This window comes from Methylocaldum sp. (assembly GCF_035627495.1).
Lineage (GTDB): Bacteria > Pseudomonadota > Gammaproteobacteria > Methylococcales > Methylococcaceae > Methylocaldum.
The window spans coordinates 1-57671 of sequence record NZ_DASPLO010000137.1; the positions used below are offsets into that span (position 1 = coordinate 1).

The window sequence follows — 57671 nt, forward strand, 5'->3', positions numbered from 1 at the left end:
TTTGTACACCTTAACCTGTTGAATCGAGAATAGGATTTCTAATGGTGTCCATTAGACCACGGCTTCCCCGGCCGCCCCAAACCGCCGATTCGTCAGGGGCCTCCCAGGTTCCTCCGGGCTAATGGATAATCTGGGTTTAAGGCAAAACGGAGGACGCTATTTCCCGGCGGAATTTCCCGGTTATCGATTCACGCGGATAGTAATCAGATATGGCAGGAATACTGCTTGACTGATGATGAGGTGATGCTGATGCCTCGCCAAAGCCAGATTAATAGGGTTTCTGCTGGCTCGAATAACGCAGCTTTTGCAGATCCCAAACCTTAGCACTGTCCCAACCTATGGTTACCGCCCTGCCCTGCGTGGAGCAAGCGATCTGCTCGACGGGACCCTCGTGCGCGAGAACGCTCCCCAGCGTCTTGGCTTCCGCCGGATCCCAGAGGTATAGGTTGCCTCTTTTAGTGCCCACCGCAATCCAGCCTTTGCGAGGTTCACGGCAGAAGGCGGCAATCTCGCTGTCATGTTCTCCTAAAGTTGCGACAAGGGTACCTGACCGAGTGTCCCAGACTTCGAGTACAGGCCCCTCGTGAAAGGCCACCAAGAAACCGTCCTGGCTTAATCCCAAAAGGGACCGTTCGGTTTTAAGCTCCGCTTGTTTGACTATCTCCATGGAGGCTGCATCCCAAAACCACAGTTCCCGGCCTGAGGCGGTAACTAGCAGCGGTTTGCCGTCGTCCCTCCGGACGAATGCCAAAGCACTCGACCCTTCATGCGTGGCGCGCAGGAATTTCCCGCTTGCCGGTTCCCAGATGCCGGTTGGCCCGTGGGCGATCCAGCCTATGGATGTGCCGTCCGACGAGAACGCAACGGACTTCACGTCATACCCTTCAACGGCATAGTCGGCTAGAAGTTCTCCGGTTTTTTGGTCCCATAGCAGGAGGTAGCCTCCCTCGTTTCCCGACATGCCACCCGCTATCCGGAGGCCATCCGGGGAATACGCCAAAGTTTCCAAATAGCGTCCGCCCCGGGTCTGAAAGTCGTTTTCATCGCGAGTCACTCGTTGTCCCGTGGTCGAATCCCACAAATCCAGACCTGTTCCCGCTGCCGCCAAAATCTCGCGTCCGTCCGGCGAAAAAACGGGAAGAGCGATCCCCGCGCGGGTAGGCAAATGCGTCCGTACAAGCCGGGCGACCAATCCCCGATGGCGCTGAAGCTGGTCCAGCGCTTTCTCGGCCTCCTGCTCGCGTGGACACGAGTGGCAATTCCGCAAATAGTCCAGATATCCCTCGATAGTATTCTGCGCCTTAACCTGCTTCCAAGACTCGCGTTGATCGCCTTCACCGCCCCTGTAACGATTGAGACCGATCAGTATCAACGCTCCAAAAGCGAGCACGAATACCCCGATAAGCAGTTTCTGGATAAAAGACAAAAGCGCATTCATGATTGGAACATGATTCCTGAGCGTTTCGACGTAACAAAATACCGATACAAGCCGATTGTTCGAATAACCCTACGAGTATTGGGGTTCATGAGTTGAAATGCTAGCGAAACGTTTATGCGAACCGCAAGCCCATTCCATCGGCGTATGGTGATGTTGCGGCAGGAAAAACGCAATCGGATCGATGGCTTGAGTTCGCCATATGTCCTATCTTTCCCATTCGAAGAGAATATCCGCGCCGCTCTGCTCACCGGTCTCCGACTGAAGCCTCCAGTGCTCGTTGAGTTTATAGCGCAGCCTGAACATGTTGCTCGACTGAAATAACCCGAAACCGTACTGCAAATAAAGTCGCGGCGTAAGGTATTTTCCCAGAAATAGCGATGCACCTTCGGTACCTCTTGGGGTTGCGACTCCGATGTCATCGAATACGCTACCCAATCCGAATCGACTGCCGATTTGTCTGGCAAGCAAGCTCCCGGCAGCCCCGCCCAGGGAAGACGCAGCATCCCTCAGCCGATTTCCTTCCTCGCGCGAGGCGAAATCCATAGGTTTCCCGGCTATCAGGTACGCGAGGATATCGGCCTCGGGCAACGGCGGCCGGGAATACAAAGTGGCGTTGGGTTTCTTTAGAGAACCGAGCACCCGAAGACCAGCCAACACCTCGTCCACCCTGCGCGTTACGTTAATATCCAATCCGGGATTGTCGACCGGGGTATTACTGAAGATCAAACGTCCTTCGTCTATGGCTAAGTCGACCCCGTAGAAGGAATACCTGCCGTCGTGAACGGCGATTTGTCCGGTTCCGCGAGCCTCATCGTTCGGCTCCTGTACGATTCTCACCATACCATCGAATCTGCCTTGGAAACCCGCAGCCCTTACTTCAATCTTTTGGCCGAGACTGACTTCCACATCGCTATGAATTTCGAAGGCGCTTTCCTGGCCGCCCGTTTCGCCGTTGACCAGCACGACATCTTCGGACGGGGTGACGGCCCCCTCCTTCTTGGGCACGTGAATCGACGCCTCCGGAATCTCCACCCGTCCCTGCGCGTTGATCCGTCGCCGCTCCGTCGTGATCCTGAGATCCGGTGACACGAAGACCTTTGCTTCCGGCGTATCGACGGCGAGAAATCGCGTTCCCTCCAGATTTGACGTAAGGGGCCAGCCTGCTGCATCGTCCAGCCGCCACAGACCGTCCAGCCTTATCGATCCACCTCCCGACATCGCGCGCCCTTCAAGCCGGATCTGTTGTTGTTCTACAGAGTTCGCCTGAAGCATCACGTGCTCGACGCCGATACCCAGTTGAGGCACACGAAAACCGGCATCCGGCACGGCGGCCCGCAGATCGATAAGAGGAGCGTTCGCAGTGCCGCCGAGTCCCACGTCCGCGCTGAGCGAGCCGTTCAACCCCTCGATTTGTTCGAGCCAAGGTTCGAGCACCGCCAGCGTCTCCAAATCGGCCGTCAGACGCCCCGAAATAGGCATATCTTCGAGATCCATTAACCGGAATGGTCCCCGGCTTTCCAAAGCGCCTTGAATGCTGACGAGTCCGGTCTGTCGCATGCTGACCTCCAAGGCCAATATTTGGCCGGAAAGATTGGCATTCACGGAGGCCGTTTCGGGCCTTATTCGAACCCTCTTCGACTCGTCGACGGCAACTTCGAACGCAGCACCTTCCGCATCGAGCTCCAAAGCGCCTTGATCTATTAGAGTGTCTTTACCACGGAACGTAGCACTGCCGTTCAGCACGCCGGAGATCGGTATGCGTTTCGGCAAAAATCTCTCGAACACGGCCAATGGGAAACTGGACAACCGACTCGAAACGCGCCATTCGCTGGATTCGGCGATACTTCCTTCAAGACACCAGCGTGCATCCTGATGAGTTAGACAGATTTCGTCGATCTCGCTGCGGGCTTTTGCGAGCTCCAAACCGGCAGGCTCGCGCAGCGTCCAGGAGCCCGTCAGTGGTTCCTCAAGATCGAAACGATTCAGACGGCCGCTCCAGACATTTCCGCGCAACCCGCCCGCCGTGTCGAACGCAAGCGCATAGGGCGGGCTATCGATCCGGCCGCTCAAACGGTGTCTTTCCCGGCTGCCGCGACCGGAAAGATCGATGTCGATGCTATAGGCCTCGAACCGAGCATCATTCGCTTGAAGGTCGAAAACTAGCGGCGATTCGGGCTCAGCGCCGGCTTTAAGCGTCAAGCCCAGATCCCGCACGGCGTAGTCCCGGAATTTCAAGCCGACGGCATTAAGCTCCGCTTCGATGGCGGGCAAGGTCTGAGTTCCCTTCAATATTCCATTGCTGCTCAAGCTTCCTTTGGCGCCCGGCAGCCAGATACCCAAATCGCCGGATTTTAGCGTCCAACGAAGATCCAACTGCGGCCCCCAAGTGCCGTCAACCGCCAGTGCGGTGGTCGCGTTGTTCACCCGGAGATTCCGGAAAACGATGGCCTCGGCCGGGAAGCCGATGTTCCCCGCGGCCTGAACCCGCTGCTCCTTTATGCGCCCGTCGAGTTCGACCCGGACATCCGAGCGATTCCCGGTAACGGTCAACCGTCCTTCGGGGCTGCGCCATTCGCTTTCTGCTTGTGGCGGCCAGACCAGATTTTTCCATCGGGCTTCCAATGCGATTTCCGGTACTTTTTGAATATCGCTGACCTGCCCTGAAACAGCGAGCTCTGTTTCGGTTTTGGGAAGCGTCAGGGTAAGCGTATCGATCGTAAGTTCACCAGGATCTCGATACCTTAGGCCCAAGTTTCCTCGAGCTTCGCCGACGTCCGGCAGAGTCATTCCGAAATCTCCGGAAACCTTTGCTTCGCGGCTGGTGCCGCTGCCCTTCAACTGCGCGGAGAACGGCCATGCCTTCCAGCCCGGATCGATCCGGTTCAACGGAAATTCGGGAAGATCGACTTCGGCGCTCCAATCGATGGAGTCTTTGCGGATTAAAACGTCGGCCGCCACGTCAGCCGGCGTCGGGGCCGTAATTCGTTGAACGATCGCAATCCGGTTCAGGTCTCCCGTTATCGTCCCGGTTCCGCTGATTTCCGGACGGTCCTGCAAATTCAGGCTCCACGCACTATCGAAATCGATAGGCTGTTCTTCGTGCGGAGCAATCCTTCCGGTAAGCGTTGCGCTGACTTCGGGAGTTTTCAGATCCAGCCGCTCGACAATCATAAGGCCTTCCAGAATTTTCAGATTCGCATCGATTCGTTCCAAACGTACCGGCTCCGCCGCTTCGGACGATCGCCAAGCCGCGTCCCGAACCTGTAAGTCTTCGATTGCCACATCAAGCGGCAGGCGTAAATCGGGCCACTTAGGAGGTTCCGGCGCCGCCGGCGCATCACCGGTTTGCACAATGCGGACATCCCTTAAGCGAACCGTGCCGAAGTGCAAGGCTCCATGCAGCAAGGCCCTCGGCCGCCATTCGATCTCGATCTCTCGCAGGTCTATGCTCCGTCCCGCATCCCGGTAACTCAGATCGTGTAGCGAAAATCCGCCCAACACCGAACCCGCCGCGTGTCCGACCTTCAAGTTGTCGAACCCGCGCTCTGCCCCGCGAACGAGCCAGACTAGGCCGGCTTCGGTGGCCAATAGCATGTAGCCGCCGGCAGCAATGACAAGAAAGACGGCCAATACCGCCGCCATGGCACGCTTCATAAATCGGGTCCCAGAATCAGATGCACCTGAAATGAGTCCTCCGATCTCGACAGAGGAACGGCGAAATCGAGCCGCACCGGACCTATGGGCGAGCGCCAGCGGCCTCCCAAGCCAACGCCGTGACTGAACGGCTCGTCGAAATCGTTGGCGGCCCGTCCGACGTCGTAAAAAGCGGCCACGCCCCAAGGCCCGAACAGCGTCCGCTCGTACTCGATGCTGGCGACGGTCAAGTAGCGTCCGCCGATGCGATCTCCATCTGCATTTCTCGCACTGATCTCGTTTAGGCGATAGCCTCGCACCGACTTATCTCCGCCTGCATAGAAACGTTGAGTGAGCGGCAGATCGTCGAATTCGCTGGTCGCGATATAGCCGAGCTGAGCGCGCGCGATCAGCCGATTACGCTCCCCCAGGCTGTAGATGCCCTTGGCATTCAGCCGCAGCATGAAAAACGAGACATCGGACAGCAAGTCTTCCCAGGCTCCATTCCCGATCAAATCGACACGCGCCCCCCGATCGGGATTCAGCACGTCGTCGGATTCCAGCCAGGTGTAGCCCAAGCCGGGAATCAGCAAGGTTGCCGTTTGCGGGCCTGCTCCGACGTTGAAACGCTCGCGCTGCAAATCGAGCGACAGAAATTCCCGCAGACCCCAACGGTCCGTCGAATGCCTGATTCCGATGCGTGCGACTTCGGCCGTACCGGCCAGGGTATCCTCGGTGCCGATTTGTGCGGCGAAGCCGAGTTGATCCTTTTCCGGATGCTTCAAGGGAATGGCGTATAGCGCGTCCAACTCGGTGCGGATGAGCGACAGCCGGAGATTGGCGTAGAAACTGTGGCCGTGCCGATTCAAATAACGATTGCGATAGCCCAGGATTAGGCGCGGCCCGGTGTCGGTGCCATATCCCGCGCCGGCCTGAAACCGGTTTCTCGGTTGCATAGCCAAAGTCACCGAGATCGGCACCTCCCGCTCTACCGCCTTCTCAGGCTGCGGGACGACATCGGCGCTGGAGAAAAAGCTGCTGTCGAGCAGGTTTTTCTGAAGCCTTATCAAAGACGCGGCACGAAAGGGCTCGCCGGGCCGGAACTTCAAGAAACGATGGAGAAGCCCCGGCTTGAGCGGGGTTTCCGAGAACGACACCTCGCCGAAGCGGTAACGCTTGCCCGTATCGAAATGCAGATGGATTTCGGCTCGGTAATCCGCCAGATGCACCAAAATCTCTTCGCGGGTAAAACGGGCATCGAAGAACCCGAATTCGGCAGCCACTTCGGAGAACGCATCCTTGCCCTTCTCGTAACGGGTATGATCGAGGACGTCGCCCTGCTTAAGCGGGAAGCGCGCGACCAGCGCCGTGAGTTCGGGCAGATCCAAACCTTCGCCCATCAAGCGCACATCCACTTCGCTCAGCTTGATGGGGGTGCCCGGATCGATTCGGTAGACCGCCACCCAGCCCGGTCCCTCGCGGGTCAACGCCGCATCGATTTTCGGACGGTAGTATCCGAAAGGCTCCAGCGCTTTTCGGATCTCCTCCGGAGCACGCTCGTGAGCGATGAGAATCCTGTGCGAATCGGCCGTGCTTTCCATTCTGGCGATGGTCAGCAGGGCACGGACATTCCTTTCGAGCCTCTCATCGAGCCCTTCAATTCTGACCGTGACCTGTTCGGCGCCCCATGCAGACGCTAACCATAGCAAACAGCCGAGCAATAACAACCTCCGCACTCATGTTCCCCTAGCCCGCATTGCGCCGGATAAGTCGCGACGCAGATTGTCTAATGATCGCAGAGGCTACAGATACGGAAAAGCGAAGGAGCGACAATCATGGGACTTTTCGATTTTGCAAAGGACATCGGACACCGGCTCTTCAGCGAGGAAGGTCAGGCCGCTCGAAAAATAGAAGAGCACATCAACGACAACAATCCCGGCATCAAGAACCTGAAGGTGGATTACCGGGATTCCATCGCCTATCTTTCCGGCGAGGCCGACTCGGCGGAAGCATTGCAGAAAGCGGCGCTGATGGCCGGCAACATCAAGGGCGTCGAGGCGGTAAAGGTGGAGGGCGTTAAGCTGCCTGCGGGCGTATCGAGCCCGCAGGCCGTAGAGACATTCGGCAATATGCAGTATTACACCATTCAAGCTGGCGACACCCTGTCGAAAATCGCGCAGCAGTTCTACAAGGACCCCAACAAGTATTCGAAGATTTTCGAAGCGAACCGGGAAGTCATCAAGGATCCTGATTTGATTTTTCCGGGCCAAAAAATACGGATTCCGACTGAGCACTAGGGAGTTGGCCGCCAATAACACCCCGTTCTCCTCGAAAACGATTGTAGGGTGGGTTAGGCGCGCATTGCACGGAACCGGCAAAGTTCCTGTAGTGTTTCCACGCGCCATAACCCACCGGTTCCGCGGCCTTGCCTGGTGGGTTACAGCGCGCGGAGAGTCCTACGGTCACGGCATGGTTCGTGGCCGTGCGCGCCTAACCCACCCTACACCAGACACGCGAATCGGAACGTTGTTTTCGGCCAAACCCTAAGGCTTAGACCAATAGCGTCAATCGTTCCACCCGCTGAAACCCTTTGGGCAGCGGATTTCCGCGGCGCGCGCGCGTTCCCTGATAATTAACGAGATCCTTGGCGCTCAAATTCAAGCTCCGTTTTCCGCAGTGGACCTTTAGGCCGGCGGCGGGCGGCAACGCGATCATAGCTATCACGTAATCCTGGCGCGCGGCCAAGTCTGCCGGCTGAATCTGAATCAGCTTGTTGCCCTTGCCCTTGTTGAGGACCGGGATTTCATTGACCGGGAACACCAGCAAACGGCCCTGGGCGGTTGCGATCGCGATAACATCGGACTGTGGTTGTCCGACCGGCACCGGATTCAGCACCCAGGCATGCTCCGGCACCGTCAGCATAGATTTGCCCGCGCGGTTCTTGGTGTGAAGCTCCTTGAGCTGGGTGACGAACCCGTAGCCGCTGTCCGTCGCGAACAGATACCAGTCGTCGTCGGCGCCTGCGAGCACCGCCTTGAACAGCGCGCCCGGCGGCGGGTTGAGCCGCCCGGTCAGAGGCTCCCCCTGAGAACGGGCCGAGGGAAACTCATGGGCCGGTACGGCATAGCTCCGGCCCGTGGAATCGAGAAAATAGGCCGACTGATTGCTGCGCCCCAATGCGGCGGAGAGAAAGCTGTCGCCGGAACGGAACGCCAGCGTGGTCGGGTCGATCTCGTGCCCTTTGGCGGCACGAATCCAGCCTTTTTCCGAAAGGATGAGCGTAACCGGCTCGCTACCGATCACCGCGGTAATATCCAGAGCCTGGGACGCTTGACGGGCAACGATGGGCGAGCGGCGCGCATCGCCGTGCTTTTCGGCATCCTGTTTCAGCTCTGCCTTGATAAGGCTATTCAGCTTTTGCCGTGATCCGAGCGTAGCTTCGAGACTAGCCCTCTCTTTTTCCAGCTCGTCCTGTTCGCCGCGGATCTTGATTTCCTCGAGCTTGGCCAAGTGGCGCAGCTTCAATTCGAGGATGGCTTCGGCCTGGGCATCGCTCAGCCCGAAGCGCGCCATCAATACGGACTTCGGCTCGTCCTCGTGACGGATGATCGCGATCACCTCGTCGATATTGAGGTAGGCGATCAGCAAGCCTTCGAGGATGTGCAGGCGCGCGATGACCTTGTCCAACCGGTACTGAAGCCGCCGGCGCACGGTTTCGGTGCGGTAGCTCAGCCATTCGAGCAGGATTTCCTGGAGGTTCTTGACCTGCGGCTTGCCGTTCAACCCGATCATGTTGAGATTGACCCGGTAGGTTCTCTCCAGATCGGTGGTCGCGAACAAATGCGACATCAGCTGGTCCGCATCGATACGGCGGCCGCGCGACATGATGACCAAGCGGGTCGGATTCTCGTGATCGGATTCGTCGCGGAGATCTTCCACCATCGGGAGCTTCTTCGCCTGCATTTGTCCGGCGATCTGCTCCATAATGGCGTTTCCGGACACCTGATGGGGCAAAGCGGTAACGACAATGTTTCCGTCCTCCAGCTCCCAGCGGGCCCGCAGGCGGACCGAACCGTTTCCGGTCTGGTACATGCGGACGATATCCTGGCGCGGCGTGATGATTTCGGCCTCGGTCGTGAAATCCGGGCCCTTGATCGAATCGCACAGCTCCTCGACGCTAAGCCGCGGATCATCCAACAATCGAATACAGGCGCCGACGACCTCGCGCAGATTGTGCGGCGGAATATCCGTCGCCATGCCCACCGCGATGCCGGTCGAGCCGTTCAACAACACGTTCGGCAAGCGTGCCGGCAGCAAGGCCGGTTCATCGAGCGTGCCGTCGAAGTTCGGCGCCCAATCGACCGTGCCCTGCTCCAGTTCGGACAACAGGGTCTGCGCATAAGGCGTCAGGCGCGCCTCGGTGTAGCGCATGGCCGCGAAGGACTTGGGATCGTCCGGCGAGCCCCAGTTCCCCTGTCCGTCGATCAGCGGGTAACGATAGGAAAACGGCTGGGCCATCAGCACCATGGCCTCGTAACAGGCCGAATCTCCGTGGGGATGGTACTTACCCAATACATCACCGACGGTACGGGCGGATTTCTTGTATTTGGCCTGAGCCGACAAACCCAGCTCGGACATGGCGTAGACGATGCGTCTTTGCACCGGTTTGAGGCCATCGGCGATGTTGGGTAAGGCTCGGTCGAGAATGACGTACATGGAGTAGTCCAGGTACGCCTTCTCGGTGAAATCTTTGAGCGGGATGCGTTCGTGGGAAACGGAATTCACGGGCTTTTTGGTCGGGAAATGAGCGATTGATAAAGAGGTGAGTTTGGGCGGCTGCATCTCCGCCACTAGGTTAACTATACATTTTATGTCTTTTCAGGACGGCCTGCCTCATCGCAATTGGGAACACTCATGTTTCGTGCTGACCTTCAAACCATGGCGGCGCCGAATCTTGTAAGATTGCGTCTTTAAAAAGCCACCGCGCACTCATGCAAAGACTCACTCTGACCTGCCCCGACGACTGGCATTTGCACCTCCGAGACGGCGCCGCCATGCGCGACGTGCTGCCGGACAGTGCGCGGGAATTCGCCCGGGCCGTCATCATGCCCAATCTCAAGCCGCCGGTTACGACCGTGGCGGATGCCCTCGCCTATCGCCACCGCATACTGGCCACTTTATCCGCCGAACTTGAATTCGACCCGCTGATGACGCTCTATCTGACCGAGGGAACCTCGCCCGACGAGATTCGGCGGGTAGCCGAGGAGCCCAAGGTCGTCGCGCTGAAACTTTATCCCGCCGGCGCGACCACCCATTCCGAGGCGGGAGTTGCGACTCTGGAAAAGAGCTATCCGGTGCTCGACGCGATGGAACGGCATGGCGTGCCCCTGTTGGTCCATGGCGAAGTGACGGACTCCGAGATCGACATCTTCGACCGGGAAAAAGCCTTCATCGACAGACATCTGACAGCCCTTGCGGATCGTTTCCCAGCGCTCCGCATCGTTCTGGAACACGTCACCACACGGGACGGCGTTCAGTTTGTACGGGACAGCGGACCGAACATCGCGGCTACCATCACCGCCCATCATCTGCTTTATAATCGCAACGCGCTGCTGGCCGGAGGCGTACGTCCTCATTTTTACTGCTTGCCGGTACTGAAACGCGAAACTCATCGCCTGGCCCTGGTCGAGGCGGCAACACGCGGCAGCCCCAAGTTCTTCCTGGGAACCGACAGTGCGCCTCACGCGCGAAGCCAAAAAGAGTCGGCCTGCGGCTGCGCCGGCTGTTATACCGCCCATGCGGCGCTTGAACTTTATGCGATGGTTTTCGAGGCCGGCGGCGCACTGGATAAGCTGGAGGCCTTTGCCAGCTTCAACGGCCCCGACTTCTACCGTTTGCCGCGTAACCGCGGGAAAATCGTTCTCGAAAAAAGCGAGTGGACGGTTCCGGAAAACCTGGCGTTCGGCGACGACACCCTGGTGCCGATGAAGGCGGGCGAGGCCATTAGCTGGCGCGTCATCGACCGGTTGTGACCTTAGAGGAGAACGTCGCGCAGTCGGGCTACGCATTGCCGGCTCAAGACAGGCCAAGGATGGAATTTGGAACTCCCATCAATAGGTGATTCGTGTCCGGTCGCAAGCTGACCTCCAAAGAGAACTCTCCGATGCTCCCGGCTTCGCCCCCCGGTTCCTCCGTGACGGTGCCGCGCAATGCGCTCGACTCCGCTCAAGGTGAACGGTCACCGGAAACGCCTGCCTCACCCCCTACCGCAACGGCCACCCCCAAGAAAAGGCAAACCAAAAGCGCGGCCAAACCCAAAAAGAAGCGAACGCGGGCCAAAAAAGGCGCAGCAAAAGCCGGGCGGCTGACGCCATGGCAATGGACCGCCGTTATCGGAACTGAAATCCTGGCTTTGGCGGCATCGGCCCTCATCGGAATCATCGCGGTGCTGGGACGCTCCGCGGGTTGGTTTGCCGGGACTGGCTTATGGTCCAATCTGCTTCCCTTCGCCGGCATGGTTCTCGCCGTTGGGATCACGAATGCCGTACTGTTGCGGCTATGGCTAGGCATGCGCGCCAAGCTGGTGCTCAAAGGCATGGTTCTGCCCGCCGTCTTGGCGGTTTTCGTCGCCATCGGGGCAGGCTGGTTCGCCGTCCAAGACGAGTTCGGCCGCGATCTCGGCAATCTCCGCACCCTGGTTGGCGGCATGCAGGAGGCCGAGCGGACTACGATCGCGCATCAGGTGTTCGCAGCTTATCGGCGTTCCGATTTGACGCAGATGCAGCGCATGATCGAGCGCGCCCAAATCTATCTGCCGACGATCCACGAAGCCGCGAAAGCCTTTGATGTCGATCCTGAGATCATGGTTGGCGTCGGCGCAACGGAATCGTCGTTCTATCCGCGGGACAGCAAAGACGGCGGCCGTGGACTTTTCCAAATCACCGCTCCGCCGAAGTCCGCCATCGGTGTTGTCAAGAAGCATCTGGATGCCGACAGCCTGGATATGCTCAACCAGCGCCACAATACGTTCGTGGCGGCGGCAACACTGCATAATTACCTGGCGGAGATGCGTGGGGACCTGTTCCTCGGTCTTCTCGCCTACAATATCGGGCCGGCCAACGGCGGTTTGCGTTCAATCATGACGCAATACGGCGCCCGCGATTTCGTGACGATTCAGCCTTATTTGCAAAACCTTCCCCGCGATTACCCGATCCGGGTTTTAACGGCCGCGCTGGCTTATCGGTTGTGGCACACCGAAGGACGGCTTCCGCGCTACGAGGAAGGCAGAAACGCCATGCACATCCAAAGCGTCGGCATACCGGGCTTGAACCAAGTGTTTTCGCCGGAAAAACGCGCCGGCAAGGACAACGCGGCGTGACGAATGCCGAACCGGGAAGTCGATCTTTTTCGCTCTAAGGCTGAATCCGCGAGCTCATTTGTGCAAGAGCTTTAGCCCCGTAATGCCCAGAACGATCAACAGGATGCACGCCACTCGCGCGAGGTCCCTGGGCTCGTTAAACAGCGCCATGCCGAGAATTGCCGTCCCCGCGGCGCCTATTCCCGTCCAAACGGCATAACCGGTACCTACCGGTATGGTTCTCAATGCCCAGGACAGAAAAACAAAACTGATTATCATGCCGGCAGCCACCCATAAACTCGGCCACAAGCGCGTAAAACCCTCGGTGAATTTCAATCCCACCGCCCAGGCCACCTCAAATAGCCCGGCGACGAATAAGTATGTCCAGCCCATGATCGAAGGAATTTGACTAAAACGTAGCGAGAGAACAACTCGATTCGAATATGACGAGATTACTGGATTTCCCTGCTTGATTTTCTTTCGATACTTGATTTTCAGTCTGTCTTTGTAGGTCTCGAACAATTAGAACCCACAGGTGATCTTCAGCGATTCCATGCCCTCGAACAGGCCGAGTTTGCCGTTCCCAAGGTCCGGGATTCGTTCGCCGGCATTTAGCGTCGAAGAGTGGTCTCGAAAGTTCTCCTTCTCGTAAGTGACGACCCTGGCCTTGGAGCCGATAATCGCGCTGTCGAACCCTCCCCAGAAATCGCCCAAGGGGACTTTTATCGACGGCATTTCGATTGGGCCGACCAAGGTGATCCGGTCGCCTTCGAAGTTAACGCTGTCGTAAAAACGCACCCAACAACCATCGCCTAAACCATCGTTATCGAATTCAACCGGAACGAGTATCAATACCGGCGTACGCCGACGGGCACTCGTATTCCTAGTTTTTTCCGAGTTTTCGACCTTGCGCTTCGCGGAGGCTTCTTTGGTTTCCGTATTTTGCGCCAAAGCCAGATCGCTAGAACTTAGCAATACCGTCGCCGAGATCGAGCCAGCGAGAACGACCTTCATCAATTCCATCGATTTCATGAGACACCTCCTATGCCCGAGAGACCAAGGTCTATTCGAGCCCTTTAATTGAACGACTCGGAACACTTGTTGTTGTTCCCGGCATGCACGATCAGGCTCGGAAGAGCGAAATAACCGATTGTTCGTCGACTGTGGTTCGGTTGTTTGAAAGCTGCTTGATGAGCAAGGCTGTTAAAGTACGGAGACTTACGTATGTTTAATTGGGAAACGGTGAGCTTAAATAGAGCCACCTAAGGTTATCTTGGGTCCGGAACACGGACACTCCGGTAGGACGACATTGTGGCGAATGGAATTAAGGATGTCGCCTCGGAACAGGACGTTCCCAAACGCAACTAGGATGTTGCGTATGGAGTTGGAACGTTCCAATGGATTCGGGACGCTCCTTATCTCGGGCCAGGATGCTCGACACGGAAATGGAATACTCCGCATGTAACTGGACTGATCCGAATTTCGCTGGGATGTACAATTGGGAACAGGGAAGTTCCGTTTTTCTTCTTCCCTTCGTTTTATACGCTCGCGCATCCCGCTACACGGCAAACAAAGCCGCCGAATGCCGTTCCCGTGAATGGCCATCTCGTTTCGTCGATCTCGCGCACTCGTTATCCCCATCGGCTAAAGGTTGCCAATGACGTGTTCCGACACGCCGATCCTGCCGGTCGAAAGCCTTCGTGGACTTTTAGAGCTTTGAGTTTTCCGCAACACATCCTGTGCAAAATATCCTTGGTCGTTCATCAGTCAAAGGAGTCAATCGCATGATGAGAAGAAGACAATTTCTTGCCTTGGCCGCAGCCGTCACGATAGTTGGCTGCGCCGGTTCGAAAACCCGTGAAAGCACCGGCGAATATCTCGACGACGCGTCTATCACCACAAAGGTAAAAACCGCTCTACTGCGTGACGAAGTCGTCAAAGGGCTCGACATCCAGGTCGAAACCTTCAAAGGCACGGTGCAACTGAGCGGATTCGCCAATACGGCCGGGGAAAAACAGCGTGCCGAGGCGGTTGCCCAAGATGTCGCCGGCGTAAGAGCTGTCAAAAACGACATCCGCGTGAAGAAATAACGGCCGCTAGCTTAACAACCGACAGATCGATCTATATTCCTGCGTAGTAGTCGTGACGCTAATCCGGTGTTAGATCTGCCGGGATAGCTCATCGGCTTTATCAGTCATACGCATCCAACCATCCGGTCGATGCTCGAAATATTCCGCGGCAGACGGAACGAATCGTGCATTTTCGGATTGCCAGGTGTAGCGTTCCAAACCAACCTTCGGATGATCGATGCGGAGCACGTTAAAAGCGTTATTTTCCTTGCGTCTACGCACAGAAAGCGCAGTTCCGGCACTAATCACGAGCGCCTTGTACCCGGCGATTCGGTAGCGCTCGCCGGTATGCCCGGAATGACTGACATGCAGATGACCAGCTAAAAACATATCGATGCCGCAACTCGCGAGTGCTTCCATGGCGATGCGGGCCCGGCCGACCAAACTCCCCTCGCGGTAGCCTTCAGGCAAATCGAAAGGATGATGGGTAACCACGATTTTGGTTACCGCGTCGGAATAATCGCGCAAGCGTTCTCGAATACAGCCGAGTTGCCTTTGATTGACCCGGCCATTCTTGATGGTCAGCGAGCGCGCCGTATTAACGCCGACCACGGCTATTTGGTCATCGCCATAGAATGGTTCGACGTTCTCGCTGATGTAGCGGCGGTATTTCACGAGCGGGAGAAAAAAACGCGCCAGCGGATTGTAGAGCGGTACGTCGTGGTTACCGGGCACTACGATCTGCGGCTTTGGCAGAGCATCGAGAAATCGGCGCGCCTCGATAAATTGGGCTGTTCGCGCCCGTTGGGTTAGATCACCCGAGACCGCCACCAGATCGGGCCGTACTTCCCAAACAGCCTCGATCAGCGGATCGACAAGGGAATGATCGACGCGACCGAAATGAAGGTCCGAGAGATGGACAATGAGGCGCATGCGCGGTGTCTTCAGACGAAATTAGCTGCGACTCGACTACGAATCGCGATCGAATTTAGCGTGCAACGGGGCCTCCGACGAGATCCATGCCCTTATTCGGCACCATCACCCGCAGGGCTCCCGGCCGAATACGATAATGTAGCGGCGTCTGCATGATCGCAACCTCGCCGTCCGTTGCGACACGAAGCTGGCTATGCTTGGTGTCGATAATGATCTCCCTGGTCCGCAGCATGTCGAAGTCCTTGTCTTTGCGTAAACTCCCCAAAAACGCTCGGAGACCGAATCTTAAAAGGCCGAGCCGGCCAATTTCTCGGGTGGTATACAGCCACAGCCAGCCCGAATCTAGCTTCGTTCGAGCTCCGATATTGAATCCTTCGATCTGGTAACTATTGTTCCCGACGAAAATGAAAGGCGTGTGCCGCACGAGTTCCTGGTCATCGACGCGCAATCGGGCTTTCAGGAATGAATACCGCCGCAAAACGGCGACCGATGCCCAAACAAATGCCGGCCACTTGCCGTATTCAAGGCGCTCCTGCAAATCCTCGCGGTTATGGACGATGCTGGGATACAGCCCCAGACTGGAATTGTTGACGAAAATCCTGCCGTTAACTTCCCCGACATCGATTTGGGATACCGTGCCGTCGATAAGAACTTGCGCGGCTTGCTCCAAGTCGAGAGGAATTCCGATATCCTTAGCGAAATGGTTAAGCGTGCCGAGCGGCAGTACGCCCAGAGTCCTGCCGGTTTCGGCGAGCACGGAAGCAACGGCATTGATCGTTCCATCCCCACCCCCCGCTACGATCGGATCGGCATTTTCAGCCAAGGCTCGCCGCGCCAGACCGGCAACCTCATCGCCGCTGTTCGCCACAACTATGTGCGTATCTAGGTTGCGTGAGCCAAAAAATTCCCCAAGCCGCCTTTCCAATCCTTCCTTTTCGTTGCCACCCGCGGAAGTGCTAACGATAATCGCTAGATGGGAGGCCATACAGTGGACCGCTCCGTTGACAGGTTTCTCCCTTTAGAACTCGGCCGAACTCCTGAGTGTGCACTCGTTAAGACCTTAAAGTCATCGCGGAAGTTTTCCGGAGATCCGCGTTGCGATGATCGATTGGAAAGCATCCAAGGTTTACCCGAACCGATTCACTCTTCCTCTTCCAATCCTGGTTCGCCTGTTTCGTCGAAGTTCTGATTCCAGCTGTCTTTCGGATTCTTGACGCCTTCCGAGGCGACCTCCCAACTTTCGGGCATGGATGTTTCCGAATAGTCGAGATCATCGGGCTCGACGCGATCGACCGGTGCGGTTTGATCCTCGGGCGTCTCGATGGGCTCAATCGGTAATTGATACCAGGTATAGAAATCCAACTCGTCGATATCACCGTCGTAATATTGGATTTCCACCAGCTTTGCATCGTCATCCACAGCAACGACCTTAAATTTCTCCCCTTTGTCGTAGTGTTTGTACCACATGTCTACGATAGGGTCTGAATCCGTAGCCATTCTTCTCTCCTGAGTTTTACCAACCCGAGGTGATTTCGCTAAAGGTATTACACGGGATAGATCACCAAATGACGGTGTGGTTCAAGGCCTATGCTTTCGGCGACTAAACCATGGCGGGTAACGATGCGATGTTGCATTTGGCGTAAGGCGGCGGAACGGGGCGCGAGTTCCGCCACAACGCCTTCGGCTTTTACCTGCCGCACGGCGCGCTCCGTCTCGCGCACCATATCCCCGACTTCATCCTGATTGTCGCCGGGTGCGATATTGAACAACCCGCGCAGGAGCTGTCGGATCTGGGCCGTAGAGTTCTTCTTGACGGCATGGACGGGTACGCGAGCGGCCTGGACGATGCGTTGCAGGCTTGGATCATCTTCCCGAGCCCGCAAACTGATAACCAGATCGGCCTGATCCGGGTACTTCACGGTACGCGCATCCAAGTGGAGGTCCCGAATCACGCGCTCAACGGAATCGCGGCTGAGTGCATAGGCATAGATACGAACCGGCCGTTGGTCGGAACGAACCAGTAAAGCCTGATGTGGTCTTTCCCTTGCCGAGTCGGATTCGGTGGCCAGTGCCGGTGCCGCAGTGTCGGTAGAGCCGCGACGGTGCACGCCTTTGGGCTGTATCCCGCTTAGAATGGCATCGACCGCCTGCGCCGTATCCGAGTGCACGACTACCTCGTCCCTGGCGACAATTTCCACGACGACATCGAAAGTAGGCGGCGCCTTCCGTTCGCTAACGGTTTTTTGCGTACCCCGGAGTCGGGCCTCTTCATCGCTTAGAGTGACCGTTTGCACGCCGCCGACCAAATCGGACAGCGTGGGATTCAGAACCAAATTTTCCAGGATGTTGCCGTGGGCCGTTCCTATCAGCTGAACGCCACGCTCGGCAATAGTGCGCGCGGCCATCGCCTCCGTGGCCGTGCCGATTTCATCGATGATGATCACTTCGGGCATATGGTTTTCCACCGCCTCGATCATCACCGCATGCTGTCGATCCGGATGCGGCACCATCATTCGCCGGGCACTGCCGATCGCAGGGTGAGGTATATCGCCATCGCCGGCGATCTCGTTGGACGTGTCGATCACGACGACGCGCTTGCCGAAATCGTCCGCCAGCACGCGCGCCACCTCCCTCAATTTTGTCGTCTTTCCTACGCCGGGCCGGCCGAGCAACAATAGACTTTTGCCGCTTTCCACCAGATCGCGAATCAGATCGATGGTTCCGAATACCGCACGCCCCACGCGTAGGGTCAACCCGATGATCTCGCCCCGCCGATTAAGAATGGCCGAGATACGATGCAAGGTTCCCTCGATACCCGCACGGTTATCCGCGCCGAATTCGCCTACCGCGCTGACCACGGCATTGAGGTCCTCGCGGGCAACCGGCTGATTCGATAAATTTAGAGCCGCATGGGAGTAGCGAGCCTGTGGCGACCGTCCCAGATCCAGGATGATTTCCAACAACTCCTCGTGGCTTTGCGGAGCGAGAGAGTTCTGGAGCTCCTGTGGCAGGAGCTTTGTGAGTAGATGAAGGTCATCGAGGTGAGTCTTGGCGATCACGTCCTTATATACGGATCTTTTCAAGCATTGTCCGACGGCTGTTTTGCGTCGTCATAATGACCTTCACGAGCGATTCCGCGGCTGAAAAAGCCTCCCGAGGCCCAGCTCTAAATCGGTAATCAGAGAATATCTTCCATCGACCATGACATTCACGCGTCCGGTCGAGAGCTAACCTATATCAGTCGCATTCGTAAGATTTCTGAACCCGTCCGTTCTCGTCCACGGTTTCAAGTCTCGCTTTGAATCCCCACAGCCGGCGCACATGCCGCAGCATCTCGTTGGTGCTCTCTCCCAAGGGGCGGCGGAAGTGCTGGTAGTGACGCAGGGTTAACGACCGGTCGCCGCGGGTATCTACGCGATAGACCTGAATGCTGGGCTCCAAGTTGCCGAGGTTGTACTGATCGGACAGCACGTGCCGAACGGCCCGGTAACCATCTTCGTCGTGAATATGGGTAATTTCCAATTCATCGTTCGAATCGTCGTCCAGAACGCTGAACAGCTTGAAGTCCCGAATAACCTTCGGCGAAAGATACTGGGCAATGAAACTCTCGTCCTTGAAATTGCGCATGGCGAAATCCAGCGCCTTGACCCAATCGGCGTTCGCGAGATCAGGAAACCATTTCCGGTCTTCGTCGGTGGGATGTTCGCAGATACGGCGAATGTCGCTCATCATCGCCAATCCCAAGGCATAAGGGTTGATTCCCGAAAAATGATTGCTGTGATACGGCGGCTGACTGATGACGTTGGTATGCGATTGCAGGAATTCCAGCATAAAGCCGTCGGTCACCAACCCTTCGTCGTAGAGTTTATTTAAAAGGGTGTAATGCCAGAAGGTAGCCCAGCCTTCGTTCATCACCTTGGTTTGGCGCTGCGGGTAAAGGTATTGAGCGATCTTACGGACGATGCGGATGACCTCCCGCTGCCATGATTCCAACAGGGGCGCGTTCTTCTCGAAGAAATAAAGGAGGTTTTCCTCGGGCTCGGGCGGGAAATGAGGGGCGTGCTCGTGGGGGTATCGCTCCTTTTTCGGCACCGTGCGCAACCACAAATCGTTGACCTGTGATTGGAGATATTCCTCGCGCTCCTTCTGCCTGAGCTTCTCCTCGGTCAACGAAAGCGGCGGCGGCCGACGATAGCGGTCCACGCCGTAATTCATCAACGCATGGCAGGAATCCAGGAGCTCCTCTACCGCTGAGACGCCATGCCGCTCTTCGCATTCGGCGATGTAATTGCGGGCGAACACCAGGTAGTCGACGATGGCGTCGGCGTTGGTCCAGGTCTTGAACAGGTAATTGTTCTTGAAAAACGAATTATGGCCGTAACAGGCGTGGGCGATAACCAGCGCCTGCATGGTCATGCTGTTTTCTTCCATGAGATACGCGATACACGGATTGGAGTTGATAACCAGCTCGTAGGCCAGCCCCATGTAACCGCGCCGATAGCTCTTCTCGACGGTCAAAAACTGCTTGCCGAAGGACCAGTGCGGGTAAAACACCGGCATGCCCGTGCTCGAATAGCAGTCCATCATCTGTTCCGAGGTGATGACCTCGATTTGGTTGGGATAAGTGTCCAAACCGAAATCGGCCGCAAGTCGACCGATCTCGGCGTCATAGATCTGAAGTAGCTCGAAAGTCCATTCGGAGCCTTCTGAAAGAGGTTTGCGGCTCATGCCTGCTGCTTCTTGAATAGTTCTCGAAAGACCGGATAAATGTCCGCGGCGCTGTAAATCGGCTGCATGGCGAAGTTCGGCCATTGTTCCGCCACCTTTTCGTATTCCATCCACAGGCTGTGGGGCTCGTGGTTGTTGATCTCGATGTACGCGTAATACTGCACGCTCGGCATGATGTCCTCGATCAGCAAGCGCGAGCAATTCGTCGAGTCCTCGGGCCAGTTGTCGCCGTCCGACGCCTGTGCCCCATAGATGTTCCAGTCTCCTGACGGATAGCGGTCGCGGATGACATCCCTCATCAGCTCAAGGGCGCTCGACACGACGGTGCCGCCCGTTTCGCGGGAATAGAAAAAATCCTGCTCGTCCACCTCCAACGCCACCGTATGATGGCGAATAAAGACCACATCTGTCTTTTCGTAATTTCGTGTAAGAAACAGGTAAAGCAACAGGAAAAAGCGCTTCGCAAGATTCTTTTTCACTTCGTCCATGGAGCCGGAGACATCCATGAGACAAAACATCACGGCCTGGGTGCTGGGCTTGGGAACCAAAATACGGTTTCGGAAACGCAGGTCGAAGGTATCGAGGAATGGCACCGCCTGTATCTTTTGCTCCAGCAGGGCGATTTCCTCACCCAACACGGCGATGCGTGCTTCGTCCGGCTCATCGGCATCAAGCAAATCCGCCAGTTCGGCTTCCAGTTCCCGCTTCCGATCGGCCGAGGGAGCCCGCAGCGCCGTGCGGCGAGCCAAAGCCTCCCGCATCGAGCGGATGACATGCAGGTTCGAGGGCGATCCGTCGCTGGTGAAACCCGCTCGCTGACTCTTGAAAGAGGCTTCTCTCGCTAGCTGTCTCTTCACCATGTTCGGCAGCTCGAGATCCTCGAAGATGAATTCCAGGAATTCCTCGCGGGACAGCTCGAATACGAATTCGTCCATGCCCTCACCGCTATCGCTGGCCCGGTTGCCGGAGCCGCCCTCTTCATCCTCCGGGCGCGGCACCTTGTCGCCGGCGATAAACTCCTTGTTGCCGGGCTGCACAACTTCCCTCCGACCACCCTGCCCATGCCGAAATATCGGTTCCGAAATATCTTTCGTCGGAATCTGAATCTTTTCGCCACGGTCGACATCCGTAACCGACCGCTTCGCAACAGCCTCGGCGACCGCCTTGCGAATCTGACGTCGAAAACGCTGGAGAAAGCGCTGTCTATTGACAGCGCTTTTGTTCTTGGGGTTTAGGCGACGGTCTATGAATTGACTCATGGGTTTGATTACCTATCGCTCGGTTAAGAGGACTTGCGCACCCTGAGATACCATTCGCACAACAGCCGCACCTGTTTGGGCGTGTACCCTTTGTGAACCATGCGGTTCACGAATTCCTCATGCTTCTTCTGGTCGTCTACCGATGCCTTGGCGTTGAAGGAGATCACCGGCAGCAGTTCCTCGGTATTGGCAAACATTTTCTTCTCGATCACCGCACGCAGCTTCTCATAGCTGGTCCAGGCCGGGTTCTTGCCGCTGTTCTTGGCGCGGGCACGCAGCACGAAGTTCACCACTTCGTTGCGGAAGTCTTTGGGATTGCTGATACCGGCCGGCTTTTCGATCTTTTCCAGTTCCTCGTTGAGAGCCCTGCGGTCAAAGCTCTCACCCGTATCGGGATCGCGGTATTCCTGATCCTGAATCCAATAATCGGCATACGTCACGTAACGGTCGAAGATGTTCTGTCCGTACTCGGAATACGACTCCAGATAAGCGGTCTGGACTTCCTTGCCGATGAAATCCACATAGCGAGGCACCAGAAATTCCTTGATGAAGCGCAGATAACGCTCCTGCACCTCCGGCGGGAACTGCTCCTGTGGGATCTGCTGTTCAAGCGTATACAGCAAGTGAACGGGATTCGCCGCGACTTCGGAATGGTCGAAGTTGAATACTTTCGACAGGATCTTGAACGCAAAGCGCGTGGATAGCCCGGCCATTCCTTCATCTACGCCGGCGAAGTCTCGGTATTCCTGATAGGACTTCGCTTTAGGATCGGTATCCTTCAGGTTCTCGCCGTCGTAAACCCGCATTTTCGAATAAATGTTGGAGTTCTCCGGTTCTTTAAGCCGCGACAGCACGGCGAACTGAGCCAGCATTTTCAGAGTGTGAGGCGCACAGGACGCATCGGACAGAGAACTGTGGATCAAGAGTTTCTCGTAAATCTTGACCTCTTCCGAAACCCTTAAGCAATACGGCACTTTGACCACGTAAACGCGGTCCAGAAAGGCCTCGTTGTTCTTGTTGTTCTTGAATTGCAGCCACTCGGACTCGTTCGAGTGGGCCATGATGATGCCCTCGAACGGAATGGCGGAAAGGCCTTCCGTGCCTTTGTAGTTCCCCTCCTGGGTGGCCGTCAGCAGGGGATGCAGCACCTTGATCGGCGCCTTGAACATTTCGACGAATTCCATAATGCCCCGGTTGCCGAGGCAAAGCCCGCCCGAGAAACTGTAGGCATCCGGATCGTCTTGGCTGAAGCGCTCCAATTTCCTGATGTCGACCTTGCCGACCAGTGACGAGATGTCCTGGTTGTTCTCGTCGCCCGGTTCGGTCTTCGAAACCGCCCGTTGATCCAACATGGACGGACGGACCTTGACGACGCGGAATTTCGTGATGTCGCCGTTGTACTCGTGCAGGCGCTTCACCGCCCAAGGCGACATGATGGTGTTGAAATAACGGCGCGGAATGCCGTACTCGTTTTCCAGGATGGGACCGTCCTCTTCAGGATCGAACAGGCCGAGCGGGGATTCGTTGATGGGCGAACCCTTGATGGCGTAAAACGGCGCCTGCTCCATGAGGTGCTTCAGCTTCTCGGCCAGCGAGGACTTGCCGCCTCCCACGGGTCCCAGCAGGTACAGGATTTGTTTGCGCTCTTCCAGTCCCTGAGCGGCATGGCGGAAAAATGCCACGATCTGCTCGATAGTCTCCTCCATGCCGTAAAAATCAGCAAAAGCCGGATAGCGCTTGATGACTTTGTTGGCAAAAATCCGTGAAAGCCGCGGCTCCAGCCGCGTATCGTGCAACTCGGGTTCGCCGATGGCGATCAGCATACGCTCGGCGGGACTTGCGTAAGCCGTCGGTTCCTTACGGCAGATTTCTAGATACTCCTGAAGTGAATACTCCTCCTCGCGGGCTTTTTCATAGCGGGATTGGTAGTGATCGAAGATACCCATAGATGTGAGGTCTCCTCTGCATTCGGCAGATGCTCAAAAGGTCTTAACGTCTCAGGCGAAAGACCGCAAGCTGCCACGTTCGATATCGCGTTGTCGGATGAGACAACGAGCGTGTTAACTGTCCCTATCACAGCGAACGGGGCTTTCTAACTAAATCATCCGCACAACGAAGCGCGGCGCTCGCGGCTCTTACCGCTAAGACGTAGCCTAACATATTTCGGTTCCTCGACTGCGCGACCGCCCAAGAAAAACTTTATGCCAAAGCAAAGCGCATCGCGCGTGTAATCAAACTGTGTCGAAATGCATGCCGAGCAATACGCATTCATCCACATAACGCCGAGCCCAAAGCTCGCTCCACTGTATTGTTCCCTTTAAGTATTAGAAGTAATCGTTGACCATACGTTCGACGATAAACGGCGGAGTTTACCGTCGGATACCTCCAGGACAAGGTTTGTCAGTTCGAACCCGCTCGTCATCCGGTTTGCCGCTCCCAACCGCACTTGACACAAAACCCGGGCCGGTGTTCCACTTCGAGTCACAAGGAGCAGCACGTTTGAACTCCAAGGAGACCGGACTTCCCGATGGACGTCTACCGCCTGAGAGCAAGACGCTTTTTCTCGGCTAGATGGCCGATCCGCATCTTGGTTTGGCGCATCTTCGCGTTCTCTCGCCGGCTACTTCTGCTGTCTCTCGGCTTGTTGGCATGGTCCTGCCGCAATCCGGAATCTGTCGGACCGCCCCATCTAGCCTGGTACGTGTTCGACGAACCCTCCGGCGCCTATCGAGAAGCTGTCCGACGTTGCACCGAGTTCGCGGAAGACGGCTATCGCATCGATCTCGTCCCCTTGCCCAGTGACGCCGATCAGCAGCGGGAGCAATTGACGCGCCGCTTGGCCGCGCACGACGAGGCCATCGACATCATTGGGATGGACGTGATCTGGACCGCCGAATTTGCAGAGGCGGGCTGGATACGGAAATGGCCTTCGGGACCGGCGCAAACGGCTATTGCCGGCCGGTTTCCGATAACTGTTCAAAGTGCGACTTATATGGATGCACTTTGGGCGATGCCTTTCACCACCAATGCCCAGTTGCTTTGGTATCGGACCGACCGGGTCCGGGCCCCGCCGGATACCTGGGACGATATGCTCGGTTTGGCCGAGGAGTTGGGCAAGAACGGCCGGATTCAGATACAGGGCGAACGCTACGAAGGTCTGACTGTCCTTTTTGCCTCTCTGCTCGCCTCGGCCGGCGGCAGAATTCTCGACGAAGGCGGAAAGCGGGTCTCCCTGGAGCCCGAGCCCACCCGGAAGGCCCTTAGCATGATGCGGCGATTGGCGACTTCTCCCTCTGCCGATCCGGGATTGTCCACCAGCCGGGAAGACCAAGCGCGGTTGGCCTTCGAAACGGGCAACTCGTCGTTCATGCTTAATTACACGTTCGTCTGGCCCAGCGCTCAACAAAACGCGCCCAACGTGGCGGCGCATATGGGCTGGGCACGCTGGCCAGGGGTTCTGCCCGACCGGCCTAGCCGGGTTACGGTCGGAGGACTCAATGTCGCCGTCAGCGCTTATTCCCGATATCCCGAACTTGCCTTTCGCGCGGCCGAATGTCTGGCAAGCACGGATAATCAGCGCATCGCCGCGGAACGAGGGGGGCTCCCGCCCACCGTATACGCGCTCTACGATGATCCCGCCGTACGCCGCCGACTGCCGTTTGCAGATGTGCTGCGGGCAACACTTAAGGATGCGGTGCAGCGTCCCCAAACGCCGCTGTACAACGACGTCTCTCTAGCCATCAGCCGCACCCTCCATCCCATGCACGATATCGATCCGGATCGGGATGCAGCGCGTTTGCAGGCGGCGGTGCAGCGCGCCTTGCGTTCGGAAGGGCTCCTATGAAGCGAGCCCGAAACGTTAAGGCCTGGCTTCTATGCGCCCCTGCACTGGCCGCCATGGCTTTGGTTACGGCCTACCCGATTCTATACGCCGCCCGGCTTTCACTTTACCGCTACGACCTTCGCTATGCCGCTCCTCCCGGCTTCACAGGTCTAAGCAACTATTTCAGCGTCCTAAGTTCGGAAATATGGTGGCAGGCGCTTTGGAATACGCTTCTGATCACGATCATTTCGGTCTTTTTCGAACTGGTGCTCGGATTCGTTCTCGCACTGCTCATGCATAAAGCCGTTTTCGGGCGACGTACGGTTCGTTCGGCGGTGTTGGTGCCTTACGCCATCATCACCGTGGTTGCCGCTTTGGCCTGGAAGTTCGCGTTCGACCCGACCACCGGGTTCGTCAACAGTCTGCTCGATATCGATCAAGCCTGGCTCAATGAACGCTGGTCCGCGTTTGCCGTCATCATTCTCAGCGAGATCTGGAAGACGACTCCTTTCATGGCGCTCTTGCTGCTGGCCGGCCTGAGCCTCATTCCCAATGACGTGCTTAAGGCGGCCCGCGTCGATGGAGCCTCCGGCATACAGCGCTTCCGCCTTGTCACTCTGCCCTTGATGAAGCCATCCATTCTGGTAGCCCTGTTATTCCGGACCTTGGACGCGTTTCGCATCTTCGATTCGGTATATGTCCTGACGCGCGGCGCCCACGGCACCGAATCGGTATCCGTGATCGGGTATAACACGCTGATTGCGCGCCTCAACCTGGGTTTGGGGTCGGCGGTGTCGGTGCTGATTTTTCTGTGCACGCTGGGAATCGCGCTGCTCTTCATCAAGGGCTTTGGAACGCCTTTGCTACGCACGGGACGATGACATGGGCCTAAAATTCGCCCGAATAGACGGATTTTTCGGCGCCTTGGGAAATATCTTCGCCGTTGCTTACGCGTTACTGCCCGTGGTCTGGATCGTATCGCTGTCGCTGAAGCCGGGACATGAACTCAACGACGCACGGTTTCTCCCGAATACCCTCAGTTTCGAACACTACCGGACAGTCTTCAACGACCCCCAATTTCCGGCCGCGCTCTTGAACTCGGTCGGCATAGCCCTGATCGCCACCGGACTATCCATACTGATCGCTATTTTTGCAGCCTACGCCATCGTCCGGCTCGATTTTCGCGGCAAGCGCTGGATTTTTTACAGCACGCTCGCCGTGGCCATGTTTCCGCCGATATCCGTGGTCGGCCCCCTATTCGACCTGTGGCGCACGCTACGCCTTTTCGACACCTGGCCGGGCTTGATCCTTCCCTACCTGAGCTTCACGCTGCCCCTCGCCATTTGGACCTTGACCGCTTTTTTCCGCGAGGTCCCCTGGGAGCTGGAGCGAGCCGCCCGCGTAGACGGCGCCACGCCGTCTCAAGCCTTCCGGCAGATCATTTTGCCGCTGGCGGCGCCGGGAATCTTCGCTTCGGCCATTTTGGTTTTCATTTTCGCGTGGAACGACTTTCTGTTCGCCGCGTCCCTGACCTCCACGGATCGCGCTCGCACGGTGCCGGTCGCCATCGCGTTCTTCACGGGAAGCTCCCAATTCGAGCTGCCCACCGGTTCGATCGCTGCCGCTTCCGTGGTGGTCACGATACCGGTTATCGCACTGGTCCTGATTTTCCAGCGCCGCATCATAACCGGCCTCACAGCCGGCGCCGTGAAGGGATAACGGGGAGAAGCGGAGTGGCCGAAATCGTCCTGGACCATGTCAGCAAACGTTTTGCCGGCGGGGCTTGGGCGGTCAGAAAGGCGAATTTCACCATTAGAGACGGGGAATTTTTTATTTTCGTGGGACCGTCCGGCTGCGGTAAATCCACCTTGCTCCATATGATCGTCGGTTTGGAGGACATCACCGAAGGCGAAATCCGGATCGACGGCAAAAGGATCAACGAGCTCGACCCAAGGGACCGCAACATGGCCATGGTGTTCCAAAGCTATGCGCTCTACCCCCACATGACGGTCAGGGAGAACATCGCTTTTCCGCTCAAGCTGGCCAAGCTCGCGCGCGACGAGATCAAACGGCGGGTGGACGAGGCCGCGGCCATCCTCGAACTGGACCCGCTGCTCGACCGCAGACCCTCGGATCTCTCCGGCGGGCAGCGGCAACGGGTGGCCATGGGACGGGCGATCGTGCGAAGACCCCAGGTGTTCCTATTGGATGAACCCTTATCCAATCTCGACGCCCGGCTCCGCGTTCAGATGCGCACCGAGATCGCAGCCCTCCAGGAACGGCTGGGCATCACGACCATTTACGTTACTCACGATCAAACCGAAGCCATGGTGCTGGGCGATCGTGTGGCAATACTCCGGAAAGGCGAAGTCCAACAAATCGGAACGCCGAAGGAGCTGTACGAGGTGCCTCATAACGAATTCGTCGCCGGCTTCATCGGCTCGCCGTCGATGAATTTCCTACACGCCGAAATCAGCGATGCCCGTCTGCTGTTGCCCATAGGCCCCTGTCCTCTGCCGCCTTCTTTTCCCCTCGACCGTTTAAGCAACCGCAGCGTCGTCGCCGGCATCCGCCCCGAGCATTTTTTCCTGCCGGGATCGTCGCATCGAGTCGGCCCCGCCTTTCGCGCCGAAATCGCTTTGGTCGAATGGCTGGGCGCCGATCTTTACCTTCATGTCCGACCAACCCTGTCGCCCCTGGCGTTAAGGGATGAATCATCGATCATCGAGCCGGAAACCCAACGGGCTGGAATCACTTTGATTGCCCGCGTGCCTCCGGACCTTCGGCTCCAGCGCGGCGATCGGATCGAATTGGCTTATGACGCGAGCAAGGTTCAACTGTTCGATGCCGATACGGGCGAAAGTTTTTTGCGGAACCATTGAAATCGAGGTCTGTCGAAGCGCCTTCGATGACTTGGCACCTGTTGATAAGCCATGTTCGGACGTCCTCCTGTGGGTCAAGAAAAACTTTGCAGCGATCAAAATAAACGTATAGGAAACCGCTATGAGCAATCTCGAACTCGGAATCATCGGCAATTGCATGTACAGCGCTCTGATTGACCGCAAGGGGCGCATCGCCTGGTGCTGTCTGCCCCGTTTCGACGGCGATCCCATCTTTTGCAGCCTGCTCAACGGCGACGAGGACGAGGTTCAAGAAGGATTCTTCGACATCGTGATCGACGATTTCGCCCATAGCGAACAGCACTATGAGCACAACACGGCGATCTTGGTGACCACCCTTTACGACCAGCACGGCGCAGCGGTGCAGATTACCGACTTTGCGCCGCGTTTCAGGCGATACGGCCATATGCATCGTTCGCAACGGCTGATAAGAAGGCTTCAGCCGATCAACGGCACGCCGCGGATTTCCGTCAGAGTGCGCCCGACTTACGATTACGGTGCCAAGCCCATGCAAACCATCCAGGGGTCCAACTATGTCCAGTATGTGGCGCCCGGTACCTGTTTCCGCATGAGTACGGACATGCCGGTTTCCTATATCCTGGACGAAACGCCGTTTCTGCTGGAGGAACCTTTGGCGATCACCTTCGGTCCCGACGAACCGCTACGTTACACTGTTGCTGAAGCGACCCGCGAGAGCTATGAGCAAACTCTGCTGTACTGGCGCGAATGGACCCGATCGCTTTCCATCCCTTTTGAATGGCAGGAAGCCGTGATCCGCGCCGCAATCACTCTCAAGCTTTGCTGCTTCGAGGAAACCGGCGCCGTTATTGCCGCCATGACCACATCCATTCCCGAAGCGGCCAACACGGAACGCAATTGGGATTACCGCTATTGCTGGCTGCGCGACGCCTATTTCGTCGTGAACGCCCTCAACCGCCTGAGCGCGACCGGAACCATGGAGGAATATCTCGACTACATCTCGAATATCGCGGCGGGGGCCAAGGACAGTCTGCTTCAGCCGGTTTACGGCATCGCCCTGGAGGAAAAACTGATCGAATGCCGGATCAGCTCGCTCAGGGGCTATCGTAATCACAGACCGGTACGGATCGGGAATCAAGCCTTCGAGCACATCCAGAACGACATCTACGGCAGCGTGATCATGGCCGCCACCCAGGCCTTCTTCGACCGCCGCCTTGCCCATCCGGGGGATCGGCGCCTCTTCGAGCGATTGGAGAACCTCGGCTACCAATGCGCCAAACTGTACGACCAACCGGATGCCAGTCTGTGGGAGTTCCGCGGGTTCGCCCGCGTCCATACCTTTTCGGCGGTCATGTGCTGGGCCGGCTGCGATCGCCTGGCGCGCATCGCCGATCACATCGAGCTGCACGACCGTGCTCACTACTGGCGCGCCCAGGCGGAGCGAATTCGCGAGGAAATCACGGAGCGCGCGTACGATTCGGAGCGAAATACCTTTGTCGGAAGCTTCGGCGGCTCCGAACTCGATGCGAGCCTTTTGCTCCTGCACGACCTACAGTTCCTGGCGGCGGATGATCCGCGCTTCATCGGCACCGTGGAGGCGGTGGAAAGGGAATTGCGGCGCGGCAATCACATGATGCGGTATGTGGAACCGGATGACTTCGGCGCGCCGAAAAACGCCTTCAACATCTGCACCTTCTGGATGATCAGCGCTTTGACGGCCATCGGCAGAAAAGAAGACGCCCGCGCCATGTTCGAGGAGATGCTTCACTGCCGGAACCACTTGGGGCTTCTGTCCGAAGACACCGATCCGAGAACCGGCGAAATGTGGGGCAATTTTCCTCAGACCTATTCCATGGTCGGCATCATTCACTCGGCGATGGTTCTGTCCAAGGCGTGGGAGGAGGCGTTTTAGCGTAAGGAACAAAAGCGTCTTTCCTCGTGCTTAATCACTGGCCCGGACGGGACCGCTCCACCGGTCGGCACACAGTAGCCTGGGTGCCCGAGTTTCGTTTATATTCCACTACGGACATTTCCTCACAAATCTCACGGGAATACCGGACGGGAATAACTGGTGGCCGGCATATTTCATGGAGTCGCAAACGAGTGGAGAACAAGGATGGTCGAAAAGAAGAAAAACGCCGCGTGGTTCCGCCGGCTGCTTGAAATCGTGCATCGAGAGCTTTTGATACCGCATGCCGATGCCCCTCTTTCCTACGCCCATCGGCACCCCCTTACCACCGTAGAATACCCTTGGAACATTATTGATACGCCCGAGACGGCCGAAAAGTCGCCGTGTAAAGCGGATAAGCAATACAACGCTTTCGGAGAATGTTTGCTCATCGGCATCTACATCGTTCAGGATGAAGAGATCGTCTATGCCAACGATAAGTTGGCGAAAATTTTCGGTTATCCAAAAGACCGATTAATCGGAATGCCGCTAGGGAAATTATTTCAGTCCGATCATAGACCGTCCCAAAAGGACGTCGTTGCCTACCAACAGAGACTGACAGCCACTTCACCGGAGCTTACATCAAGGGCCATCAGGAAAGATGGCAAGATCATCTGGATCAAGCGGAGCGAAGTCTTGATTGAATATAACGGCTCGCCAGCCGTCTTTGGGAACGTCATCGACTTTACGCAAAAGAAACGGCTGAAAGAGGTCGTTTGGATGTCGAAACGCGAACTTCGAGTTTTGTCCGCAAAACTACTCAGCGCCCAAGAGCAGGAACGCAAGCGGATCGCTTCGGAACTTCACGACACCGTGGGACAGTATTTAAGCGCCATCAAATTCAGCCTGGACAATATCAACGCTCTGCTCGATGACAACCAGATCGCATCCGGCCAGAGATCATTGAGGACTGTTCTTCCCGTAATTCAGGAGGCCATTTCCGAGGTGCGGCGCATTTCGATGGATTTAAGGCCGGCGATGCTCGACGACTTGGGTCTTCTTGCAACTTTGAGCTGGCATTGCCGTACGTTTCAGGACATCTACTCGGATATCTCAATCGAGAAGCAAATAGAAATCCAGGAAAAAGAAGTGCCCGGCGGATTAAAAACCGTGATCTACCGAATAACCCAGGAAGCGTTGAACAATGTCGCCAAACATGCCAATGCCGATTGCGTCGTGCTTCATTTGAGAAAAACCGACTCTGCGATCGAACTGATCGTTACCGACAACGGTTGCGGATTCGAGGTGGGCGAAGCGCTAGCACGAGAAGTAAGGCAACGCGGCCTTGGCCTGGCAAGCATGCGCCAGCGGACCGAGAGTCACGGCGGGTCTTTTTACATCGATTCCGCTCCTGGACTCGGAACGATCGTTCGTGCCGTATGGGTAGATTGAGGGCGTGTCGCTATCTCAAAACCAACCCTTTCTCCACCGCATAAACCGTTAGCGCTGCCGCGCTATGAAGGTTGAGCTTCTTCATCAAATTAGCGCGGTGAGTCTCCACGGTCTTCACGCTGAGATGCAGATATTGCGCGATTTCCTTGTTTTTATGGCCTTCGCCGATAAATTTGAGAAGCTCTCGTTCCCGATGTGTCAAGCTATCCCACGTCGATCGAGGTTCTTCCGCGCTCTTGGTTTGCAGATAGCCTTTTACGACTTTTCCCGAAACACCCGGACTTAAATAAGTTTTCCCCATCAACACGCTGCGAATGGCGACTCGCAATTCCGCATGAGTGGCATCCTTTAACACATAACCGTCTGCGCCGGATCTCAAGGCCGCGAGAATGTATTCTTCAACATCGTGTACGGTAAGCACCAAGATCTTGGATTGCGGAACTCGTTTCTTTATTTCGTGGATTGCCTCCAAGCCCCCCAGTCTAGGCATGGAGAGATCCAGCAAAATGAGATCCGGTATGTTTTCACGACACCGTTGAATGAGCTCAAGGCCGTCATGGACCTCGCAGACCACTTCAAGCTCCGCGTCTTGGGACAAAAGCACCCGCAGACCTTCCCGGAGAATGGTATGGTCCTCGGCGATGCAGATTCGTTTTTTTCCTTCCATGGCAAACCGCTACTTTGTTTTTGCTGATCTTGTACGGCGAAGACTCCTAGCCAAATAAGCATAAATCCTTAGTGTCTGAGATAAAACGACCGTGTATGGTCGAATAACGGAAGAGCAGTGCGTTACGGTTACGTAACCGGACCCCTCTTCGAAGCGCCAAAGGATGTGGCGCTTTCCGCTTTTTGCCGAGGAATATTGTGTGCAAGATATTGATCGTCGATGACAACGCCTCTTTCCGGCGCTCTCTCAAAGCGTTCTTAAGCGATCAATTTGCTCACTTGGGCATCGCGGAAGCCGAGAATGGCGCCACGGCCATGAGAAAAATCAATCGCGCGCGGCCCGACCTGATTTTCATGGATATCAAGCTGCCCGGAGAAAACGGCCTCGCACTGACACGCAAGATCAAACAAATTTACTCTCCCGCCATCGTCATTCTGACCAGCTACGATGCAGTCGAGTATCGCGAAGCCGCCTCGGCGTGCGGCGCCGATTATTTCATGGCCAAAGACGCGGCAAGCGGCGCTGAAGTTTTCGCGTTGACCCAGTCGTTGCTATCGGGTCCAAGTTCTTCGCCACAAACCTAGCTCCCGACTCCCGGATCTCAAGAACGTCGATCCACAAGCCGCGCACTCGCCTTAAGCCCCTGCTCTTCATCCATCTCCTCCAACGGCCACTTGGCAGTCGGCCAATGCAGACTACAGTGTCAATACACCACTGAATACAGTATTCGCTGTAGTTCCTGCTCATTCTCCTTTCAATACTCTAGTCACAACGCCAGGTAAGGATGCCAAGCGAAAGGTCGTTGCGCTGGCGCTCGCCCAATTAAAAGACATCGCTGTCAAGGAGGATGAATATGAAAGCTCACGTTTTGAGCCGCCACGCGCCTCTAATCCAGAGCGCGAAGCGATATTTGGTTTTTTCCGCTTTGTTGCTCGGACTTTCAGTTCATCTCGATGCTCATGCCGTCAATCTTACGGTCATTGGTTCCGATGGAAACCCGGTTGGCAATTTCCGCTGGCTGATAGAGGAAGACGCCGGCAAGTTCTCCCAACCGGGCGTACCCGCAGAGCCGGGCACGAGCCTGGCTTTGAGCTTCCATACCAGCTACATGCCCGTGGTGGCCAAAGGCAACCAAGCCAATGCCACGAACATTCCGCTGGACCCAACCAAGCGATACTTCGTGTCCGTGCTCCCGGACTCCGCTACCACCAATCCGGGGTATACCATCGGCGGCGCTCCGGTAGCGCCGGGCCAGTCCGACGTAACCGTCTACGTTAATCGATCGCCGCTGCCCACCGCGCAGATTTCGGTGTTCGCCTTCAATGACAATCGGCCCATCAACAACGCGCCCGATCTCCCGGAAGAACAGGGACTGGCCGACTTCACGGTCAAGGTTTATGAAGCGGGCGGGACGTATGGCCAGTCGGGAGGCGAGGTAACCCAGGATGCGTTCGGCAATCCGCTCGGCATCATCAAGACCGATGCCAATGGCGTGGCGCTCATCAAGAACCTGGTGCCCGCCAAATACACCATCTTCGTCATCCCGCCGACCGGTTCCGACTGGCACCAGACGGCCACTATCGAGGGCACGAAAGGGGTCGATGCCTGGGTCAAGTCGAACGAACCGCCCTTCTTCACCGAATTCGGACCGCCGGGGCACCATGTCTTCATCGGCTTCGTCAACAAGCTCAATGACACCACGGTATTGAACGGCGGCAGCACGATCACCGGCAAGGTCGTCAACCTGCACACCTCGCGTCCGCCGGAATTCCCCTTCTACAACGGCCATCCCTTTCCCAACTGCTGGGTCGGCCTGAACGACCTTGCCGTCGGCGAAGGCCAAGCGGTCTATGCCCAGCCCTGCAACGCCGACAGCAGCTTTTCCATTCCCAACGTCCCGCCGGGCAATTATCAGCTGGTGGTCTGGGACGAGGCCTTGGACATTATCTTCGCTTCGCATGGCGTAACGGTGAGCGGCGACGGAACATGCAACACGCCGGACGGAAGCTGCGATCTCGTGGAAGTGCCGGTGTTCGACTGGTTTTCCCGGTTGGAGGGCAGCGTGTTCTTCGACGCCAACGGCAATGGCTTCCGGGATGCGGGCGAGGTCGGCATGCCGGACCAGAACATTAACCTGCGTTTCCGCGACGGCAGCATCTATCAGTCTTTCCCCACGAAGGCGGATGGCTCCTACAGCTTCGAGGAAATCTTTCCCTTCTTTAACTGGCTGGTCGCGGAAGTGGATTTCGCCCGGTTCAAGGCGACCGGCGCCACCGTCACGGTCGATGCCGGCGGGGCAATCCCGTCCGACGACATTGCACGCGGCAAGCTCAATCCTCAGCCGCAGTCCGAAAATGGGAACGCACCTTACCGCACCGAAACCGGTGCCGTGCTGCTGGAAGGCATACAGGGTTTCCTCGGCCAGACCAGCGTGATCGACTGGGGCAAGCAGGTCTATCCTGCCGGACAGAATGGCGGCGTCAGCGGCATCGTCCATTATCCGACCACGCGCGCCGAGGACGATCCGCGCTATGCGGCGGCCGAGAACTGGGAGCCGGGCATTCCGCGCGTCCAGGTGAACCTGTACAGAGACGACACCGGCGGTCCCAGCAATACACCGGACGGCATCATTGACGACCTCGACGGCAATGGCGCCATGACGCTGGCCGACGTGGACAATTATCCATTCGGCTGGAGCGATTGCAATCCGGATGTGCAGGCCTGCAATTTGATCAAAGGACCGGAAGACGTCGATCGCAACGGCAACGGAGCCTTCGATAGGGGCGACGCCTACGACATCGCCACCACCGACAGTTGGGACGATAACCTGCCCACCGGCTGCCAGGGGGACATCTTCTACTCGGCCACCGGCCAGCCGACCGACTGCTACGACGGGCTGCGCAACTTCAATCAGGTACGCCCGGCTCTGTTCGACGGCGGCTATGCCTTCGGCGGCCCGGCGGGAAATCCCGAGCTGCCCGGCGGCACCTACATCGTCGAGGCTGTCGCCCCGCCCGGCTACGAGCACCAGAAAGAAGAGGACAAGAATGTCGATTTCGGCGACGAGTACACCCCGAGCCCGCTGCTTCTGCCGCCGGTGTGCGTGGGCGATCCGCACCTGGTGCCCGCCGAGTTGAGCCTGTTCCCCGGCGTGCCGGGGGCCTACGCCGGCCAGACACGCCCCCTGTGCGACCGCAAGCAGGTTCGTGTCGCCCAGGGCCAAAACGCGGCGGCGGACTTCTACATGTTCACCGAGGTGCCGATCGCAGGGCACATGGTCGGCATGATCCTGGACGATCTGTCCAACGAGTTCGACCCGAACGCGCCCACCTTCGGCGAGAAATACGCCCCGCCCTACCTTCCGGTCTCGATTCGCGACTGGACCGGGCGGGAAATCAACCGCGTGCATGCGGACCAGTGGGGCCGGTTCAATGCCCTGGTACCCTCCACCTTCACCATCAACCCGCCCATGCCTTCAGGGGTCGCGCCGAACATGCTGACGGCGTGCATGAACTCGCCCACCATGCCCGATCCGAACAATCCGGGCGGGTACACCCTGGACCCTTACTACAACCCGCGGTACAGCCAGTTCTGCTACACCTTCCAGTACCTGCCGGGCAAAACCACTTATCTGGATACCCCGGTACTGCCCATCGCCGCCTTTGCGTCGCTGGACAAGTTCCCGCTGGACTGCGAACAGGCCAGTGGCACGCCGATGATTTACTCGGTGACGGGCACCGGCAACGTGGGACCGTACGTACAGACGCCGATCAACAACGGCGGAAATCGCCGGTACATCACCATCCGCTCCATGGGCCAGGTCGAGGTGCCGAATCCGGCCTATGACGGCAGCAACGCGAAGACCATCGTGCGCGACTACGGTTTCGGCGATACGCAGGGCATCGTGAGAATCGGCAACGCGACTCTGACATTCAATAACTGCTCCCCGACCTGCAGTTGGTCCAACGACCAAATCGTGGTACGCGTCCCGCCTGGCACGAGTACCGGGGAGTTGGTGGTCACCCGCGCCAATGGCGGCGCATCCACGGTGAACGGCGTCACCGTCACCGTGGGCGGCCCTGCACCCATCGTCGTGAATGCCGGGCAATCCATCCAGACGGCGATCGACGCGGCTCCGGCCGGCGCGCTGATCACGGTCGCTCCCGGCGAGTACGACGAGCTGCCGATCATGCACAAGAAGGTTCGCCTCCAAGGCTGGGGGGCTGGCTCGACCATCATCAACGCGGCCAAATTCCCGGCCGAGAAGTTGCAGAACTGGAGAAACAAGCTCACCAGCCTTCTCAACGCGAATCAGTTCAGCCTGCTGCCGGGACAAGAGGCCGGTACGGTCGATCCGCAGGACAACGAACCGACACTCTTCAATACGGAGGAAGGCGCAGGCATCACCGTGGTGGCCAACACCAACGAGTTCACCTCGGCGCCCGCGGCGCAGAGGGCACGCATCGACGGCTTCACCATCACCGGTGCGGACCACAGCGGCGGCATCTTCGTCAACGGCTATGCCAACTGGCTGGAGATCAGCAACAACCGCATCATCGGCAACAATGGCATCTACGGCGGCGGCATCCGCATCGGGAACCCGCAACTGATCAACGGTACCGCCTATACCGACAATCGGAACTATAACGTCCGCATCCACCACAACCAGGTCGTCGAGAACGGAAGCAACGGCGGCCTGGGCGGCGGAGGCATTACGATCGCCACGGGCTCCAGAAACTACGAGGTTACCGACAACTTCGTATGCGGTAACTTCACCACCGGCGACGGCGGCGGTATCGCCCACTTGGGCCTAAGCAGTTCACGGCTGGTGGATAGGAGCCTGATCGCCCGAAACACCGTCGTCTTCAACCAGACCTTCAACCAGGGATTGAGCGCTTCCGGCGGCGGTGTCTTCATCGGCGGCTTGCCGAGCCTCGCGGCGGGAGGCCTGAGCGCCGGCGCGGGCAACGTGACCGTGGACGAGAACCTGATCCAGGGCAATATGGCCGGTGCCGGCGACGGCGGGGGCATTCGCACTCGATTCGCCAACGGTGCGGATGTTTTGGCCGCGAGGAACAACCCTAACAGATGGTACGAGATCCAAATCAGGAACAACCGGATCGTCGACAACATCGCCGGACTGGCCGGTGGCGGGATCTCGATGCAGGACACGGCCCGGATCGAAATTTTCCACAACACCATTGCCCACAACGACAGCACCGCGACAGCCGGCGAGGCGTTCAGTCCCGGCAGCCCCAACCGGTCCACCGCGCAGCCGGCGGGAATCGTCTCACGCGCCCACAGCGCTGCGCTGGCCGCTGCTTTCGGCAACCAGACCCGAAATCAGTATGGCTTCTTCTCCAACCCGGATCTCTTGTACAACATCGTATGGCGTAACCGGTCGTTCTTCTGGGAGATCGACAACACCACGGATCCGTCCACCTTCGGACTATGGCCGGTCGTGGCTGCGGATGGCATTGGCGGCGCGGTATTCCACGATCTGGCCGTTCTCGGAACGGCAAGTACGGCCTGCCTGAACCCACGTGCCAGCACGCTAACCTCGCTGAGCGGGCCGGAAGGATGTTCCTATCCCGGAGGCTTTTTCACGCCCAATAACACCAACGACCCCAGCTTTGCCGCTTCGTACTTCAACAGCTCGCCGGGGCAGACCATTCAGCAGCCGGAAGTCACGACGGCCCTGGCGACGGCGCCGGCTTTCGATGAAGGCGGCAACTTCATCGATGTGCACTTCGGCCCGCTGACCCTGTTCAATCCGACCACGGGCGATCCCTTCGGGGACTACCGCCTGCCCTGATCCGGCTTGCTTATCCCGCCGGGCGGACGCCCGGCGGCGCGTTCAGAACCATGGAGGAGGCAATCATGACTACGTCCGTTTTTCGCATGCCCCTGAGGCTGCTGACAGCCTCGGTTTTATGTGCCTTGGCCAACGCATCCCATGCGGCCGTGTACGTCCAGTGTCCGGGTGACACCAATGGCGACGCGGTCATAGACAATCCCGACCCCAATCATCCTCGCGCCGTGTGCCAACACCTCACGGCTGGAGACGGCTTCATCAGAATGGGCGACGACGCCGGGAAGCTGCAGTACACCTTCGGTTTCCATGACGTGACCGGAGTGCCGCCCGACCAAGTGATGGATACCGGCCTGCTGGCGGCAAACTTCCCGGCGCCGACCATCTCGCTCAAGGAGGGCGACGAGTTTTACCTCTCGCTCACCAACGTCGCCATGGCGATACGCCCCGACCTGGCCGATCCTCATTCCGTTCACTTCCACGGATTTCCCAATGCGTCCGCCGTGTTCGACGGCATGCCGGAAGGCTCGATCGCCATCAACCAAGGCGAGACTCTCACCTACTACTACAACATCGTGGAACCCGGCACATTCATCTACCACTGCCACGTCGAAGCCACCGAACACATGCAGATGGGAATGCTCGGCAATCTCTACGTACACCCGAAGCAGGACGGAACCTCCAAGACCTACGACGGCAAGACCTACACCAAGTTCGCATACAACGACGGCGACGGCTCGACCGGGTACGACGTGGAATACCCGCTGCAACTGGGTTCGTTCGACCCGGTGTTCCATGATCTCCACCAGAGCATCCAGCCGCTGCCTTTCGCCAACATGAAGGACACCTACGCCATGATCAACGGGCGCGGCTATCCGGACACGGTCAATCCTTCCCCATTGCCAACACCTATTGATCCGGAATCCGGGCAAAGCGCCAATAACGGAACCCAGTCACAGAAAGTTTCCTCGCTGGTCACGGCGAGCGCGGGACAACGCGTCCTGCTGCGCATCTCCAACCTCAACATCACCAACTTCTACACGGTGACCGTGCTGGGGCTCCCGATGAAAGTGGTGGGAACCGGGGCCCATATCCTGCGTGGCCCGACAGGCAAGAACCTCTACTACGACACGAGTTCCGTCACCCTGGGCGGCGGCGAAGCGGTCGACGTGCTGATCGATACGCGGGGAATCACTCCCGGAACCTACTTCCTCTACACCACCAACCTCAATTATCTGAGCAATAACGAAGAGGATTACGGCGGGATGATGACCGAGATCGTAATCAATTAGGAGAAGCGTCATGTACAAGTCACCTTGCATACTCGAACGGCTCTCCGGTGCATCCGTGGCGCTGCTGCTGTGCATCTGGGGCGATTCCGCAACCGCCGTCGTCGACGGCATCACGGGTCCGACCTTCAACCTCACGGCCAAGGAGGACTACATCAGCACGGCCGACGGCAACACCGTCCTGGCTTGGGGCTACGCCAACGGGAACGGCACCATGCAATACCCTGGACCGACCCTGATCGTGGACCAGGGCGATGTCGTCACCGTCACGCTGCACAATGCGCTGCCGCCGCACGGCGCCGACGCGCCCCTTCCGGTGTCCATCGTGTTTCCGGGGCAGGAGGGCGTCACCGCCAGTGGAGGCACGGAAGGACTGCTGACCCGGGAAGCCAATACCTCGAATAACCCGGCCACGCCGGAGAACGAAGCAGTCGTGACCTACACCTTCACCGCATCCCGCCCAGGAACCTATCTCTATCACACAGGCACCCATATGGATTTGGAAGTCGAAATGGGGCTGGTGGGTGCGCTCATCGTGAGGCCCAATTCAGACGGCCAAGCCTACGGACACCCGGACAGCGCTTTCGATCAGGAATACCTGTTTCTGCTGAGCGAGATGGATCCGAAAATTCACGAGCTGATCGAAGCCGGCCGGCGGGCTGAAGTCGATACCGCCGCCCGCCATCCCGTGCACTGGTTCATCAACGGACGCAACGGTCCGGACACCATGCTCAAATCCGGCAACGATACGCCCTGGCTGCCCACCCAGCCCTACAACTGCCTGCCTCGGATGCATCCCGGGGAAAAGCTGCTGCTGCGACTCATCAATGCCGGCCGCGACCTCCACCCCTTCCATCACCACGGCAATAACTCCTGGTTGATCGCGCACGACGGCAGGCTGCTGGAAAGCGCATCCGGGGCGGGACCCGATCTCGCGAGTTCGGACTACACCATCACCACGGCGCCGGGGGAAACCTACGACGCGCTCTTCGAATGGACCGGAAAAGGGCTCGGCTGGGACATTTACGGACATCAACCGGGCGATCCCCTTCAGCCGAACGAATACGCACCCGACCACGGCAAACCGCTCCCGGTGGTGCTGCCGGACCCCCAGCTCGCCGTAACGATCGGGGAGTTCTGGAGCGGCAGCCCATTCCTCGGACAGTTCGGAGTGCTGCCTCCCGGTGCGGGCGGCAAGAACCTCAATGCCGGCTATTTCCACATGTGGCACTCCCATACCGAACGGGAACTCACCAATGACGATATTTTCCCCGGCGGGATGATGACCATGGTGATCATCGAGCCTCCCAGTGTGCCGATTCCTTGATTGAGGGAACAAAGTCATGAACAGCCAAAAATCGAAGCATGTGTTCGGGATTCATCTCCCGGCATTATCGGCACTCGCCATCGCGTGGAATTCGGCCTTCGCCGCGGAGTACTGGCTGCGGGCCGACACCGTCGAGGTGATGATGCCGGGCGGTGTTACGGTGCCCATGTGGGGATTCGCGCTCGACAACCCCGCGTTCAATTCGGGCAACCCGGCAACGGTGCCCGGTCCTGCGCTGACAGTCCCGCCGGGCGATAGCACGCTCACCATCCACTTGAAGAACGACGGATTGCCCGAGCCGGTCTCGATCGTCATTCCGGGGCAGATCGCGAACATGAACCCGGTCAAGGTCAACGACGCCCAGGGCAGGCCGCGAGTCCGCTCATTCGCGGCCCAAACTCCGGCCGGCGCCACCGGTACCTATACTTGGGCCGATCTCAAGCCGGGGACCTATCTCTATCACAGCGGCACGCACCCGCAGGTGCAGGTGCAAATGGGCCTTTACGGCGGCCTGACCAAAGATGATGCGGCCGGGTGGGCCTATCCCGGCATCGCCTATGACAACGAAGTCGTGCTGCTCTACAGCGAGATCGACCCGGCACTTCATGCTGCCGTTGCGGGCGGTACCTACGGCACGGCCGCCTATCCCAGCACGATCAACTACGCGCCCAAGTATTTCCTGGTGAACGGCCAACCATACGACGCGAACAGCCCACCGCCGCCGCTTTCAGGAGGGGGCGCCGGACAAAAGACCCTGATCCGGTTCCTGAACGCGGGCTTGCGGACTCATGTGCCGGTGCTTCAAGGACTCGATATGCAGTTGGTGGCCGAGGACGGCAATCCATACCCCTATGTCAAGACTCAGTATTCGGCATTGCTGCCCGCGGCCAAGACCCTCGACGCGATTCTCTCGCCGACGCCGGGGCAGGACGGCAAATATCCTATCTACGACCGCCGGCTGGATTTAACCAACGGCACGCAGCCCGACGGCGGCATGCTGGCCTATTTGACGGTGGGCGCGGCGGCGGCGGGCGCGCCCGTTGCGACCAACGACGGTCCTTATTCAACGAACGAGGATACCGCCCTTGCCATACCGGTTCCCGGCGTACTGGGCAACGATACCGGAACGCCGCCGCTCAGCGCCTCGCTGGTGAGCGGCACCGCCAAGGGCACGCTGAGCTTGGCTCCCGACGGCTCCTTCAACTATACGCCGACAGCCAATTCCTCGGGCGCCGACAGCTTCACCTATAAGGCTACCAGCGGGACCGCGAGCAGCAACGTGGCGACCGTCACTATCAACGTGAACCCGGTGAACGATCCGCCGGTAGCGCAGAACAATTCGTACAGCATGGCCCAGGGCGGCAGTCTTAACATCCCGGCTCCGGGCGTGCTAGCCAACGACAGCGATCCGGACGCGGGCGATACGCTCACGGCGGTGAACTTCGGCGCGGCATCGAACGGCACCGTAACCGGCAATGCGAACGGCGGATTCACATACACACCCACCGCCGCGTTCACCGGCACGGCAAGCTTCACCTATCAGGCGCGGGACAATAGCGGCGCCGCCAACAACACGAGCAATCCCGCCACCGTCTCGATCACGGTCAATCCCAATCAGGCGCCGGTCGCACGCAACGATACGGCAAGCGCGAGAACGAACGTCGCGACAACCATCAATGTCATCGCCAACGACACCGATCCGGACGGCACGATCGCCCCGAACACCGTCACCATCGTGACCCAACCCAACAGGGGCGGCACGGCGACGTCCAACGCCAACGGCACGGTGACCTATAAGTCGAGGATCAACTTCAGGGGCACCGACACGTTTACCTACACGGTCAAGGACAACCAGGGCAAGACGTCCAACGTGGCGACGGTTCGCGTGAATGTCACGCGGTAAGAAACGATTCATTAGAGGTGTGTCATGAAAACACAGGGCCGTGTTTCCGTACTCAGATACAGGATTAGCCCCTCGCTTTTGGGAGTGCTGATTATCATAAGTTGCGCAGCCATCATCGCTACGCGATGGCTAAGCGATTCCAAGACGGTGCCCGCAGGCCATCGGCTTAGACCGACTGCCGAGATTCCGACGGCGTTGGAAGAGCGATGGGGAATACGGCTCCTGGGCATCAGGCTTTCGGCGGCGGGAAATATGCTCGATTTCCGCTACCGCATCGTCGATGCCGAAAAAGCGGCTCCGCTTGCCGATCGCAAAGTGCAGCCCTACGTGATGGATCAGACGAGCGGCAGCCGGCTTTTGGTGCCCACCACGCCGACCGTCGGCTCTTTGCGCCAGACCAGCATAAAACCCCTGGTGAACCGTACCTACTTCGCCCTGTTCGCGAATCCCGGCAGACAAATAGACGCGGGCGATAAGGTTACGGTGGTGATGGGCGACTTCAGGGCAGAGAACCTAATCGTGGAGTGACCGCCATGCGTGCTTCAAGCCCCTATAAGCCGGTCGTTCGCCTCGTCATTTTTCCGCTGCTCGCGGGGTTCGCAGGCGCTGGCGCACACGCCGGTGTCGTCGATCCCGAGCTTGATTCCGTCTTGCAGACGGCGACGCCGAACGAGGCTATTCCCGTGATCGTCACCCTGTCCGACCGCATCGTTTCAAGTACCTTCAAAGACAAGGACAAGCGGCTCCGCCGAAGCAAAATCATCAAGGCACTTAAAGCTAAAGCGGACCAAAGTCAAAAATCGCTGAAGCCATTTTTGGAAAACAAAGGCGCTCAGCGCATTCGGCAGCTTTGGTTGATCAACGGGCTGTCATTTACCGCCAAGGCCGCGGTCATTCGCGAAATGGCCGGGCTGCCGGGAGTCGAGAGCATCAGGCTGGACCAGACGCTGGAGGCGCCGACGGCGACCTCCGGCACCCCGGCCGCGCCCGAATGGAACTTGAACATGATCCATGTTCCGGATGTATGGGCTAGAGAACATACCGGGGCCGGGATCGTAGTTGCCAACATGGACACCGGCGTCGATGCGAGCCACCCCGATCTTGCCAATAGATGGCGGGGTGGTTCGAATAGCTGGTACGACCCCCATGGCGAACACGCCACCCCCTACGACAGCCTGGGACACGGCACCCAGACCATGGGCATCATGGTAGGCGGCAACGCCGGCGGAACTTCCATAGGTGTCGCTCCGGGCGCCAAATGGATCGCGGTCAAGCTCTTCGACGACGCGGATCGGGCCTTGATGAGCGACATCCACCAGGGATTTCAGTGGCTGCTCGATCCGGATGGCAACCCCGACACGTCCGATGCGCCGAACGTGGTCAACGCCTCGTGGGGCTTGCAAAACACCACCAACCAGTGCGTCCTCGAGTTCAGCGACGACATCCAACTTCTCAAGGCGGCGGGTATCGGGCTTGTATTCTCCGCCGGGAACGACGGGCCGATTTCTTCAAGCAGCGTGAGCCCGGCCAATAATCCGGAGGGCTTCTCCAGCGGCGCGGTCGACAACACGCTGACCGTCGCGAATTTCAGCAGCCGAGGGGCTTCCGCCTGCGATGGCGGCATCTATCCACAACTGAGCGCTCCCGGCATCAACGTCAACACCGCCGATTTGTCGTTCGGCGGACTGCCGCTTTACGCCACTGTATCCGGCACTTCTTATGCGGCCCCCCATGCCGCAGGCACGATGGCCTTATTGCTGGAAGCTTTTCCCAATGCAAACGTAGCGGTTCTGGAATCGGCCCTGAAGCAATCCGCACACGACCTGGGCGATTCCGGCGCCGACAACAGCTACGGCCACGGGCTGATCGATGCCAAGGCCGCATACGATTACCTGCTCAACAATCCGCCCGGGGGCGGCCATGCGCCCGCAATCACCTCGACTCCGGTCACGACAGCCACCCAAGGGCAGCTCTACAGCTATTCCGTGACCGCCAGCGATGCCGACGGCGACACGCTCACCTTTTCGCTCAACACGGTGCTGGCCGGCATGAGCATCGATGCGGCGACCGGGCTTATCTCGTGGATTCCGACCAACAGCCAAGCGGGAGCCAACAACGTGACCGTCAAGGTAGCCGATCCGGGCGGGCTGTCTGCGACCCAGAGCTTTACGATTAATGTGGCCGATGCGAACGATCCGCCCGTTGCGTCCAATGACGCTTACAGCACGGTCGCGGGCGGCACGGTATCGATCACCGCGCCCGGCGTCCTCGGCAACGACAGCGATCCCGACAGCAATTCCCTCACGGCCGTGCTAACTGCCGGCGTCGCCCACGGCAGCCTGAGCCTGAATGCCAATGGCGGCTTCAGTTACACGCCAGCCGTTGGATTTACCGGCACGGACAGCTTTACTTATCGGGCCAATGACGGCGCAGTGCTGAGCACGCCCGCGACGGTCTCGATCACGGTCGCCGCCAACAAACCGCCGGTGGCGGTCAATGACACGGCAACCACGCGCAAAAACACGACCAAGGCTATTGCCGTGCTGGCCAACGACTCCGATCCGGACGGCAGCCTCAATCCGGCAACTGTAACCATCGCCGCGAAACCCAACAAAGGTGGGTCTGCCGTTCCCAATGCGAACGGTACGGTCACCTACAAGCCGAGGCTGAGCTTCACGGGCACGGAGATATTCAGATACACGGTCAAAGACAACCGGGGCGCTACATCCAATACGGCCACCGTTACGGTAAGCGTCACCCGATAAGGAGGAAACCGAAATGAATGGAACAGGCTCACGCGGCATGGGTTTACGTTTTCTGCTCCAAATGGCATTGGCCATCACACCTTTCGCTCCGCACAACGCCAGCGCCTATGACCAAGCCACCGCCGCGCCCCTGAATTCCCAACTGCCAGGTGGCCATGCCGGCTTGTCTTACAGCATTCCGGACATCACGCTTGCCGATCAAGACGGCAAGCGTGTTTCCTTGTCCGACCAACTCTATACCGATAGACCGGTTATTTTGAATTTCGTCTTTACGACCTGCACGACTGTCTGCCCGATATCGACGGCAATCTTCTCCAAGCTTCAAGCGAAGCTAAGCAGCCAAGGCGCGAAATTCCGACTGATTTCGATTTCCATCGATCCGGAGCACGATAAACCGGCGAACCTGAAGAAGTACGCCCAAGAATTCGGCGCGGGTGCTGATTGGCGCTTTCTTTCGGGCGATACGGCCGGCATTCTCGCCGTACAGAAGGCGTTCAACGCCTACCGGGGCAGCAAAACGAACCACGCCGTTCTGACGTTCATACGCTCACCCCAGGATGGCCGATGGATTCGCTTCGAGGGACTGGTAAGCGCCGATGCCTTAGTCCATCACACGCTAAGTGTCACCTCGGAAAGGCTCGTAGCAAAGTGACATTCACACCTCGGGCTGATGCGGTGAAAAAAAGCCTCATCATGCTTCTTGCCGTCCATTTATGTGCTGATGACGCGGTTGCCGGACCGAAGCGAACCGCTTCAACGACCGCACAGGCTCAGCTTATCGAACAGGGCAAGCGAATGTATCGCGAAGGAATTCTTCCTTCCGGACGCCCCATGGTTGCCACGGTTCAGAATGATGTCACGCTGACGGGGACCCGCGCCGCCTGCGCGAATTGTCATCGCCGCAGCGGATTCGGCTCTAGCGAGGGCCAAATCGTTGCGCGGACGATCACCGGACCCGCGCTCTATAGCCCCGCGTACCCCCCTCACCCGAAGATGCATCAATCGCCGGTTGAAAGCCCTCTGAACCGCCCCGCCTACACCGACGAAACGCTCGCCAACGCGATTCGAACGGGTGCCGACATGACCGGACGCCGGCTCACTCAACCAATGCCGCGCTATTCGTTAGCCAAAGAGGAATCCGATGCCTTGATCGCGTATCTGAAAACGCTGTCGACGGCTCCGTCCCCCGGCGTAACCGATCAAGCCATTCATTTTGCGACGGTAGTGACCGAAGGCGTGGAACCGGCGAAACGCAAGGCCATGCTTGGCGTTTTGGAAGCCTTTTTTCGGGACAAGAACGCCGGAACGCGACACGAAACCCTGCGAGCCGAACGTGCCCCTTGGGACATGGAGCGCGAGTACAAAGCCTACCGAAACTGGCGGCTCCACTTGTGGGAGCTGACCGGCCGTCCGGAAACCTGGCGCGCCCAGCTGGATGCCTATTACCGTGAACAGCCCGTCTTTGCGCTGGCCAGCGGCATCGGTACGGGAACTTGGCGGCCGGTCCATGATTTTTGCGAGCGCCTTGAAATTCCCTGCGTGTTCCCGAACGTGGACTTCCCCGTCATTTCCGAAAACGGCCATTACGCCTTCTATTTTTCCAAAGGGGTGACGCTCGAGGCGGAGGTACTCGCCAAGCATCTCGGCGAGATGTCCGAACGGTCCCATAACGCTCCGATCATCCAGGTCTTCCGCGATGACGAAACCGGCAGAGTTCCCGCCGATGCGTTCCGGAGCGCGATGAAAAACTACGGAAACGACGACATTCAAGATCTCGGTCTCGACCCTGCCGTCAAGCCGACAGCGGATTATTGGCTGGCTCTTCTGAAACGCAGGCACCCTGCCCTGCTCCTCCTTTGGCTCGGGGATTCGGACCTGGGCGCGCTGGAAACCTTGGCTGCGTCAGCGCTGGCTCCCGAAGCGATTTATCTCTCTTCAATCCTGACGAACAAGCCGCTTTCTTCGCTTGCAGCCAAGTCGAGAGCCAAACTGCGATACGTCTATTCCTTCGAATTGCCGGAGGCTTTGGACCGGCGGCTATTGCGGATTAGGGCTTGGCTGAAGAGTAAAAAGATCGAGCTCATCGACGAACGCATTCAGGCGAACACTTATTTTGCCGTGACCCAGGCTGGAGCCGCGTTGATGCATATGGTCGACAATTTTTCACGGGACTATTTCGTGGAAAAGATCGAACACGAAGTGGACACGGCCATAGCCACGTCGATTTACCCGCGATTGACTCTCGGTGCCGGTCAGCGCTTCGCATCGAACGGGTGTTATCTCGTAGAAGCTTCCATGGAAGCAAAGGGAGCGCTGATGCCTTTCAGCAGTTGGATCGTTCCGTGATGCGCAATTTCAAAGATTGCCGCTAAATCAAGCCGTAGTGCCGCTCAGAATTTCGGTGTGGAATCCGGCTCGCCATGGGCATCCAAATCTCCGTCGGAAGCCGCTTCATGATGCTCATGATCATCGTGATGATGGTGATAGTCGGCCTGCTGCAAGCTTTTTACACCGACCCCGTGCTGGTAGACCATCAATCCCCCCAAGTCCGCGGCAAAGAAAATGCAGGTCAGGACGATCCCTGCCAGAAAGAGGTGCAAAGCCTCCGCCATGGCGGAGAAATGTGCTCTGGACATGAGGCGCCAAATGGCTAATGCCGAGGACAAACCCGCAATCGTCAATCCCAGCCGTTCATGCCATTCCATGATGTCGTGCACCGCGCCGCTGTGAGGGACGCTATCCTCCGCGATCAACCCGGCGACGGCGGCCGCAATGGCTCCCAAAGCACCCAAATAAAGCATCCAACTGGCGGCGTGTCGCAGTCCCGGCCATCTGAACACGGCACCTATGAGTTCAAGCAGAAAAAAACCAGTCAGGAAAGCGATCGGAAAATGCACGATCATCGGGTGCAAGTTGGTTCCCAACGCGTCGATACCGGCGAATGGATTCATCGAAGCTCCCGAGTCCAGCGTCCGGGAGACGGTGTCCAGCAAGCTCGCGACAATTTCTAGCAAACCGCCGCCCGCCTCTCCGTCGCCGCCCGCGTGCACAGCGGGTCGCGTGAGGTGTCCGACTAAATCCGGACCTGGAAAATTGAACATGATCGCTTCCGAGTAAGTGGTTAAAGGTTGAGTGGGCTCAATGCCGAACTGTCCGAGACGTTCTCTTAGTCGCCCTTTCGTAGCACAAGTTTCGCAGAGAACTCCAGGATTCGAAACCACGCGGTGCTTGTCGCTTCGATTTCGATCATCTATCCGCTTCATCCCGGTCGTTCGGAACTATTGACCGGACCGGTGCCGGCTTGCCGAATCTTTGGCCCCATATCGCCGTAGACGATGCGTCCGGCTCACCCTACAACCGAAAGGCCTCTAGCAAACCCAGCACGGTCAGGAACGGTTCCGGGAGCGGCTGAATCTCCAGCTTCAGGAGTCTTCCACATCCGGCCGATCCTTTTTGCCCATTCGACGCTCGACCGATGTCAAAAACTGCAAAGTCAGAAAGTTGAGCGTGCTTATCAACACGGCGATTTCGTAAAAGCCGTGGGCGACCGAAGCACCGATCACTCCGGTCGACCATAGGCTGGCTGCCGTAGCCGTACCTCGGACGCCTGCCGCCGTTTTCAGAATGGCCCCGCCCCCGATGAAACCCATTCCCGTCATCAACCCCGCGACGATGCGAGCCTGTGCGTCCTGCGCCGTACCGGCAACTAAAGCTCCCACCAGGATATAGCCGCAACTTGCGACCGCAACCAGCGGGAAAGTGCGTAATCCCAGCGTGCGGGTCGATTTCTCCCGCTCGAAGGCGATCGGCAGAGCCAATACGAATGCGCCCATAAGCTTGAACACATGAGATAGAAACAAGCTCCAATCCCAGCTAAGTAGGTCCATCCACTCGGGTCGATTTCGAATGCTAAAGCTTCTACGCGCACGGAAACATGAATTTACAGACATAGAGGACGCGGCTTTCGTTCCACAAACGTTTTTTGATAGTAAAAGGGTTCAGTCGCCAGTGGCCCCGACGATTGCTCCGGCATTCCCAGAATATCGAGTGGAGACCGTACAGCAAGCCCGACCCACATCAGTATCCTGTTCCATTCCTCCTGTTCCGGTCGGATATCGCCGACACACGCGAACCCACGACGCTGCGCATGGATTCGCATCGGTCAGGTCGCCGTCAAGCTCGATCACCGCTCATCTGCACGAACCTGTCAGCCGTTCCGGGAAGAGCCGTTTGCCGGGGTCCGGGGCCGTTTCCCATTCATCGCCGTCCCAGGGTACGCGGCCGCCAAGTTCGACGAGCGATCCCACCGGATAGGTCCCGAAGCGGCGGCTGGATGGGATTTGCGGGATACGGACGAAGAGCACGGCCTCCACGTCGGCCACAAGCATCCGCTCGAAGGGGGTTAACTCCCCCTTCGGAGCGTCCCCGTCGAGGAGGCCGAGCAGATCGTGGCCGATCGCCTCGAAAGCGTCCCGCGGCACCAGCCGGGTCTTTTCCGCTGCGAGCAGGCCGAAGGCATCTCTGCCCCCAGCCAGGCTGCCCTGAGCCAAGGCCGCCACCGGGAAAGCAGCCATGGCGGCAAGATAACTGGTCGGGCCGGTCTCCGGAATGTTCCAGCCCAGCCAGCGCAAGGGATCGATGACGAGGGCGGTGCTGTTGTTGGTTGCCCGGTCATACCCGATGGCATGGCAATAGTAGCCGTGAAAGACCTGTTGCAAGGTCGCCTGCACCCGGCTTGGAATGCGGGATTCGCGCATGACCGCCACGAGCATGTAGTTCGGGCGATACCAGGCCTGGCCGCTGTTGAGATCCGCCAGATAATTGTCCATGGGCACCAGAGCCGAAAGAATGCCTTTGTCGCTCTTGTCGTCGATGGGATAGAAGTTGCTGACCAGCCAGTCGCTCCATTCTCCGTGCGGCCCGAACACCCCGGTAGCGAGGGCAAGGTGGCCTCCGTGCGCCCCGTCGTCATCGCCCTGGGCGCCGTCGAGCACGAAGGCGAGCACCGGCCGGTTCGCCCAGCGGCGGGGCTGTCCCGGATGACGCTCCCACAGAACCCGCACAGCGTAGATGCCCGTCACGCCCCCGGTCTGTGCCCGGATCAGGGTTGTCAAGGTTTCGCCTTCTTTTAGCGGCTCGAATCGGGCACCGTCCATATCGACCCGGGTGTCCTCCGGCCAAATCGTCCGGGCGACGAAAATCGGAACGCCCCGTTCGAGCAGGGTGGCCCCGCGCATGCGCAGCGGCCGTTCCCTGAAAAAGGCCGTGGTGGAATGATCGAGGTAGGCCCGGTTGGTGGGAATCGCGGGGGTAACCGCAAACGGCACCCGTCCCGCCGGGGTGAGGAGAAACCTGCCATCCTCAGATAAGGCCGCATGCTCGATGATCTCCGGAGCGCCGATCCAGACCAGCGACGGATGTAGCAGCGCGTCCCCGTCCGGTGCAAATGGGGCTTGGCCGGTGACCGGTTGCCCGCTCTCGGGGGTGGCGATCACCTCATCGCGAAAATACCAGAGCGCCGCCTCGGGCACCGGGCAATCCGTGCACTGTCCCGTGGCGAGCCGAAATCCTGAACTCGACAGGAGTCCAAAGCGCTCTCCGCTTAAGGCGCGTTCCGAATAGGGACCGGCATAGGTCGCGCCGAGCACTGCGCCCCACCGCAAGCCTTCCGCCGTCCGCAGCGGCCCCGCCTCACCGAATCGCAGGCGAAACGGCATCCCCGCGCCGGCACGGTTCTCCCCGGATTCTTCCGTAACCTTAGGTTCGGCCGCACACCCACATAGAAGAGCGATCCACAGCAGGCGACACAACGCGGGGCTCTTAATCCACCAGCGTGTAAAGATAGCTGGCAATATCCCGCGCATCGGATTCGGTGATGTTCATGGCAGCATCCGGTCGGGATCAATCTTGGGCTGCTCGTTATTCCGCCTCGCTCCATCTACGATCCCACTTCTTGAATACAGGAGTACCGTAGCAACGAGAAATCGCGAGGCGCTACGACGATTACGTCTTCCATATCCAATAAATTGGATTAGATTGTCATTCGTTCTATCCAAAACTACGCAGTAGTTCGTACCGGATTTCGCTCAAGAAAGGGGTAAATCATCTCCGTGGAAAAGGAGGTGGAGCCCCCCAGTCGATCTGATATGATGGGGCCACGCGTTGACATGGAAGGTCGGATCATGTTCGATTTTTTCGTCAAATCAGGACTCAAGCGCACGCTGTTCCTGGCTTTATGCTGGTGGGCATTGACCGAGGACTTATTGGCTTGGGCCTTCGGTGGGCCGGTCATCCTCCTCGCGCTTGCGTCAAGCTTCCTCCTCGGTCCCCCCGGACACCGGACTCTACACAGCCTGCCGCGCTTCCTCGGTTTCTTCCTTTGGCATTCGCTGCGCGGCGGGATCGATGTCGCCCGGCGCGCCTTGCACCCGCAAATGCCGTTGGCGCCGGCACTCGTGGCTTTCCCCCTGCGCCTGGACGACGAGGCGGCCTGCGTACTTCTCGTCAACACCATCAATTTGCTGCCCGGCACCGTGGTTGCGGAATTCGAGGAACAGCGTCTGCTGGTGCATGTCCTGGACAGGCGGCTGCCGATTCTGGAGTCTCTGCGAACGGTGGAGGAGCGGGTGGCGGACCTGTTCAGCCATTCCCTCGATGACTCCGGGAGGACACCCCGTGCCTGACCTCGATCTGGAACTTGCCTTTTTTCTGCTCCTCAACATTGCCGCCGGGCTGCTGCGCATCGTGCGCGGCCCGACCCCGGCCGATTGCATGCTGGCGGTGCAATTGTTCGGCACTACCGGCGTAGCGGTTCTGTTGCTCTTGGCGGAGGCGCAGAATTTGCCGGCGCTCCGGGACGTGGCCTTGACGTTCGTACTGCTCGCGGTGCTTGCAACGGTGGCGTTCGTGAAGCGGTTCTCCGTCCGCAGCGGTGAGGACGGCGAATCATGAACGAGATTGCACTCCAATGGTTTTCGGCCTTCACGCTGTTTCTCGGGGTTTTTTTCTTCTTTGCCGGAACCGTCGGCCTGCTGCGCTTCCCCGATGTATACACCCGGATCCACGCCCTCACCAAAGCCGACAACCTGGGCCTTGGCCTGGTCATCTTCGGCTTGATGCTGCAGGCCGAATCGTGGGCCGTAATACTGAAACTCTTGCTGATCTGGCTGCTCGCGCTACCGGCCAGCGCCACGGCCTGCCACTTGCTCGCCCGTCATGCCTTGCGGTCCGAACAGCCACCCCGGACCGGTGCTCCCGCCCGAAAGGAATCTCGGTAATGCCCGGCGAAACGGTGGACATTCTGCTCGCCGCGATCCTGATTTGGATTGCCTGGCGGACGGAGATTACCGCCGATCTGTTCAAGGCCGTGGTGTTGCTGATCATCTTCGGCCTATTGATGACGCTGGCCTGGGTAAGGCTGAACGCTCCGGATATCGCCCTGGCCGAAACAGCCATAGGGACCGGCCTGACCGGCGCCTTGCTGCTCGACGCCGTGGCGCATATTACGGGGAAACGCAGGCGGCGGCTTGGACGGAGTGATCGCTCATGAGTGCGGTCGAGCCGGAAGAGCATGGTCTCATCCGGCCCATCGCCGCCGCGCTCGCGTCAGCGCTGGGCATTGGGCTGATCGTCGCGATATTCGCGCTCCCGAGGCCAGTCGTCGGTTTGGCCGCGCTTGTCGCGGCGCATCTGGAAGAGAGCGGCGTTCGGCATCCGGTAACGGCCGTACTGCTGAATTACCGGGGCTACGACACCTTGCTGGAGATCGCGGTTCTGTTGTTGGCGGTTCTGGGCGTCTCGGCATTCCGGCCTGCCGGTCCGGTTGCCACGTACCGGCCGCGACCCGACTCCGGCCCCGTGCTCGCGGCCCTGATTCGTCTGATAATTCCCCTCATCGTTCTTACTGCGGGGTATCTATTGTGGGCAGGCGCGCACCGGCCGGGCGGAGCATTCCAGGCCGCAGCGGTGCTCGCCGGCGGCGGCGTTCTGCTGCGACTGACCGGCCTGATTCCAAGCTTCCGATCGCCGCCCCTGTGGCTTCGCATGGCGCTTTTTTTGGGTTTCGACGTATTTCTGATCGTTGCCGCCCTGCCCCTGGGTGAAGGATCGAGGCTGCTGGAATACCGGGCGGCACGGGCGGGAATTGCGATCCTTGTCGTGGAATCGGCGTTGACCCTGTCGATCGCAGCGATCCTCGTGACTTTGTTCGTCGGCGCGGCGCCTTCCCGGATTCGAAATAAGCGATCGACCGAATCGGCACGCCTGCCGCAGAACGATAGGGCCGGACAACCATGATCGGCGGCGGGCTGATCTATGCCATAGCCGGTGCCATCCTGTTTTCCCTCGGCCTTTACGGGCTCGTCGTTCATCCGCACCTGATGCGTAAGCTGATCGCCTTCAACATCACGGGCAGCGGCGTATTCCTGGTCCTCGTGGGGCTGCCGCAGCGAATGGCCGGAACGCCGCCGGATCGGGTCTCGGAGGCCCTGGTGCTCACCGGCATTGTCGTCGCGGTAAGCGCCACCGCTTTCGGGCTGGCGCTCGTGCGGCGTTTCTACGATCTAACCGGAAAGACACGCCTGCCGAACGACCCGCGGCCCGAGCCATGACCGGAATATCGTCGGTCGCACCTTGGATACCGTCGCTGATCCTGCTTCCGCTGGCAGCCGGAAGCCTGTCCTTTCTCTTCGGACCGCGGAGCAGCCTGGGTCTCGTCGCCGCAACGCCCGTAGGAATCGGGTTCGCGCTGATACAGCTTCTTCTCGAATTCAACGATACGGGCCTCCAGCATTATCCGGTCGGAAGCTGGGGCTCACCCCTCGGCATCGAATTTCGCGCCGACGGCCTGAGCCTGGTGATGCTGGGCATGACCGCGACGGTGGGGATTTTCATCAGTCTCTATGCTCTGGGTTATTTTTCCGGCGAGCAGGCTGGCGGCGTCTGGTTCTGGCCGCTCTGGTGGTTTTTGTGGGCCGCGCTCAACGCTCTTTTTCTCTCGGCCGACCTGTTCAATCTTTACGTGACCCTGGAGCTGCTCAGCTTGAGCGCCGCCGGTCTGGTCACGCTCAGTGGCGAGTGGGAGTCGCTCGCGGCGGGGCTTCGCTATCTCCTGGCAGCCTTGGCGGGATCGCTGGCTTATCTCATGGGAGTGGCGCTGCTGTACGGCGCTTACGGCACCCTGTCTTTGGAACTGATGGCCGGATTGATCCGGCCGGAACCCGCAAACGCTTTGGCAGCGAGCCTGATCACCGTGGGCTTGCTGCTCAAGACCGCTCTTTTCCCGCTGCATTTCTGGCTACCGCCGGCCCATGGAAGCGCGTTGCCGCCGGTCAGCGCCCTGCTGTCGGGACTGGTGATCAAAGCGTCTTTTTACATGCTGTTGCGCCTCTGGTTCGAAGTCTTTCCGTCCGCGCTGACGCCGGTCTTCGCTCAAGGAATAGGCATCTTAGGCGCCATCGCCGTCTTTTCGGGCGCTTGGCTCGCGTTTCACCAGGAAAAACTGAAAATGCTGATCGCCTGGTCGACGGTGGCCCAGATCGGCTATTTGTTTCTGACCTTCCCCTTGGCCTCGGCATCTCCGGCCGGCGCGCTGACCGCCTTGAGCGGCGGCGTGTACCTGGCCCTGTCGCATGCCATGGCCAAGGCCGCCCTGTTTCTGGCGGCCGGCGCCATGCTGAAGGTGACCGGCGAAGACCGGATCGACCGGCTCGAAGGCGTGGGCCGGCACCTGCCCGTGAGCCTATTCGCCTTCGCCATAGCCGGAGTCAGCCTCATGGGCCTGCCGCCCAGCGGCGGATTCATCGCCAAGTGGCTGCTGCTCGATGCCGCGCTGGCCACCGGCCAATGGTGGTGGGCCGTGGTTCTGATTCTCGGAAGCCTTCTGACCGCCGCCTACATCTTCCGGGTTTTGCGGCGCTGCTTTCTGGCGCCCCCGGAGCATGCCGTTTTCCATTCGGTACCGGTTGTCATGCCTATAGCCGCATTTTCCCTGGCCGGCATCGCTTTGCTCTTGGGTCTGACGGCGGTCTTTCCGCTCAGGCTTTTGGAAAAAAGCGCGCCCTACGTCGCCGAAGCGGCCATTCCATTCACAGTAGTCCCATGATCCCCGATCCCTGGCTGCCCCTTCTGATCGTATTGAGCTCTCTCCTGACCGGCGTGCTCATTTTCTTCGTGGGTGAGGAACAGCATCGCACCCGCTCGACTCTCAATCTAGTCGGGGCAGTGGCCAAGCTTCTGCTGGTGGGCGTCATGGTGTGGGGCGTATTCCATCGGCATCGTTACGAAACCCGGCTGCCGCTGCTGCCTGACCAGGATTTCGTGCTGCGCGCCGATGCGATGGGCATGCTGTTCGTGGGGCTTTCCTCCGTGCTGTGGCTGCTCACCACCATCTACGCCATCGGCTATCTCGAAGGCTCCCCCCACCGCAGCCGGTTTTTCGGTTTTTTCAGCCTGTGCGTGACCTCCACCATGGGCATCGCGCTGGCCGGCGATCTCATCACCTTTATGCTCTTTTATGAGCTGTTGACCCTATCGACCTACCCCCTGGTGGTACATCGCGGCACTCCGGAGGCGCTGCATGCCGGGAAAGTCTATTTGAAATACACGCTGACCGGCGGTGCACTGCTGCTGGTGGGTATCGTTTGGCTGTACAACGTGGCCGGATCGGTTGAATTTACCGAGCGCGGCGCACTGGCGCAGGTTTCGGAGATTCACCATCCGGCCCTTCTCGCGATCTTCGCGATTCTGATCGCAGGGCTCGGAGTCAAGACCGCGCTGGTGCCGCTGCACGGCTGGCTGCCGGTGGCCATGGTGGCGCCGGCGCCCGTAAGCGCCCTGCTGCACGCCGTGGCCGTGGTGAAGGCCGGCGCCTTCGGCATCGTGCGCATAGCGTACGACGTGTACGGGGTGGAATTCGCCGCTAGGCTGGGCGTGCTGAAGCCCCTGTCCTGGCTGGCCGGCGTCACCATTATATATGGCTCATTGCGGGCACTGGCTCAAGACGACCTCAAACGGCGGCTGGCCTATTCCACCATCAGTCAGGTGTCGTACATCGTGCTGGGGATCGGCATACTCGGTCCGGTAGCGACCATCGGCGGCGTGGTGCATTTGGTGCACCAGGGACTGATGAAGATCACTCTGTTCTTCTGCGCGGGCGATCTGGCGGAGACCCTGGGCATTCACAAGATTAGCGAAATGAACGGCGTCGGCCGGCGCATGCCCTGGTCCATGGCGGCATTCACCGTGGCGGCCTTGGGCATGATCGGCGTCCCTCCGGTCGCCGGTTTCGTCAGCAAATGGTATCTCGGCTCGGGGGCGATCGATGCGAAGCAGTACTGGGCACTCGGGGTGCTGGCCGTCAGCACCGCACTCAACGCCGCCTATTTCCTGCCGATCCTTCACCGCATTTGGTTTCGGCCTGCCAGCGGCGAATGGCCGAAACCGGAGCGTGACGGTCTCGAAACCCGGCCGACGCTGCTGGTGCCCACTTTGATCACCGCACTTCTCTCCCTTGCCGCCGGACTGTTCGCGGGCGCGCCGTTCAGCCCGCTGGGCTGGGCCAAACTCATTGCGGCCCGGGAGTACGTTTCATGAGCCCCGAATGGCTGGTTGCCGCCACCTTGCTCGCACCGCTGTGCCTGGCTGCGGGGGTAATCATGGCCTCGGCGTGCTCCCAGGCGTTGGCTGTCGCGCCCTGGGCGGCGCTGCCCGGTCTCATCCTGGCGGCGGCACCGGAATTCCGCCTCGAACTGCCCTGGCTATTGCTCGGCACGCGTCTGGGACTGGATGCCACGGGCCGGATATTTCTGATATTCACCGCTCTGCTCTGGCTGATCGCCGGGCTTTATGCCCGGGCTTATCTGGCCTCCGATCCCCAACGCCATCGTTTCACGGCATTTTTTCTGATCACGATGGCGGGCAACCTGGGTGTCGTTCTGGCCCGGGACGTGGCGAGCTTTTATTTGTTCTTTGCGCTGATGACTTTTTCCGCCTACGGGCTGATCGTGCACGAAGGCGGGGAAGACGCATACCGCGCGGGCCGGATCTATCTGATCCTCGCCATCTTCGGGGAAGTCCTGCTGTTCGTTGCCTTTCTGCTGAGCGTGAGCGCCGCGGAGAGTCTGTATCTCGACGAGATTCCGAAGGCGGTCGCCCTATCGCCGCTGCGGGATCTGATGGTGGCGCTATTCCTCGGCGGTTTCGGGGTCAAGGTGGGCGTCCTGGTGCTTCACGTCTGGCTGCCTTTAGCCCATCCGGTCGCCCCCACGCCCGCCAGCGCGGTGCTGAGCGGCGTCATCATCAAGGCCGGGCTCTTGGGCTGGCTGCGTTTTCTGCCGCTGGGACAGGCGGCGCTTCCAGAGTGGGGCTACGGGTTGGCGGCCGCCGGGCTTGCCGCGGCGTTCTATGGTGCGGGGGCGGGATTGGTCCAAAAGGATTCCAAAACCGTGCTG

Annotated in this window: 45 protein-coding genes (1 of these 45 running past the window's edge); 28 read left to right on the top strand and 17 right to left on the bottom strand. The window is 58.7% G+C overall.

Going from position 1 to position 57671, the window contains the following annotated elements; all coding sequences use genetic code 11:
* Positions 1-268: 268 nt before the first annotated feature.
* The 3 genes from VEB01_RS10760 to VEB01_RS10770 all read right to left on the bottom strand — a co-directional run bounded on the left by VEB01_RS10760 (position 269) and on the right by VEB01_RS10770 (position 6807).
* The gene (locus tag VEB01_RS10760; protein ID WP_324875297.1) at positions 269-1438 is read right to left on the bottom strand and encodes a WD40 repeat domain-containing protein; all 1170 of its coding nucleotides are present in this window, start codon (positions 1436-1438) and stop codon (positions 269-271) included.
* A gap of 204 nt (positions 1439-1642) precedes the next feature.
* Positions 1643-5092, bottom strand: coding sequence for a translocation/assembly module TamB domain-containing protein (locus tag VEB01_RS10765; protein WP_324875299.1), 3450 nt, complete (start codon positions 5090-5092; stop codon positions 1643-1645).
* Positions 5089-6807, bottom strand: a complete 1719-nt coding sequence (locus VEB01_RS10770; RefSeq protein ID WP_324875301.1) for an autotransporter assembly complex protein TamA — start codon at positions 6805-6807, stop codon at positions 5089-5091. Before VEB01_RS10770 ends, VEB01_RS10765 begins: the two co-directional genes overlap by 4 nt.
* Before the next feature lie 99 nt (positions 6808-6906).
* Between VEB01_RS10770 and lysM the strand changes: the two genes are divergently transcribed.
* Positions 6907-7368 carry a peptidoglycan-binding protein LysM gene (gene lysM / locus VEB01_RS10775; protein ID WP_324875303.1) on the top strand — a complete coding sequence of 154 codons (462 nt, stop codon included), beginning with the start codon at positions 6907-6909 and terminating at the stop codon, positions 7366-7368.
* Between the two features lie 253 nt (positions 7369-7621).
* Here lysM and parC read toward each other — a convergent pair whose 3' ends face one another.
* Positions 7622-9856, bottom strand: coding sequence for a DNA topoisomerase IV subunit A (gene parC, locus VEB01_RS10780; RefSeq protein ID WP_324875305.1), 2235 nt, complete (start codon positions 9854-9856; stop codon positions 7622-7624).
* A gap of 206 nt (positions 9857-10062) precedes the next feature.
* On the opposite strand from parC, the gene pyrC reads away from it, so the two are divergent.
* On the top strand, positions 10063-11103 hold the full coding sequence (gene pyrC, locus VEB01_RS10785) for a dihydroorotase (protein WP_324875307.1): 1041 nt from the start codon (positions 10063-10065) through the stop codon (positions 11101-11103).
* Between the two features lie 131 nt (positions 11104-11234).
* The gene (locus VEB01_RS10790; protein ID WP_324875309.1) at positions 11235-12449 is read left to right on the top strand and encodes a transglycosylase SLT domain-containing protein; all 1215 of its coding nucleotides are present in this window, start codon (positions 11235-11237) and stop codon (positions 12447-12449) included.
* A 54-nt stretch (positions 12450-12503) separates the two neighbouring features.
* Here the strand turns inward: VEB01_RS10790 and VEB01_RS10795 are convergent, their stop codons facing one another.
* Together VEB01_RS10795 and VEB01_RS10800 are read right to left on the bottom strand one after the other, a co-directional pair.
* On the bottom strand, positions 12504-12821 hold the full coding sequence (locus VEB01_RS10795) for a DMT family transporter (protein WP_324875311.1): 318 nt from the start codon (positions 12819-12821) through the stop codon (positions 12504-12506).
* A 129-nt stretch (positions 12822-12950) separates the two neighbouring features.
* Positions 12951-13460 carry a beta/gamma crystallin domain-containing protein gene (locus tag VEB01_RS10800; protein ID WP_324875313.1) on the bottom strand — a complete coding sequence of 170 codons (510 nt, stop codon included), beginning with the start codon at positions 13458-13460 and terminating at the stop codon, positions 12951-12953.
* Between the two features lie 752 nt (positions 13461-14212).
* On the opposite strand from VEB01_RS10800, the gene VEB01_RS10805 reads away from it, so the two are divergent.
* Positions 14213-14518 (top strand): BON domain-containing protein, encoded by a 306-nt coding sequence (locus VEB01_RS10805; protein ID WP_324875315.1) that lies wholly within the window; start codon positions 14213-14215, stop codon positions 14516-14518.
* 69 nt (positions 14519-14587) lie between these two features.
* Here VEB01_RS10805 and VEB01_RS10810 read toward each other — a convergent pair whose 3' ends face one another.
* The 7 genes from VEB01_RS10810 to VEB01_RS10840 form a co-directional block, all read right to left on the bottom strand.
* The gene (locus tag VEB01_RS10810; RefSeq protein WP_324875317.1) at positions 14588-15430 is read right to left on the bottom strand and encodes a metallophosphoesterase family protein; all 843 of its coding nucleotides are present in this window, start codon (positions 15428-15430) and stop codon (positions 14588-14590) included.
* Between the two features lie 55 nt (positions 15431-15485).
* Positions 15486-16415, bottom strand: a complete 930-nt coding sequence (locus VEB01_RS10815; protein ID WP_324875319.1) for a diacylglycerol/lipid kinase family protein — start codon at positions 16413-16415, stop codon at positions 15486-15488.
* 155 nt (positions 16416-16570) lie between these two features.
* Positions 16571-16927 (bottom strand): DUF6763 family protein, encoded by a 357-nt coding sequence (locus tag VEB01_RS10820; protein WP_324875321.1) that lies wholly within the window; start codon positions 16925-16927, stop codon positions 16571-16573.
* Between the two features lie 47 nt (positions 16928-16974).
* Positions 16975-18513, bottom strand: a complete 1539-nt coding sequence (locus VEB01_RS10825; protein WP_324875323.1) for a R3H domain-containing nucleic acid-binding protein — start codon at positions 18511-18513, stop codon at positions 16975-16977.
* Between the two features lie 154 nt (positions 18514-18667).
* Positions 18668-20158 (bottom strand): SpoVR family protein, encoded by a 1491-nt coding sequence (locus VEB01_RS10830; RefSeq protein ID WP_324875325.1) that lies wholly within the window; start codon positions 20156-20158, stop codon positions 18668-18670.
* Complete coding sequence (locus VEB01_RS10835) at positions 20155-21417, bottom strand: YeaH/YhbH family protein (protein WP_324875326.1); 1263 nt, start codon at positions 21415-21417, stop codon at positions 20155-20157. The genes VEB01_RS10830 and VEB01_RS10835 overlap by 4 nt, the downstream gene beginning before the upstream one ends.
* 23 nt (positions 21418-21440) lie before the next feature.
* A complete protein-coding gene (locus VEB01_RS10840) occupies positions 21441-23363 on the bottom strand; it encodes a PrkA family serine protein kinase (RefSeq protein ID WP_324875328.1) in 1923 nt (640 codons plus the stop codon).
* Positions 23364-23944: 581 nt separating this feature from the next.
* Between VEB01_RS10840 and VEB01_RS10845 the strand changes: the two genes are divergently transcribed.
* The 6 genes from VEB01_RS10845 (at position 23945) to VEB01_RS10870 (ending at position 31459) form a co-directional block, all read left to right on the top strand.
* The gene (locus tag VEB01_RS10845; RefSeq protein ID WP_324875330.1) at positions 23945-25261 is read left to right on the top strand and encodes an ABC transporter substrate-binding protein; all 1317 of its coding nucleotides are present in this window, start codon (positions 23945-23947) and stop codon (positions 25259-25261) included.
* Positions 25258-26121, top strand: a complete 864-nt coding sequence (locus tag VEB01_RS10850; RefSeq protein WP_324875332.1) for a carbohydrate ABC transporter permease — start codon at positions 25258-25260, stop codon at positions 26119-26121. Before VEB01_RS10845 ends, VEB01_RS10850 begins: the two co-directional genes overlap by 4 nt.
* A 1-nt stretch (position 26122) precedes the next feature.
* The gene (locus VEB01_RS10855; protein WP_324875334.1) at positions 26123-26959 is read left to right on the top strand and encodes a carbohydrate ABC transporter permease; all 837 of its coding nucleotides are present in this window, start codon (positions 26123-26125) and stop codon (positions 26957-26959) included.
* 14 nt (positions 26960-26973) lie between these two features.
* Complete coding sequence (locus VEB01_RS10860; protein WP_324875336.1) at positions 26974-28122, top strand: ABC transporter ATP-binding protein; 1149 nt, start codon at positions 26974-26976, stop codon at positions 28120-28122.
* A 121-nt stretch (positions 28123-28243) separates the two neighbouring features.
* Positions 28244-30031, top strand: a complete 1788-nt coding sequence (locus VEB01_RS10865; protein WP_324875338.1) for a glycoside hydrolase family 15 protein — start codon at positions 28244-28246, stop codon at positions 30029-30031.
* Positions 30032-30235: 204 nt separating this feature from the next.
* Positions 30236-31459 (top strand): PAS domain-containing sensor histidine kinase, encoded by a 1224-nt coding sequence (locus VEB01_RS10870; protein WP_324875340.1) that lies wholly within the window; start codon positions 30236-30238, stop codon positions 31457-31459.
* Between the two features lie 10 nt (positions 31460-31469).
* On the opposite strand, the gene VEB01_RS10875 is transcribed toward VEB01_RS10870, so the two are convergent.
* Positions 31470-32126: a response regulator transcription factor gene (locus tag VEB01_RS10875; RefSeq protein ID WP_324875342.1), complete on the bottom strand. Its 657-nt coding sequence runs from the start codon at positions 32124-32126 to the stop codon at positions 31470-31472.
* A 197-nt stretch (positions 32127-32323) separates the two neighbouring features.
* Here VEB01_RS10875 and VEB01_RS10880 point away from each other — a divergent pair, with 197 nt between their 5' ends.
* The 9 genes from VEB01_RS10880 to VEB01_RS10920 all read left to right on the top strand — a co-directional run bounded on the left by VEB01_RS10880 (position 32324) and on the right by VEB01_RS10920 (position 47568).
* Entirely contained in the window at positions 32324-32710 is a 387-nt protein-coding gene (locus VEB01_RS10880) for a response regulator transcription factor (RefSeq protein WP_324875344.1), read from the top strand.
* 269 nt (positions 32711-32979) lie between these two features.
* Positions 32980-37941 (top strand): SdrD B-like domain-containing protein, encoded by a 4962-nt coding sequence (locus tag VEB01_RS10885; RefSeq protein ID WP_324875346.1) that lies wholly within the window; start codon positions 32980-32982, stop codon positions 37939-37941.
* A 65-nt stretch (positions 37942-38006) separates the two neighbouring features.
* Entirely contained in the window at positions 38007-39230 is a 1224-nt protein-coding gene (locus VEB01_RS10890; RefSeq protein WP_324875348.1) for a multicopper oxidase domain-containing protein, read from the top strand.
* A gap of 10 nt (positions 39231-39240) precedes the next feature.
* Positions 39241-40554: a multicopper oxidase domain-containing protein gene (locus tag VEB01_RS10895; RefSeq protein ID WP_324875351.1), complete on the top strand. Its 1314-nt coding sequence runs from the start codon at positions 39241-39243 to the stop codon at positions 40552-40554.
* Positions 40555-40570: 16 nt separating this feature from the next.
* Positions 40571-42457 carry an Ig-like domain-containing protein gene (locus tag VEB01_RS10900; RefSeq protein WP_324875353.1) on the top strand — a complete coding sequence of 629 codons (1887 nt, stop codon included), beginning with the start codon at positions 40571-40573 and terminating at the stop codon, positions 42455-42457.
* 84 nt (positions 42458-42541) lie between these two features.
* Complete coding sequence (locus tag VEB01_RS10905; RefSeq protein WP_324875355.1) at positions 42542-42985, top strand: hypothetical protein; 444 nt, start codon at positions 42542-42544, stop codon at positions 42983-42985.
* 5 nt (positions 42986-42990) lie between these two features.
* A complete protein-coding gene (locus tag VEB01_RS10910; protein WP_324875357.1) occupies positions 42991-45222 on the top strand; it encodes an Ig-like domain-containing protein in 2232 nt (743 codons plus the stop codon).
* A gap of 13 nt (positions 45223-45235) precedes the next feature.
* Positions 45236-45874 (top strand): SCO family protein, encoded by a 639-nt coding sequence (locus VEB01_RS10915; protein ID WP_324875359.1) that lies wholly within the window; start codon positions 45236-45238, stop codon positions 45872-45874.
* 23 nt (positions 45875-45897) lie between these two features.
* Positions 45898-47568 carry a c-type cytochrome gene (locus tag VEB01_RS10920; protein ID WP_324875361.1) on the top strand — a complete coding sequence of 557 codons (1671 nt, stop codon included), beginning with the start codon at positions 45898-45900 and terminating at the stop codon, positions 47566-47568.
* A 44-nt stretch (positions 47569-47612) separates the two neighbouring features.
* Here VEB01_RS10920 and VEB01_RS10925 read toward each other — a convergent pair whose 3' ends face one another.
* The 3 genes from VEB01_RS10925 to VEB01_RS10935 all read right to left on the bottom strand — a co-directional run bounded on the left by VEB01_RS10925 (position 47613) and on the right by VEB01_RS10935 (position 50939).
* Positions 47613-48323: a DUF2231 domain-containing protein gene (locus VEB01_RS10925; RefSeq protein WP_324875363.1), complete on the bottom strand. Its 711-nt coding sequence runs from the start codon at positions 48321-48323 to the stop codon at positions 47613-47615.
* Positions 48324-48644: 321 nt separating this feature from the next.
* Positions 48645-49109, bottom strand: a complete 465-nt coding sequence (locus VEB01_RS10930) for an MgtC/SapB family protein (RefSeq protein ID WP_324875365.1) — start codon at positions 49107-49109, stop codon at positions 48645-48647.
* A gap of 303 nt (positions 49110-49412) precedes the next feature.
* The gene (locus VEB01_RS10935) at positions 49413-50939 is read right to left on the bottom strand and encodes a hypothetical protein (protein ID WP_324875367.1); all 1527 of its coding nucleotides are present in this window, start codon (positions 50937-50939) and stop codon (positions 49413-49415) included.
* A gap of 465 nt (positions 50940-51404) precedes the next feature.
* On the opposite strand from VEB01_RS10935, the gene VEB01_RS10940 reads away from it, so the two are divergent.
* The 9 genes in view from VEB01_RS10940 to VEB01_RS10980 are tightly spaced (each overlapping or abutting the next) and all read left to right on the top strand, a layout consistent with a single transcriptional unit that may run on beyond the window.
* Entirely contained in the window at positions 51405-51905 is a 501-nt protein-coding gene (locus tag VEB01_RS10940) for a Na+/H+ antiporter subunit E (RefSeq protein WP_324875368.1), read from the top strand.
* Positions 51898-52173 carry an MrpF/PhaF family protein gene (locus VEB01_RS10945; RefSeq protein ID WP_324875369.1) on the top strand — a complete coding sequence of 92 codons (276 nt, stop codon included), beginning with the start codon at positions 51898-51900 and terminating at the stop codon, positions 52171-52173. The genes VEB01_RS10940 and VEB01_RS10945 overlap by 8 nt, the downstream gene beginning before the upstream one ends.
* Entirely contained in the window at positions 52170-52499 is a 330-nt protein-coding gene (gene mnhG, locus VEB01_RS10950) for a monovalent cation/H(+) antiporter subunit G (RefSeq protein ID WP_324875371.1), read from the top strand. The genes VEB01_RS10945 and mnhG overlap by 4 nt, the downstream gene beginning before the upstream one ends.
* Positions 52499-52771, top strand: a complete 273-nt coding sequence (locus tag VEB01_RS10955) for a Na(+)/H(+) antiporter subunit B (protein WP_324875374.1) — start codon at positions 52499-52501, stop codon at positions 52769-52771. Before mnhG ends, VEB01_RS10955 begins: the two co-directional genes overlap by 1 nt.
* Positions 52768-53517 (top strand): MnhB domain-containing protein, encoded by a 750-nt coding sequence (locus tag VEB01_RS10960; RefSeq protein WP_324875375.1) that lies wholly within the window; start codon positions 52768-52770, stop codon positions 53515-53517. The genes VEB01_RS10955 and VEB01_RS10960 overlap by 4 nt, the downstream gene beginning before the upstream one ends.
* Positions 53514-53831, top strand: coding sequence for an NADH-quinone oxidoreductase subunit K (locus VEB01_RS10965; protein ID WP_324875377.1), 318 nt, complete (start codon positions 53514-53516; stop codon positions 53829-53831). The genes VEB01_RS10960 and VEB01_RS10965 overlap by 4 nt, the downstream gene beginning before the upstream one ends.
* Positions 53828-55324 carry a complex I subunit 5 family protein gene (locus VEB01_RS10970; RefSeq protein ID WP_324875379.1) on the top strand — a complete coding sequence of 499 codons (1497 nt, stop codon included), beginning with the start codon at positions 53828-53830 and terminating at the stop codon, positions 55322-55324. The genes VEB01_RS10965 and VEB01_RS10970 overlap by 4 nt, the downstream gene beginning before the upstream one ends.
* Positions 55321-56814 (top strand): complex I subunit 5 family protein, encoded by a 1494-nt coding sequence (locus VEB01_RS10975; RefSeq protein WP_324875381.1) that lies wholly within the window; start codon positions 55321-55323, stop codon positions 56812-56814. The genes VEB01_RS10970 and VEB01_RS10975 overlap by 4 nt, the downstream gene beginning before the upstream one ends.
* Positions 56811-57671: the start of a complex I subunit 5 family protein gene (locus VEB01_RS10980; RefSeq protein ID WP_324875383.1), read on the top strand. The gene runs 873 nt beyond the window's last position; only the first 861 of its 1734 coding nucleotides appear in the window; it begins with the start codon at positions 56811-56813; its stop codon lies off the right edge, out of view. Before VEB01_RS10975 ends, VEB01_RS10980 begins: the two co-directional genes overlap by 4 nt.

Excerpts from the sequence above, each read along its gene's own strand:
- VEB01_RS10805 (WP_324875315.1), top strand. The coding sequence starts at position 14,213 with ATGATGAGAAGAAGACAATTTCTTGCCTTGGCCGCAGCCGTCACGATA.
- VEB01_RS10970 (WP_324875379.1), top strand. The coding sequence starts at position 53,828 with ATGACCGGAATATCGTCGGTCGCACCTTGGATACCGTCGCTGATCCTG.
- VEB01_RS10885 (WP_324875346.1), top strand. The coding sequence starts at position 32,980 with ATGAAAGCTCACGTTTTGAGCCGCCACGCGCCTCTAATCCAGAGCGCG.
- VEB01_RS10830 (WP_324875325.1), bottom strand. The coding sequence starts at position 20,158 with ATGAGCCGCAAACCTCTTTCAGAAGGCTCCGAATGGACTTTCGAGCTA.
- VEB01_RS10930 (WP_324875365.1), bottom strand. The coding sequence starts at position 49,109 with ATGGACCTACTTAGCTGGGATTGGAGCTTGTTTCTATCTCATGTGTTC.
- VEB01_RS10900 (WP_324875353.1), top strand. The coding sequence starts at position 40,571 with ATGAACAGCCAAAAATCGAAGCATGTGTTCGGGATTCATCTCCCGGCA.
- VEB01_RS10760 (WP_324875297.1), bottom strand. The coding sequence starts at position 1,438 with ATGAATGCGCTTTTGTCTTTTATCCAGAAACTGCTTATCGGGGTATTC.
- VEB01_RS10965 (WP_324875377.1), top strand. The coding sequence starts at position 53,514 with ATGATCGGCGGCGGGCTGATCTATGCCATAGCCGGTGCCATCCTGTTT.
- VEB01_RS10790 (WP_324875309.1), top strand. The coding sequence starts at position 11,235 with ATGCTCCCGGCTTCGCCCCCCGGTTCCTCCGTGACGGTGCCGCGCAAT.
- VEB01_RS10810 (WP_324875317.1), bottom strand. The coding sequence starts at position 15,430 with ATGCGCCTCATTGTCCATCTCTCGGACCTTCATTTCGGTCGCGTCGAT.
- VEB01_RS10855 (WP_324875334.1), top strand. The coding sequence starts at position 26,123 with ATGGGCCTAAAATTCGCCCGAATAGACGGATTTTTCGGCGCCTTGGGA.
- VEB01_RS10820 (WP_324875321.1), bottom strand. The coding sequence starts at position 16,927 with ATGGCTACGGATTCAGACCCTATCGTAGACATGTGGTACAAACACTAC.
- VEB01_RS10975 (WP_324875381.1), top strand. The coding sequence starts at position 55,321 with ATGATCCCCGATCCCTGGCTGCCCCTTCTGATCGTATTGAGCTCTCTC.
- VEB01_RS10835 (WP_324875326.1), bottom strand. The coding sequence starts at position 21,417 with ATGAGTCAATTCATAGACCGTCGCCTAAACCCCAAGAACAAAAGCGCT.
- VEB01_RS10865 (WP_324875338.1), top strand. The coding sequence starts at position 28,244 with ATGAGCAATCTCGAACTCGGAATCATCGGCAATTGCATGTACAGCGCT.
- VEB01_RS10955 (WP_324875374.1), top strand. The coding sequence starts at position 52,499 with ATGCCCGGCGAAACGGTGGACATTCTGCTCGCCGCGATCCTGATTTGG.
- VEB01_RS10765 (WP_324875299.1), bottom strand. The coding sequence starts at position 5,092 with ATGAAGCGTGCCATGGCGGCGGTATTGGCCGTCTTTCTTGTCATTGCT.
- VEB01_RS10795 (WP_324875311.1), bottom strand. The coding sequence starts at position 12,821 with ATGGGCTGGACATACTTATTCGTCGCCGGGCTATTTGAGGTGGCCTGG.
- pyrC (WP_324875307.1), top strand. The coding sequence starts at position 10,063 with ATGCAAAGACTCACTCTGACCTGCCCCGACGACTGGCATTTGCACCTC.
- VEB01_RS10895 (WP_324875351.1), top strand. The coding sequence starts at position 39,241 with ATGTACAAGTCACCTTGCATACTCGAACGGCTCTCCGGTGCATCCGTG.
- VEB01_RS10910 (WP_324875357.1), top strand. The coding sequence starts at position 42,991 with ATGCGTGCTTCAAGCCCCTATAAGCCGGTCGTTCGCCTCGTCATTTTT.
- VEB01_RS10800 (WP_324875313.1), bottom strand. The coding sequence starts at position 13,460 with ATGAAATCGATGGAATTGATGAAGGTCGTTCTCGCTGGCTCGATCTCG.
- VEB01_RS10840 (WP_324875328.1), bottom strand. The coding sequence starts at position 23,363 with ATGGGTATCTTCGATCACTACCAATCCCGCTATGAAAAAGCCCGCGAG.
- VEB01_RS10845 (WP_324875330.1), top strand. The coding sequence starts at position 23,945 with ATGGACGTCTACCGCCTGAGAGCAAGACGCTTTTTCTCGGCTAGATGG.
- VEB01_RS10915 (WP_324875359.1), top strand. The coding sequence starts at position 45,236 with ATGAATGGAACAGGCTCACGCGGCATGGGTTTACGTTTTCTGCTCCAA.
- VEB01_RS10815 (WP_324875319.1), bottom strand. The coding sequence starts at position 16,415 with ATGGCCTCCCATCTAGCGATTATCGTTAGCACTTCCGCGGGTGGCAAC.
- VEB01_RS10940 (WP_324875368.1), top strand. The coding sequence starts at position 51,405 with ATGTTCGATTTTTTCGTCAAATCAGGACTCAAGCGCACGCTGTTCCTG.
- VEB01_RS10850 (WP_324875332.1), top strand. The coding sequence starts at position 25,258 with ATGAAGCGAGCCCGAAACGTTAAGGCCTGGCTTCTATGCGCCCCTGCA.
- VEB01_RS10925 (WP_324875363.1), bottom strand. The coding sequence starts at position 48,323 with ATGTTCAATTTTCCAGGTCCGGATTTAGTCGGACACCTCACGCGACCC.
- lysM (WP_324875303.1), top strand. The coding sequence starts at position 6,907 with ATGGGACTTTTCGATTTTGCAAAGGACATCGGACACCGGCTCTTCAGC.
- mnhG (WP_324875371.1), top strand. The coding sequence starts at position 52,170 with ATGAACGAGATTGCACTCCAATGGTTTTCGGCCTTCACGCTGTTTCTC.
- VEB01_RS10960 (WP_324875375.1), top strand. The coding sequence starts at position 52,768 with ATGAGTGCGGTCGAGCCGGAAGAGCATGGTCTCATCCGGCCCATCGCC.
- VEB01_RS10875 (WP_324875342.1), bottom strand. The coding sequence starts at position 32,126 with ATGGAAGGAAAAAAACGAATCTGCATCGCCGAGGACCATACCATTCTC.
- VEB01_RS10935 (WP_324875367.1), bottom strand. The coding sequence starts at position 50,939 with ATGCCGTTTCGCCTGCGATTCGGTGAGGCGGGGCCGCTGCGGACGGCG.
- VEB01_RS10870 (WP_324875340.1), top strand. The coding sequence starts at position 30,236 with ATGGTCGAAAAGAAGAAAAACGCCGCGTGGTTCCGCCGGCTGCTTGAA.
- VEB01_RS10890 (WP_324875348.1), top strand. The coding sequence starts at position 38,007 with ATGACTACGTCCGTTTTTCGCATGCCCCTGAGGCTGCTGACAGCCTCG.